Genomic DNA, 57,671 nt, shown 5'->3' on the forward strand with positions numbered 1-57,671 from the left:
GTAATCAAGAAGTACCCATGGTGAGCACCATGGCTGATGGTGATGGTTATGCCCTAGTTGATACTACTGACTACAGCGTAGAGCTTACTGTTGTAACGTCAGGCTTGGACGATGCGAGCGCTGCGCATATTCACACAGGTCGTATCGGGACTAATGGCGATGTATTAGTGGCGCTTGAACAATCAATGGATGATAGCAATGTCTGGATGACACCAAGTAATACACAAATCAATGCTGATATTTTTGCAGTGCTTGCTTCTGGCGGTCACTATGTCAATGTTCATACACCTGATAATGCTGGCGGCGAGCTTCGCGGGCAAATCCTAACTAGTAACTATGGCTTTACGAGCTTTAAACTAAGCGGCGAGCAAGAAGTCCCTGCTGTCGAAACTGATGCAAGCGGTGAAGGTTATGCATTAATTAACATGGATAACTATGCTTTAGAACTTGTGGTAAACACAATGGGTGTTGATGACGCGACAGGAGCGCACATTCACACTGGCCGAATTGGCACAAATGGCGATGTGCTCGTTGCACTTGAGCAGTCAACAACTAACGCAGGCATGTGGATGACACCAGCAAATACCATGATAAACGCTGAGATCTTTGAGGTACTTGCATCAGGTGGTCATTACGTTAACGTGCATACACCTGCTAACACTGGTGGCGAAATTAGAGGTCAGATACTAACAGACAACTATCAGCTTGTTACCTTCCCACTTAGTGGTATGCAAGAAGTACCTGCGGTCGATACCATGGCATCAGGAAGTGGTTATGCATTAGTTAATATGGATAATTACCATCTAGAATTAAGAGCTTTAACCGAGGGTGTGAGTGATGCAACTGCAGCGCACATTCATACAGGTCGTATAGGCACCAATGGCGACGTACTTGCCGCGTTAGAACAATCAAGCGATAACATGAATCTATGGCAAACACCTGAAAACACCATGATTAATGCAGATATTTTTGCAGTACTTGCATCAGGTGGCCACTACGTAAATGTGCATACTCCTGCTAACCCAAGTGGTGAACTACGCGGTCAAATCCTTACTGATAACTATGTGTTTGTAACCTTCCCGTTAAGTGGTGAACAAGAAGTACCCGCGGTTACAACAGATGCATCTGGCGATGGTTATGCACTTGTTAATACAAACGATTATAGCGTTGAGCTGCAAGTACTTACATCGGGTGTAAGCGATGCAAGTGCAGCCCATATTCATACCGGCGTAGCAGGTGAAAATGGCCCTGTGTTAGCTCCTCTTGTTCAAGACAGTGATGATATGAATCGCTGGATGAGTAGCACTGGCTTAATGATCAATGCTGAGATTTTCTCAGTTTTAGCTTCAGGCGGTCATTATGTAAATGTCCATACGCCTGCCAACCCAAACGGTGAGATACGCGGCCAAATTCAATAATTTTATAGAGTCAGAGGCCAAAATACTTGGCCTCTTTAACTTACCTTTCTAGCTCAATTAATTTTACAATAACACCCCTCAGCATCTGAATTAATAAACCGACTATTAAAACCTGCTCGTAAGTTTGCGATTACTAACTCAACAAAGCCATTCTGACTTGAACACGCGAGTCCTTTTGATAATGGCCCTGCATATACAAGCTGTTGATTTTCTGAAACAAGTACTGCGGCAGGTTGAGCGGGTAAAATTTCAGCAACCGCAGATGTTGGTTTAAGTTTTATTACTTTAACACCTTGTTCTGCTGCATAGCTGCTAAGGCTTGTTATGTGCGGTTGTGAACGCGTTGAGCATACACAGGTATTTTCATCAATAATGTACAAGGTATCTGTATTGGTGATGCCAAGCCCCATTCTTTGTTGAAAAGCAGGTAGCCAGTTGGCTGTGGCTAGCTTTTTATCTGGATCAAAGGTGCTAGCTTGTTGAGAGTAAGCAAACACCAAGGCCAATGCCACAGAGGCAACCCAAACCAGGGTTGCCACTATTACCCATTTACTATTTGAATTTAGCAATACCTTGCTCCAGCACATCGATACTTACATCAATTAACTGGACGCGATCGGTGAGTTTTTCAATCATCAGGTTGTCGTTGGCTTGGTTAGCAATTAAGGCTTGTGAATTCTCGGCAATGGCACGTGTATTCCCCGCTTGATTTTGCACTACATGTGCAACCGATTGTGAACTACTTGCGGCAACATTAACCTGCTCTGTCATCTCTGTAATTTGCAGCTTCATCTGTGAGCTAATTGCTGATAACTGTTCGATAAGTGCGACACTACCTTGCATCGACTTGGTTGATGATGCGCTATTTTGCATCAAGCTTTCGAGTGTATTGGTTATTTTATCTGTAGTATTTTTACTTCGTGTTGCCAAATTTCTTACTTCATCAGCAACAACCGCAAAGCCACGGCCTTGCTCACCAGCTCGAGCAGCTTCAATTGCGGCGTTTAGCGCAAGTAAATTCGTTTGCTCAGCAATTGACGAAATCTCATTAAGTAATTCAGAGATATGCGAACATGCACTTACAAGTTGGCTAATGTTTTGGTCTGCTTCTTGAAGGTTATTGGCAAGTTCAGCTGTTTTACTGTCTGTATTCGCTACTTCATTTAGTGCTTCTGTTGCACTTAAATGGAGCTGCTCAAACTGTGTTTGCAGCTCATTACTTTCATGTTCAACATGAGCAAAGCCTTCAGAAACTCGTTCACCCGACTGCGCTATATCCGTCGATAACTGCTCACGCTTAACAGCTTGCTCATGTAATTCGTCATGTACTTCAAGTAATTGTTTAGACTGATTTTTTAAAACACTACTTTGACTTTGAACATCACCTATCACAGTGGATACAAAACCCAGTAAGCGGTTAAAACCCGCCACAGCTTCACTATGTCTATCATCCGCTCTTAAACTAATATTAATGCTGTTTTCGTCGGCCATTATCTGCTCTGTCGTTGTACTTAACGATAAGCCTGAACTGCGTTCAAGATGGAGGGTTTTAGCAATGTAACCCGCTACAATTGCTTCAACAATGGCATATACGGCATGAATAAGTACGGTGCTAAAATACAATCTGTCTGGGTCAAAAACGTATAAACCGACTTCGTTTATCTGTAAAAAGTAAAAGCTCAAATGGTGAACGGCCACAAAAGTAAGTGCTGTAATGAACACTCGCCATTCAACAAACATGATCAATACGGCCATTAAAATAAAAATTTCAAAGTGAACTTCAATGAGGCCGTAGCTTTGTTGGATGTGTAAAAACGAAAACATCATGCAACCGGCAGCAACAACATGGGCTGTTAATTTGCTCGTTGGGTATTTATGGAGCATCCAAAGCGGTAAAGACAGCAGTAATAAACCGGTTACCACACCCGTTATCAAAGTCGAATAGATGAAGCCTAAAACCAAAGACTCAATAAATAAGAGAAGGAACAAATAAGTAAAAAGGCGGCGCACGCTCGTCATAGATAAAGCCTTAATTATTAGATAATTTACAAAAACACAATTAATCGAGCCAATACGGTTTGATGCGAATCATGGTTCACTTTATTAATTGCAATAGTGCTCTAAATTGATCTGTCCCTGCTTTTTCTAGCCATTGAAATATCACACTTTCTGTACATGTAATAATAGCACCTGCTGCCAATAGTTGCTTAATCGCCAGCTCTTTATGTTTTTCATTACGTGATGCGATGGCATCTTCCACTACAAACACTTGATAACCATTGGCAATTAAGTCTAAACAAGTTTGCAGTACACAAACATGTGACTCCGTACCCGTTACCACCACTTGTTTACGGTTAAAGCCAGCCAATTGATTGTTAAATTGCGCTTCTTGGCATGCGCTAAAATGTATTTTGTGATAGCAATTGTTGTCATTTATAAAGGGTAAAAGCTGTTCACTACTTTTACCTAACTTGGTTGGATTTTGTTCGGTAAATAAATAGGGAATATCTAATGCCTTAGCTGCTTTAATCAACTTTTCTGTGTAATTAACAGCTTGATTAAAATCGTTTATAACCGGCTCAAGCCCTGCTTGTAGGTCAATAATCAATAACAAAGCACGATTTTTTTGACTTATAAATGAATGGCGCATCACTTTCTCTGATAAATAACAATTGAACTAGTTATAGCATAGGTTTTAATTTCAATACCAAGTAGACCTTATTACTAATTTAACTTTTCAGAACCGTTATTTACGGTCATAATTGTGCTATATTTTGTTAAAAATTATGCGTAAATAATAATTTAGGGTTAATCAGTCAGTGCCTAAACTTTTTCTTTTGATTCTCAGTCTGCTTTTCTTCACGCTAACTTCAACTGTGTTTGCGCAAAATTACGCTTTGCAAATGCAGCGAATTTCGACTGATGAAGGCCTTACACAAGGCAGTGTAACTAAAATTATACAAGATGATTTAGGCTTCATTTGGATAGGCACCTACCAAGGGTTAAATCGATACGATGGTTATCAGGTATCGCCTTTTGCTGGAGAGTTCATTCTTGATCAGCGGCAAATTACCGCAATGCACAAAACTGAAGACGGAAACATTTTTGTCAGTACCGAATTCTCAGGTGCTTTTTTTATTGATCCTAAAACCCTGAAAGTTGAAAAAATTTACTCTGGCAAACTCGATCCAGAAGATGTTTTCTTCTCGCCCATTTTAGCTGTTACTGAAGATGACAACTTTTTTTACTTCGCAATTGCTCAGCATGTTTATTCATACAACAAACTATCTAAAAAGTTTTTGCATGAATTTTCAATCAATAAGGAAGAGCATATCGTGCGAGCTCTCACCTTACACGACAACTTTTTATATATAGGCACTTCGGATGGGCTTTTTTCAAAAAATCTTGCTGATGAACATATCTCGCATATTCCACTGACAGATAAAACACATACCACAGAAGATAATAAAAACGTTAAATTTTTAAAGGTCGATACTGAGCTCGGCTTACTTATAGGCACAGTAGAGGGAATGTTCAATATCCCACTAAAGGCCAATCGTTTGACGTTTGATAAGGTAAAACTATTAATCCCTAACTTAAATATTTGGGACTATTCTGTTAGCTCGTTCGGTGAGTATATCGTCACTGAAAAAGGCTTGTTCGAATTTAATCGCGAAACTATGTCTATTGAGTTCATCTTAAACTTTGAACAGAGTAAGTACTTAATGACTGACAATACAATCCAAGATGTGATGGTTGATAAAACTGGGCTGCTTTGGCTTGCATCGCGCTCTCAAGGGGTATTTACATGGTCAACACTGGCAAGGCGTTTCAAGCATATTGAATTAAAAAACAACCAAGTTAGCTTCAATAATAATATTTGGACGGTATTACAAGATCAAAAAAATACGATTTGGATTGGCACTGATAATGGCCTAATGAAGTACAACCAGCCAACTAAAAAGGTTACACCATTCTTAGTGAGCAACGATGAGAAAGCATTTCACGGCCAACACGGTATTTATGGTGTTGCTGAAGCAAATATTGACGATAGTGACCGCTATTTATGGCTAATGAAATATATTGGCCTTGTACTTTTTGATAAACAAACTGGCAAATTAGCGCCCTTAAAAGGCAATGCAGAAACCATACACCTTATAGAATACGGCCCTAACTGGGGCTTTAGTGCAATGGGCAATGATCAATTTGCATTTTTGGATGAACAAAACTTTTATAAATATAACGGAAAAACAGGTGAACTTGTCACAATTAAAGGATTAAAAGAACAAGTCGACATAGTTAATGCTCATGGTTTTTTAAAGCCACTTCCCGATTACCCCGACGAGTATGTACTCAGTATGTCGGGCAAGTTGTATCGCTACAATGAGCAGACTGAAAAGTTGACACTTATATACCAAACAGAAAACTATAACCCATTAGCGTTCTATACTATTGATGACTGGGTGATAGATTATAATAACACTCTTTGGCTTGGTTCATCAGATGAAGGGCTTATCGGCATTGATTCTAAAACTTATGAGGTTAAACATCGCATTAATATGCAATCAGGGTTGAAAGCTAAATCTGTTTTTGGATTGCAAATAGATCGTTTTGGCTTTTTATGGCTGGGTACACAAAATGGCCTTTACCGACTTGATTTAAGCTCTTTAGAACTTGACAGTTATTTTATTCGTGATGGTTTAACCGTAAATGAATTTAACATTGATTCCGACACTACATTACATAATGGACAACTTGCATTTGGCACAACACGTGGCGTACTTTTACTTTCACCGGAGGACTTTTTATCATCCCCTGTTGAGGCTGGCAATATAAATACCGAAATCACCAATGTGTCGTTACTATCGCGTGAGCTCAACTATCACCCCTACAAATATGTAAACACGCCTCTTCAGATCACTTCTGAAGATATGGGCTTGGCTGTTACCTTTTCTAATTTTGATACTATTAATAAAGATAAAACATCGTATAAAGTGACCCTTGATGGACCAACGTCACTTGAATACAACAAGCTAACGACCAACGAAGTTTTCTTTACTAAATTGCCACCAGGTGATTATGTTTTATCGGTAACATCGTCAACAGAATTAAACGATGCAATATCTTCAACTAGACAACTAAGGTTTAATGTTGCACATGCACCTTGGTCATCTCCTATTGCCGTTACAAGCTATGTTATTATCGTCTTAGTTATTTTATTTTTCATCTTTTGGCAATATCGTGCTCGTCAACAAATGATAGGACGCGCTCACGCAGAAGTAGTAAAATCACAGCAGCAAACTGAACTTGCCTTGAGTAGCACCAAAAGTGGCGTTTGGGAAATAAACCTTGCAGAACAATTTTTAAGAACGACACGTTTTTCTGCTGAACTTGGTTATGATGAGTACAAAGATGGTATAAACCTTAAAGAATTTATAAAGTTAGTTCACCCACATGATCACAATTATGTTACTAACCAGTGGCAAATCTTTTGTAAACAAACTAATAATGAACAATGGAACATTACTTACCGGTTAAAACATAAAAATGGAGGTTGGCTTTGGTACGAAGATATTGGCCGCATTGTTGCGACTGATGAAACTAATCGTCCTCTAAAAATTACCGGTATCTATACCAATATTACTGAACAGCGCGCTAATGCACAGCAGGCGAGTGTGCTCGGAGAAGCGTTCGGACAAATAAATGACTGGTTATTAATTTTAGACAATCAACTTAAACCATTTTCTGCTAATGCCAGCTTTGGTGAAGCATTCGCTACGCCAAACAATATTGCAGAGCTAACTAGCAGCGACTTTATTGCTGCAATTGGTCGAAGCAAATATATTGAATATATCAACGTATTAAAAACACTTAAACCAAAACAGAACTGGAAAACAGAAGCTGTTATTCGCACTCTAAAAAGCCCAGCACATCCCGTTCATATAAGTGTTACTGCCGTGGCCAAAGAAAACCACACAATTAGCTATTATGTGATTGTTATTTCTGACTTAACAGAGCAAAAACGCGCTGAAGACGATTTACGCTATTTAGCGAATTATGACCCACTCACAGGGCTGCCAAATCGAACTCTGATGCATTCAAAAATTAGTCAATGCATAAGTAACGCTAAAAAGCACAATAAACTCGCAGCATTGCTGTTTATAGATTTAGATAAATTCAAACCGGTTAATGACTCATTCGGTCATGCTGTAGGCGACCAATTACTGTGTGATATAACACAAAGAGTAAGCCTGATCTTACCCGAAAACGCGGTTATAGGCCGCCAAAGTGGTGATGAATTCTTAGTCCTTATTAAAGACTTACATTCGCCACAAACTCTCAGTGAGCTGGTTAAAAAGTTAACTGACGAGCTAGCAAGCAAAGTCATTATCGACGATTTTTCAATTAATATTTCTGCAAGTGTTGGTGTGGCTCTTTACCCATTTGATGCAAAAACTGCAGATGATTTAATTAAAAATTCTGATATAGCCATGATGCACGCAAAACAATCTGGCCGGAACAATTTTAAATATTTCACGGAGCAAATGAATAACCAGCTAACCAAAAAGCTATTACTTGAAAATGCCTTAAAAGATGCCTTTAAAGATGATGAGTTATTTAATAATTATCAACCTATCGTTAATGCCAAAACTAAAAAAATAAACGGCGTAGAGCTTTTAATGCGCTGGAAGAACGAACAAGGTTTTGTATCACCAGCAGAGTTTATCCCTATTGCCGAGGAGATTGGCTTAATTGATGCGCTGACTGAGCAAGCACTTGATAGAGCACTAACTGAGCTGATGCCTATGCTTCGTGCTAATCCACAGTTTTATTTGTCATTAAACCTGTCGCCAACGCATATTTTAAAATCGAACTTAACTGAGCGCTTACTACTGATTTTAAATAATCATATGGTTAAACCTGTTCAGCTGCGCCTTGAAATTACAGAAAACACGCTTTTAGAAGATAAAGAGAAAGCATCAAAGCAACTGCAAAAACTTAAAAATGCTGGTTTCAAACTATTACTTGATGACTTTGGTACAGGTTACTCGTCACTGACATACCTTAGCCAATTCCCGATTGATGTGATCAAAATTGATCAAAGCTTTGTGCGCAATATCGGCCAAGATAAGAGTAATGAATCAATTATTAAAACCATTCATGCGCTGTCATCAAATTTAGGTTTATATTGTATAGCTGAAGGGGTTGAGACCAGTGAGCAAATCAGCTTCTTAACCGAAATGGGCTGCGAAGATTTACAAGGTTATTATTTTGCCAAACCCATGTTGGCCGATGACCTAATAGCAGAAAGCACGATTCAGGCAGTTATTGATCGACTAAACGCGCTTTAAGCCATTTATTTAAGCATCGGTATAGCTCATCTTTGTTAATTGGTTTAGAGATAAAGTCATCCATGCCCGCCATAAGGCAACGTTTCTGATCATCTTCAAAGGCGTTCGCCGTAATAGCGATAATGATTGCTTCGCCATAAAGCGCAGGGTTTTGTTTGATTTCGTGTGTACATTGATAGCCATCCATGTGCGGCATTTGGCAGTCCATCAAAATAATGTCTGCTGTAAAGCTTTTAAGCTCTTTAAGCGCCTCTAAACCATCATTGGCCTTTTTAATAGTACACAGGGTGTCCTGCATCATCTTTTGCAGCACAATTTGATTTACAGGGTTATCTTCAACAATTAATACGTTAATGCCACTTAGAATTGGCTTGTCTATACTTTGCTCTGCCTTTTCCTCTGCACCACTTTCAGTCACAGGCACGACAATAGTGAATTCACTTCCCTCACCTTCATGACTCACTAAAGAGAGTTCTCCATCCATAAGCTCAATAATGCGCTTACTAATGGTTAGTCCTAACCCAGTACCTCCATATTTACGGGTGGTGGATATATCGGCTTGGGTAAATTCAGTAAATAATTTTACTTGTTGATCCGCTGAAATACCTATACCTGTATCGCGAATTTTTATTTCTAGTGCATTATTTGCCATTTGGCAGTGCATGTTTATTTCACCTAACTCAGTAAATTTGCCAGCGTTACTCAAGATATTGTTGACGACTTGGCTAAATCTGAGTGGATCTAAACGGATATAATCAGGGATATCATCCGCAATACTAAGGTTAAATTGAACCCCTGGCTTAACGCTGGTAGTGCTAAAGATTTTAGCTAACTGAGCAAGTAACGATTTAACCTCAACAGCGCGATTTTCAAGTTTAAGTGCACCAGCTTCAATTTTAGAGAAATCTAAAATATCGTTTAAAATCAACAGTAAGTTATTTGCACTTTGGTGTATCATTGCCAGCTCATCGCGCTCACTTTCTGGCAGATTAGGATTTTCTAACAATAGTTGAGTCATCCCCAAAATACCATTTAGTGGGGTACGAATTTCGTGACTCATATTTGCTAAAAACTGAGATTTAGTGCGGTTAGCCTGATTCGCTAAACGCACAGCTTCGACTAATTCGTTTGTTTTATCATTAACCTGCTGCTCGAGCTGAGAATTAAAATCTGTCAATTTATTATTTAATAATTCGTTTTCATGGTTCGCTTGATGTAAGCGATTAAAATTAAGCACAAGCTTGTTTGCTAAACTCGAAAACTGAGACTGCAAACGACTTACCTCGAGCCAGGTTTCTGGTAAGTCGGTATCAGTGATTGCACGTTCAGGTTCAAATTTATCGATTTGTTCAGCCAACTTTTCAATTGGAGCAATTAACCAGCGACTTAACTGAGTGATAAATACACTAGTTAATAAAATAATGAACAAAACCATTACTAAAGACTGACCCCATGCACTCACAGCAACATTGTTTGCGTGTTTGCGATTAAGCATGGTCATCACAATCCAATTATGTTCAGTAGAGCGAGCTTCCCTAGCGTAATACTGTTGCTCATCTTCCGCATCAAACATTTTAAAACGCGCTTCATCAGCAAACGAGTCTATCTCATCGTCAGTTAATTGTTGTAACTCTTTAAAATCATCCAGGGTGCTAAATACTACTTTATTGGTGGGATCTAAAATCAATAGCTCCCCTTGGTGACTAAATAGGCTTGGTCTGAGGCCTGCAAAATAATCAAACATCAGTGAGCCTTCAACAACCCCTGTAAAGGTGTCTTCAATATAAATCGGAGCTGATACTGCAACAATCGGTAAAGAGCCAAAGCCACGGCCTTTAAAAATTGTTGAGATATAACCAAGTTTATTATTCGGTGCATTTATAAAATAGTCACGATCAGCCACATTGGGGCGTATGTTTGATTGCTGCAAACTAATCGCTAACGATTGTGGGTAAAAATGAGTAACATTGGCCAGTGCATCAGCAATGATCTGCGTTCGAAAGTCAGGATACAAGTTAGCCATATTTTCAAGCGCAATCTGCCGAGGAACACCATTGGCAATACTTCGAGCCGTTAATACCAAGCCTTTTTTATGATGATCGAGGTGAGCATCAATCATCCGTGCAATTTCCTTCGCTTTCTCTTTTAACTGCTCATTTATCTCGTACTCAATACGTGAATAATGGTTATTGGTTAGTACTATTGAGGTTAAAATAACCACCAACACTACCAATAAGGTCACAACATAGTTAAGAATTTTGTATAAAGACGAATAGTGTTTGTGCCATGAATAGCGGCTAAAAAAGAAGCTCAATAAATCAATAACAGATAAGTAGATAGCCGCATTTAAACAGTATTTAGCAAGCGCAATGGCAATAGTTAGGATTGGTAAACCTAAAAAGAAATGCCCAAAGCTCCAAAGTAGCGGCAGACCAATCACAAACCAAAACAGCATGCCTCTTAAAAAAACTGGGCGCGATTTTGATAAGCAAAACAACTGCAAACATATCAGTTCTAAGGCAAATACAATGGAAGGCCACGCATGCCCCCAACGGTAAAAAATAAACCCTGTACTTAAAATGAAAGTGATTATTGCAAACCGCCAGCCAAGCAGCAGTAAGCTTAAGATCACAAAAAACTGGCCAAGAATAAATTCTGAGCTATCTAGAAACCAAATTGGCAGTAAATTAACAACTCCAGCAATACAACCAAGCAGTAGTGCAGCTAAAAAGTTAAAATATGAAGACTTATTTTGAAGCAAAAAAGGTATCCTAACTTCATAGTGATACCTTTAAATTAAAAGAAAATTAAACTTTTTGCCACTTTAATTAACATAATGGCACTCATGACTTTCTATTTGCAGCACACTTTTTTTGATTTTAAAGCGTGAAAGTAATAGCTTTTCTACTTTTAAGCGACACGCTTCATCGTGCTTTTCAACGGTACAATGCTGTTTTAGCACGACATGAGCCCCAACAACGATGTCTTTATCTTGGCGCATTACAGTTACATTGTGTACATTCTGAACGTGCTCAATAGAGGCTATGCTTTGCTCAATATCAGCCACATCTGGTAATTTACTTCTGTTTTCAAGTAAACCTTGAATGCAACGAATAATTACTTTAGCCCCTGTAAACAACACAAAGGTCGCAATCAACATACTCGATATAATATCGACTTCAGCCCACTCAGTAAGATAAATTAAAATACCAGCAAAGAAGGTTGAAACAGTTGAAATTAAATCAAAAAATGAGTGTAAAAAGACGGCATATACATTGATACTGGCTTTACGTCCCTTATATAAAACCCATGCAGCAGCACCATGAAAAAGAAAGCCGATAGCAGAAATTACCGACATCAAATAACTATTAATTTGTAAATCGTGACCATCGTTATGATGAAGGTAACGTTCACCACCCTCATACAAAATAATTAAGCTAATACTTAAATATAAAATACCATTGATCAAACCGCCGATAAGTTCAGCCCGCTGGTAGCCATCGTTAAAGTTTTTCGCAAAATAAATCGCCATGCTTGAGGCGATAAGTGCAATAAATAAAGAACTGTTATGAACAAACAAATGCCCAGCATCAGCAAGTACAGCAAGCGAATTTGAATAATAGGCGCCAATAATCTGTATAACCATAAACGAACACGTTATAGCTAAAGCAATCAACAAGCGGCGTCTAGATGCTTGGTGTGTTGTAATATCTGTCATGAAGAAGTGAAATACCTATTAGCTGGAAATGCGGTAATGATATAAAGTCTCAATTGTAATACGCAGCGCTCTTAAACGCACTAAAAACTTAGTTAATAGTCTCTCTATGAAAGTTTTTTGCGCAATTTGTTAGTAAAAAGAAAGGAATTAGCAGTAAACAAGTAAACTAAAAACTCACTTGTAAGCTAAAAAACAGTAAGACGTTAACAACAAATGTTGTTAACGTCTTTTAATCAAGGCTGATTTAAAGAGCAGTCAATTAAACTTTAAACTGACTTACTAAGTCTTTAAGGTGCTGGGCACGGGACAATAAACTTTGCGTACCGCGTTGTTGCTGTTCTGCATTATTATGGATTTGCATGGCACTGTCTGAAATATCATGTGCTGACTGATTAATATGTTCAACAACCGTACCTTGCTCTTCTGTGGCTGCAGCAACCTGATGATTACCTTGACTGATAATTTCAAACTTCTGCTGTATAGACTGAAGTGCAGACACCGCAACATGCGTAAGTTCAGTGACTTTTTGGCTACTTTGCGTGCCCTCAGCAATCGCTTCTTGTGATTGCAATGACGAGCTTTGTAAGCGCGAAATTTGCTCTCTAATTTCAGAAGTTGATGTTTGCGTGCGCTGCGCAAGTGAGCGCACTTCATCTGCTACCACCGCAAAACCACGGCCTTGCTCGCCAGCACGAGCGGCTTCAATTGCAGCATTGAGTGCCAATAAATTAGTTTGCTCAGAAATCGCATTGATCACTTCAACAACCGAGTTGATCTCTGCAGCTTGATTTGCAAATTCACCGATACTTTGATCAACCGTACTCAAAATATCATTTAGTTCATTCATAGTTTGTGCTGTGGCAGCCATACTCTGATTGGTTTGTACGGTTTCTCTTACCGCTTCTTCTGTGTCGCTTGCTGTGCGATGAGCAATATCAGACACCTCATTAATTGTTTGTCCCATCTGTGTAATAGCAGTGGCAACTTGGTCTGTTTGCGCGCGTTGATCTTCAGTGGCAACAAACGTTTTATTGGCAAAGTTCGCAAGGTCGTCAATACCCTCTCGCATTGCTTGCTCAGTGACACTGATTTCATCTACCAACTCGGCTACTTTACCTATAATTGCATTAAAGCCCTTAGCAAGATGCCCTAACTCATTATCAACACTGTCATCTAAGCGTTTTGTTAAGTCACCACCGTGGCCCGCCATACCAAGTAGCTCGTCACCAACACTGCGTATTTTCTTACTGAGCCAATTCGCAAAATAAAGCGTCAGCACTAAGAAGATGCCCGCAAGCACGACACTCACAATAATCGACATCCAAACGACAGTATTAATTGCACTTGATATCTCTTGGCGTGGCTGAATCGCCACAAGAGTAAGACCAGTACCTTCAATCGGCATAACACCAGCGTAAACATCTTCGTCTGCGAGCTCGACTTGCGATAGTGTAAAGCCAGTGTGTTTACTACTCAGAAAACCTTGTAATGTGCTTAATGAAGCCACACTGGTAACTTGTTTACCAATATAAGCATCATTTGCGTGTGCAATAATTCGCTTGCTATCATCAATTAAAAATAAATAACCTTGCTCGCCAATTTTACGCGACGTGACAATGCTAGAAATATCTGAAATATCATAACCAAGCCCTGCAACACCTAGGCGTTGCCCAGCTATTTCAACTAAAGTATTCACGTATAAAGTGAGGTGTCCGCCCTGCTCACTAACATCTAATGCGAGCGCTTGGCGTTTATCTGAACTGATAAAGTCAAAAAACCAACTGTCTCTTGGTTCATTTTTAGAGATAGACTTAAAAAAGCCTTCTTGCGTGTAATAACTCATTGAGTTTTTACTCACCCAAAACACCGATGAGGCACCGCTTTTTCTTTGTAAGTCTGCAAAATACGCCATTACACGTTGATGAATAGGCGAGCTTTTTTCGCCTTCGGTCATCCAAGTATGCAAAATTTGATTTTCGGCTAACGACTGTGACACAGAGATGGGGTAACGCATTTGAGCATCAACTTCCGCAGCCACTTTACCCACAGCGTCAGGCAATAATTGCTTTTCTGTTTGTTGGTAATAAAGCCGAGAAAATTGGCTGGTATTGATTAAAGCGCTAACCACAGTGACAACAAACAATGCAATTAACACAAAACTAATAAAAATAGTACGCAGCGATAAGTTTCGCATTCAGCAGCCTCATACTTAATGGGGGGGTTTAGTTTCAGATCATCCTTGCGTCCTATTTGAAATTTTAGTTAACAAATTCGTGTTAAGCAATTGCTAGTTAAGCTTTTATTATTGTTTTTTTGTAAATAGTTATCAAACTCAAATATTATCGGAACAAACACCAATTTGTACCGATTTAATAATTAAAGTAATACCTGACAGGCATCAACTAGATCAAAGTAGCACTAACTATGATTCAGCTATTATTGCCATTTTTTGCTTGTACACTTTTGGCGACATACCATACCAGCGATTAAAGGCATGATGAAATGCACTAATCTCTGAATAGCCACATAAAAAGGCAATTTCTGTTACTGACAGATCAGTTTCGTTTAATAATGAAACACTTTTTTGCTGCCTTAAACTTGCTAGTTCTTTACTAAAACTTGTGCTCTCTTTTGCAAGTCGGCGTTGTAACGTTTTTTCACTCATATTAAGTGCTTTTGCCATTGCTTTACTGTTGGTTTGCCCTTGAATTAAATGCTCCTCGAGTAAAATTCTCAGCACCTGCGTTACATTGGTTTGCGTCACCAGTTTCATCTGACCTGATAACACAGGTTTACTATCGGTTTCTTCACTAAAAAATAGGCTATGGGTATGCGAGCCGTATTCAACTTTGCAGTTAAAGTGCTCATTAATTTCACTGTGTGGCTCTTTACGCTTTAGGCAAATTCGCGTTGGGTGCCACTCTTTTCCCTTTACAGTACGCGCTATTTTTAAACAAAACGCCATCGGTGCTTCGTAGCTTAGCAGCGACATATCGCGCTCACCATCACTAAAGTTAAAGCGAAGTTCATACTCACTTCCATGATCAATGAGTGACACATTATGTGTGTCACCCATTAATTTTTGATAACGCAATATAAGCCGAAAAGCACTCAGTAAATGTGTTGCTTGAACAATAGCCATACCAACCACCGGAATAGCGCGCACATTCATGTTACTGCCAACATAAAGACCTAAATGAGTGTTTGGTAACATCGCTTGCGCCTGCTTCCAAAGCGAACTAACACTGGCTTGTGGATATCGGGCTGTTTGGCTGCTTAATTCTGCTAAAGGAATATTTGCTCCTGCAAACAACTCATTGATTGGTAAGCCCTGCCATTTAAACGATTCAGCCATAGCGCGTAGCCACCAACTTGATAAGGTTCTCATTCGCGTCCCAAATAAACAATTTAATGACCTATATTATCAAGTAAACAAAATAATAAAAGCCTATTGTTAACATGTTATTATCAACGGAGACAGCAATATGGGCACTGTAGCAAGTAAACGCGAGTTCGCGAGTTTTAAAGAGTTTTACCCTTATTACTTACAAGAACACAAAAATAAAGTCTGTCGGCGCTTACATTTCATTGGCAGTTGGTTTGTTTTGGCAATTTTGTTTGCCGCTATTTATCAGCAGCAATATAGCTGGATAATTTTATGCCCGGTGGTGGGCTATGGCTTTGCTTGGGTTGGTCATTTCTTCTTTGAGAAAAATCGTCCAGCAACGTTTACGCACCCTTTTTATAGCTTTATTGGTGATTGGGTAATGTTTAAAGACATTATTGTTCGCAAAGTACCATTTTAGAAAAGACCATGACTATAAAACACACAGTATCAGAGCAAGAATGGAAAGCTCGTGTTGAGCTAGCTGCCGCGTATCGCCTAGTTGCTTTATATGGCTGGGATGATTTAATTTTTACCCATATTTCAATGCGTGTTCCCGGCACAGACAACGAATTTTTGATAAATCCATATGGCATGATGTTTCACGAAATTACGGCATCAAGTCTCATCAAGGTAGATCAGCAATGTAATAAGCTGCATGACAGTGAATACCCTGTTAATCCTGCGGGGTTTAATATCCATAGCTGTATTCATATGGCGCGTGATGATGCCCATTGCGTTATTCACACCCACTCACTCAATGGCACGGCGGTGTCTGCAAACAAAGACGGCTTATTGCCTATCTCTCAGCAAGCTGTTGTTGTGCACTCAGGTTTGGGTTATCACGACTACGAAGGCATAGCCCTTAACCCTGCTGAGCAAGATCGTTTAGTGAATGACCTAGGCACGAATAACTTTCTAATGCTACGTAATCATGGCCTATTAACAGTAGGTAAAACGGTCGCTGATGCATTTTTGTTTATGTATGTTTTTGAAGCTGCATGCGCTGTACAAACTCGTACTTCACAAAATACCGAACAACTCGTACAAGTACCTAGCGCGATTATTGATGGTATCAAAGGGCAAACAGAAATTGCCACTAAGGGACTGGGTGGAGCAATTGCTTGGCCTGCCTTGTTACGCTTATTAAATAGCAAAAGCCCCGGTTACGATGAGTAAGGAAACACCCTACACATTAATAGCATGGCTATAATAGGGCTGCTTTTGCCAAAATCATGCTTATATGACAAAAAACAAATGAACTTTTAAGTGGAGGCTGGTTTACATAATGACACCCTCGCTACTTTAATTGCTAGCACAATAATCAATAATGCTGCCATGGCAATTCTGGAACGGTTTATCAATGTTTGTAATTTATTTAGCGCTCAGCATACAAAAACAGCCTTACTAACATCTGTACAAAAGCCAAAAGTGACCACTACAATAGTTAAAAAAATAATGATACTAAAAAAAGCTAACCAAACTTAATAACAAAGTTCATCAACCATCTTCATTATTATTTTTTTAATTACTTTTCAAAATCATACCTAAATCATTAGTTGTAATTTTATCTTTGTGGTTAGTCTTGTTTATTAAGATTTTTTCGTCCACTATCAATTTATGGCTTGTTATATAGGGACATATTATGGCCAAATTTAATACAACTAAATTACCTGTGCATATTGCTGAGTTAAAGTTTGCACTCGATAACGTACCCGCATACGTTTATATAAAAAATGAACTCGGACATTACGTTTATGCAAATAAACTGACTCTAGACTTATTTGCATGTTCTGCTCAAGAATTACAATATAAAACCGATACCGACTTTTTCCCTCGCCCAGATGCCAAAAAACTCGCAAAAATAGATAAACGAGTACTCAGCGGAGAGCGAACACGAGAAGAAGTTGAGTTGACTTTTCCAGGTGGGCACACGTTTATTTTTTGGGAAGTAAAAACCCCTATTTTTTGTGACTCAGAGCCAAACAAAGTAATTGGCATTTTAGGCATTGCAACTGACATTACTGAACGAAAATACCATGAACAACAACTCCTCTATGCTGCCTCTACCGATCCCTTAACTGAACTTTTAAATCGCCGCTATTTTTATATTCGCTTATCACTTGCGTTAGAAATGAGTAAGCGCGACCAAAGTTATGGTGCTGTGATATTTATTGACCTCAATAAATTCAAAAAATTAAACGACCAATATGGCCACAATACAGGCGACGCTTATCTTGTTGAAATTGCCAATAGAATGAAAGCCGCTGTGCGCGAGAAAGACTGTTTAGCCCGCATTGGTGGCGACGAATTTATAGTCTTACTTGAAGGCCTAGGTCGTGATGAGCAAACAGCCAAACGCAACGCCCATCGCGTTGCTGATAAACTACAAACCGCTATCGAAATTAAATTTATTTATCAAGATATTAACTACAAAGGCTCTGCCAGTGTTGGCGTCACCATGTTTTTAGGCACACAAGAAACAGCCGATGAAATTGTGGCGCAAGCTGATCAGCACATGTATATGATAAAACATACACTTACCGATTAAACGAGCCGTAGGTTTGTATTCAACAAAATGAGGCAACTCTAAAACCAGTACCGATTACAAATCATTAGCGCGCTTTGCTTTGTGGTGGTAATCTGAGTGGCAAAATAATATTAACTGTATTAAGGAAAGTACATGGATCCCATTTCTAGCATTTTAGACCTTTTGTTAAATGTAGAAGTCTTTCTTCTAATTTTTGTTTTAGTGCTACTAAAAAGTAGCGTTAAATTTGTGCCGCAAAATCGTGCCTGGTTAATCGAACGTTTCGGTAAATACCATTCAACCAAAGAAGCGGGCTTAAACTTTATTGTGCCATTTATCGACCGTATTGCCGCTGATCGCAGTTTAAAAGAACAAGCGCAAGATGTGCCTTCTCAGTCTGCTATCACGAAAGATAATATCTCGCTTATCGTCGACGGTGTGCTGTATTTCCGCGTGCTTGACCCGTATAAAGCCACATATGGTGTTGATGACTATGTGTTTGCGGTTACTCAGCTATCGCAAACGACGATGCGTTCTGAACTTGGAAAAATGGAACTCGATAAAACCTTTGAAGAGCGCGACATGTTAAACACCAACATAGTTACCGCGATTAACCAAGCTTCTGAGCCTTGGGGAATTCAGGTTTTACGTTACGAAATTAAAGACATTGTGCCACCAAACTCTGTAATGGAAGCCATGGAAGCACAAATGAAAGCAGAGCGTGTAAAACGTGCGCAGATTTTAGAGTCTGAAGGTGACCGTCAATCTGCTATCAACGTGGCAGAAGGTAAAAAGCAAGCCCAAGTCCTTGCTGCCGAAGCTGAAAAAGCAGAGCAAATTTTACGCGCCGAAGGTGAAGCAAAAGCGATTATCGCAGTTGCTGAAGCGCAAGCAGATGCACTGCGTAAAGTAGGTGAAGCAGCGGATACAGAGCAAGGTCAAAAAGCAATTCAACTCGATCTCGCCACTAAAGCTATTGCTGCAAAAGAAGCGATTGCTCGTGAGTCATCTGTGGTATTACTTCCTGAAAGTGGTACTGATGCAAGCTCACTGGTTGCTCAAGGGATGTCTATTATTAACTCTTTGAATAAAAAGCAACAAAGTTAGGTGAGCTGATGGCATTTTTAGATACCCATTTAGCCGAAGCATTAATGATTATAGGTGTTATCGCGCTCATTGTTGAAGTTGCTGTACTGGGTATGAGTACCTATGTACTACTGTTTTTAGGCTTATCTTTATTTGCCAGTGGCTTATTAATGAATATAGGCTTACTTGATACGAGTTACACCACCGCGCTTTGGAGCAATATAGTGTTTACTCTAGGCTTTGCTGTAGTGCTTTGGAAACCACTCAAACGCATGCAAGATAAAACCGATACTAAGCCAATACATAGCGATTTTGCTGAGCTTACCTTTATCGTGAACGCTGATGTTGATGATAAAGGGTTAACCACGCATCAGTATTCGGGTATTACATGGCAATTAAAAAGTCAGTCTCCCATTGCTGCGGGTAGTACTGTAAAAGTGACCGACAAACAAGTTGGCGTACTTTGGGTAGAAGCGGTATAACTTAGTTAGAGTCAAAACTCTATTTAGTTTTGTAACCGTGTTTGCTATGGTTAGAAGCACTCACGGTTACAAGCAAGGTTGCGAAAATGAACAATAACAAGGCGCTGGTTGTAGAAGGTGGCGCAATGCGTGGTATTTTTGCCACTGGCGTATTGGATGCCTTTATTCAAGCCAATTACCAACCTTTTAATCAATGCTATGGTGTTTCTGCCGGAGCCACTAACATTGCTGCCTATTTGTGCGCCCAATACAAACGTAACCATGCGGTGATTACCGATTACTCTTGCCGACCTGAATTTATTGATTTTGTTCGTTTTATTAAAGGTGGCCACCTGTTTGATTTAGACTGGCTGTGGCAAGAAACCATCCGTGATATTCGCCTTGATCTCGACACCTTCAAAAAGCAAGCCAGTGAGTTTTACATTGTTACAACCAATATACAAACTGGACAAGCAGAGTACTTAAAAGCTAGTGCAGCTCATCTTGAAGAGCAATTAAAAGCCTCATGTGCTCTCCCTATTGCTTATCGAGAATTTCCCATTATCGACAATTTACAACTCACTGATGGCGGCGTCGCTGATTCTATTCCAATTCGCAAAGCATACGAGATGGGTAATAAAGAAATCACCGTTATTTTATCTCAACCTCTTGGCTATAAGAAAAAGCCAGCTAAAGCGCCTTGGCTTGTAAAGCGTCTTTATAAGAGAACCCCAGCATTAGCTGAAGCAACCCTCAGACGCGCAGAAAATTACAATCAAAGTATTGATTTTATTACCAACCCGCCAAGCGATTGTAAAATTAATATTATTGCACCGCCACCTAACTTTGCTGTTGGTCGAACAACAAAATCATTTGAAAAACTCAGTGCGGGTTATGAAATGGGCTTAAATGCGGGTGCACATTTTTTAACTCAAATTGCCTAATACCCTATATGAACTAATACACTAAAAAAGGAACAATCTTCAAGCGTTTTCGATGTCATTGGCTATACTTTAAATAGTTATGTTAGCCAAGGATTGACCATGAAACTCCCCCTGCCTTTTATTACTGCCCTCAGGGTTTTAATACTCTCTTTTTTCTGCTTATTTTCATTTTATAGCCAAGCTATTGAGTGGCCGCAACAAGTGCAAACATCACAAGGCACACTTATAGTTTATCAACCACAACCCGAGAAACTAAACGGTAATACTTTAACAGCCCGTGCAGCAATGTCATTTTCGGTTTCAGGCAATGACGCTGTGTTTGGCGTATTTTGGTTTACCGCTAAATTAGATACTGACCGCGAAAACGATACCGTCACCGTTCGCAATATGACTGTCACCAATGTACGCTGGCCTGAATCAAAAGATGCTGGAGAACAACAGTTTACTGCTGTCGTTAATGAAGCAATAAAAGCCAGTCAATTCGAAACCTCTCTTTCGCAACTCACCGCCAGCCTGGAAAGTGCAGAAGCAGCAGAACAAAGTTTAACGCAATTAAAAACCGATCCTCCGGCGATTATTTTCAAAGAGCAATTGTCAGTTTTACTTAGTTTTGATGGTGAACCTAAGTTTAGTAAAATTGAAAACAGCCAATATGAGCGCGCTTTAAACACCGCCATGACAGTGATTAAAGATAGCAAAAGCAAACTTTGTTATCTCACCGATGGGCAATTTTGGTATCAAGCAAAACAAGCCAAAGGGCCTTATGAATATACTCAGTCGCCACCGGCTGAACTTGTAAAAATGCTCCCTAAAGATACGGAAACATCAAGTCTTATTGCGCCACCAGCCATTGTTGTGGCAACTAAACCTACCGAGCTCATTGCAACAGATGGCGAAGCTAAATGGAAAAGCCTAACCGGTGGCGAGCTCATGTATGTGTTTAATACAGAAACCCCATGGCTGCGTGATATGCAAACTAACAATATGTACGTATTGTTATCTGGGCGCTGGTATCGCTCTAAACAGCAAACAGACCCATGGACATTTGTACGTGGTGATGAGTTACCAGAGAGCTTTGCCAATATTCCACCTGAATCAGATTTAGGTGGCCTCAGAGTTTCGGTTGCTGGTACTGAAGAAGCTGACGAGGCTGTATTAGATGCTAAAGTGCCTCAAACAGCGGCTATCAGCCGTAAAGACACCAGTTTGACTGTGTATTATGATGGCAAGCCTAAGTTTGAACGGATCCCAGGCACGCAGGTTTCTTATGCCATTAATACCGATGCACAAGTGCTGCAAATTAAAGGCAAATATTATGCTGTCGATAATGCGGTGTGGTTTAAGGCAGACTCCGCACAAGGGCCTTGGCTTGTTGCTGATAGCATTCCAAAAGACGACATAGCAAAAATTCCTCCAAGTTCTCCTGTATACAACGTGACATATGTTGATATTTACGAGTCAACCCCTGAAGTAGTTTACGTCGGTTATTACCCAGGTTACATGTGGTCATACCCTTATTATGGCGTGCCAGTGTATGGAACAGGTTGGTATTACCCGCCATACTGGGGCGGTGGCTACTACTACCCCCGCCCACCGACTTGGGGTTTTAATATTGGCTATAACAACTGGACAGGCTGGTCTTTTGGCTTAAGTTGGAGCAATGGTTTTTTAAATCTAGGTATGAATTGGAATGTAGGTTGGCCAACCCATTATCGACCTTATCATTGTTGTAATGGCTGGTATGGTGGTGGTTACCGTGGCCCAGTTATTATTAATAATGGCAACATCAATATAGGCAACAAAATTAATGTCGGCCATAAACCGGGGCATCTTAATAAACAGCCAAGACTTAATATTTATAAGCGCGATCAAAGTAAATCTCGTCTTGCCTCAAAACAGCAGGTTAAACGCGATTTAAAAACTGCTATTAGCCAACGCGATAAGGCAAATAATGTTTTCGCTGATCAAAAGGGTAACGTGCTCAAACATGATGTTGATAAATGGCAACAACGTGTAGAGGGTAAATGGCAAACATTACCCAGAGATAAACAGCAACAAATCAAAGATCGGTCACAAAACATTGACCGCCAACAAGTGCAAAATAAATTACAAAGCATAGATAAAAGTAAAGCGAGGCAAACATTGCAGCAACGCCAGCATACGCAAAACAGACAGCAAAATCGTATGCAGCAATTAAATCAAGCAAATAGAGCACGTCAGCAAGGTATGCAGCGCCAACAAATGCGCCGCAATACACAAAGACAAATGCCTAGACAATTGCCTAACCGAGGCCATTAATGTAAAAGTAGGTACAAAACAAGGCCAGTGTAAATACTGGCTTTGTTAACTTGACTAGCGTTAAGCACGCTTCATAACTATTTAAAAGATGAAATACCTACCTAGATAAAAAGCTTCAAAATAATTGCAAAAATTTGCTTAAAACCATTTATCTATTAATTTTAATACTAAGTCCTTACAAAAATTTGCACGCTCATGTTAAATAACTATACCGTTCGTACGCGATTAGCCTTATTGGCTTTGTTACCGGTTACAGTTTTTGTGATCACATCTATTTTTACAATGTCTATTATGTCGAACTTGATAAAAGGCATCGACAGTTTGTATGACGATAGAGTCATACCTCTTGAGCAGATAAAAACAGTATCGGACAATTACGCGGTTAGCATTGTTGATTTATTTCATAAATACCGCGCTGAGCAAATTTCAAAAACTGACTTTCTAGCCGCCGTTGAAAATGCAAAAAAAGTCGCTGACAACAAATGGAAAAGCTACTTAGGAACCAAGCTCACCACAGAAGAGCAGCGCCTAGTAAATATAGTTGAAAAGAACCTCAGTGTGGTCGAAAGCGAACTCAGCACGTTTTTAACCCAAGTTAAAAGTGACCAACTTAAAGCAGTACCTAACAAGGTGTTCGTAAAAAGTCTTTATGATGTGTTTGACCCACTCAGTGAAAGTTATCAAGGACTTATAAACTTACAAATCAATGAGGCTAACAAGTTTAAAAACGCCGCAGATAAAGATTTTGCTCAGGTCAGTATCGCTATGACAGCATCTATCACAGTTTTAATTATTTTGTTGCTGGCTATTGCCTTTATTATATACCGCTCTATTCATAACCCATTGTTATCTCTGAGTGAAACGATAGGTTCTATCTCTGAGAATGCCGACTTACGTCTGCGCGCCAAAACCCATGGTAATGACGAAATCGCCCAAGCAGCACATCACTTTAATGCCATGATGGAACGCATTCATACTTTAGTAAATGATGTAACGAGCGCAACACTCACACTTTCATCTGCGGCTGAACAAATGAACTCAATTAGTGATCAAGTAGCCAGCACAGCCACAGAGCAAGAACATCAATCGGCGATGATTGCAACTGCCATTACGCAAATGAGTAGTGCGATTGAGCAAGTTGCCGCCAATGCATTATCAACGTCAGAAAAAGCAACTCACACAGATAAAACAGCCAAACAGGGTCAGCAATCTGTGCAGGAAAATATTGATGCAATAAACCGCTTATCACATATCGTTAATGCGAATACAAAACTAATCAATGAGTTAAACACACAATCAACTGATATCAATCAAGTGGTGATGATGATCCAGGGTATTGCAGAACAAACGAACTTACTTGCGTTAAATGCCGCCATTGAAGCTGCCCGTGCAGGTGAGTCAGGTCGCGGTTTCGCAGTAGTGGCTGATGAAGTTAGGCAGCTTGCGCACAACACGCAAAAAGCCACAGCGAGTATTAATGAAATGATTAGTAAACTACAAGCAATGGCGCAGCAGGCCGTGACCGCCATGGGCAATGCCGACGAAAGTGCCAAACAAAGTGTTGAATACGCCGAGCGCTCATCACAATTACTCTCTGAAATTACTCAAGAAATGGCTCTTATTGCCGATATGAACAACCAAGTATCCACTGCAACAGATGAGCAGACCACTGTTGCCAACGAACTAAGTTGTAATATTAATGAATTTAGTAGTAGCATTTCACTGGTTAGCGAAAGCTCGCAACAAAATGCGCAAGCCAGCCAAGAATTGGCTTCATTGGCTTCGAAATTACAACAGCAGGTGCATGTTTTCAAAGTATAATGTAGAGCTGCGCTCAAAAAACAGGGACTTACATTAATGAACAGGGCAGCATTTATATTACTATTAACATTTGTTCTGTGGAGTCTACAAAGCTTTGCGCATGAGCAAATTGTTATTCAGCTTGCAAAACCAAACTATATCGAAGCGGTAAAAAACCAATATATCCACGATATTCTCAACAAAAGCTTTGCTGCAATGGATGCGAATGTTGTGTTGCTTTACAACGTTAAGCCAATGAATAATAAACGTATTGTAGAGCAGCTGAGTCAGAATAAAACAATTACCCTAGCTTGGTTATCTTTGCCTCTCCAGCAAACTGACTCTCTAGTAAAAACAACTATCCCACTCTACAAAGGCTTACATGGCCAGCGTTTACTGATTATCCGCGACGAAGACCAAGAAAAGTTTAGCTCCATTAAAACCCTTGCAGAATTAGCGCCCTTAGTTGGCCTGCAAAAACAGAGCTGGTCTGATTATACCGTGCTGAAAAATAATGATTTAACCGTTAATGGAGAGCTTGATTATCCAGGTATGATCAAAGCCCTCAAAACAGGGCTTGGTGATTACTTTCCACGCTCAGTACTAGCAATTGACAGTGAACTAAATAGACTAAAACAGTTCAATTTTGTCATTGCACCAAACATCATGTTGCAATACCCCAGTGAATATTACTTTTATTTAAGTAGAGAAAATCAACACATTAGAGACATGTTAGAACAAGGCATGCAAAAGCTACAGCAATCTGGTGAGCTTGATAAACTTTATTTGCAATACTTTGGTGATGTTGAAAAACATTTTTCTTTAAAGCAACGTCATAGAATAACGCTAAATAATAAGGAGTAATCATGCTAAAAGCACTGCTCATCATTATCGTGGCATCAGCAATTTTTGCTGCGGGTTTTATGGCTGGGGTTTACAGTTTACCAATTTTAACTGAGCAACCTGCTCCTGAGGCTGGCATATTGAAACAGCATCAAGGTCGAGCTCAGTTTAGTGCTGAGTTTAAACCAAATCTTAAAGGTTCAGACCGCTTGCATTATGGTGATGGCATGGTGTACCTAACGAATGATGCTATTTCTATGCAAGGCATTTTATCTCCTGGTCCTGACTATCAACTTTACCTATCACGCAACTTTGTCGATAACGAAGCCGATTTTTTAGCACAAAAAGGCACAATGCAACGTGTTGCAGGGGTGCGTTCATTCAATGGTTTTAAATTAGCTGTGCCACAAGGTATTGATGTCAGCGATTACAATACAGTGGTTATTTGGTGTGAAAGTTTCTCGGAGTTTATTACTGCAGCGCAGTATCAGTAAAAACAAAGCCGCCTTTGGAGAGGGCGGCTTTAAGACGGCAGCTATGGGTGTGAGCTGCCTAATCAAGAGTCATTAATTAAGCTGCATCTTCGGTGCTTTGTGTCTCTTCGCTGTGGCGAATTAAGTAATCAAAAGCACCTAAACTTGCTGTAGCGCCACTGCCCATTGCAATAATGATTTGCTTAAACGGCGTTGTTGTTGCATCACCTGCCGCGTAAACACCCGGTAATGATGTTGCACCTTTGCTATCGATTTCGATTTCGCCAAAGCGAGTCAGTGATAACTCTGAATCTTTTAACCATTCAGTGTTTGGCACCAAGCCTATTTGCACAAAGATACCTGCAAGCTCAAGCGATTTTTTATCACCAGAGATGCGGTCAACATAGCTTAAGCCTGTAACTCGTTTACCATCGCCAACAACTTCTGTCGTTTGCGCGTTTTTGATAATAGTAATGTTGTTTAAGCTATTTGCTTTACGAATAAGAACTTCGTCAGCACGTAGGGTATCAGCAAATTCAAGCACGGTGACATGCTCAACAATGTTAGCAAGGTCGATTGCAGCTTCAATACCTGAATTACCACCACCGATAACCGCAACGGCTTTACCTTTAAATAACGGACCATCACAGTGAGGACAGTAAGCAACGCCATGACCGCGATACTCTTTCTCACCTGGTACGTTCATTTCACGCCAGCGTGCACCGGTTGCTAATACCACTGATTTAGCATTCAAAACCGCGCCATTTTCTAGTGTGATTTGATAATTACCTTGCTTAGTAAGTGATGTCGCACGTTGGTTTTGCATAACATCAACATCGTATTCTTTTACGTGCTCTTCTAGTTGAGCAACTAATTTAGGGCCTTCGGTCGCTTTAACTGAGATAAAGTTTTCAATTGCTAAAGTATCTGAAACCTGACCACCAAAACGCTCTGCAACCACGCCCGTGTTCAAGCCTTTGCGTGCCGAATAGATTGCCGCAGAAGCCCCAGCTGGCCCCCCTCCAACAACAAGTACATCAAACAACTCTTTAGCACTTAATGCTTCAGCTTGGCGTGCTGCTGCTTTAGTATCTACTTTGTTTAGTATGTCGGTAAGGTTAACTGCGCCTTGGCTAAATAGCTCACCATTTAAATATACAGCCGGCACTGCTAAAACATTACGCTCATTCACTTCGTCTTGGAACAAAGCACCATCAATCATAGTGGCCGTAATGTTTTCGTTGTGTGCTGCCATTAAGTTTAGTGCTTGCACTACTTGTGGACATGTTTGACAACTTAATGAAATATACACTTCAAAGTTAAGCGGCCCAGGTAATGATTTAATTTGTTCAATTTCACTCTCTGATGCCTTACTTGGATGACCACCTGTATGAAGGAGTGCAAGGATCAAGCTGGTGAATTCGTGGCCCATAGGCACACCCGCAAATGTGATTTGCGTATTGTTAATAGGTGAAGATACCACCATAGACGGACGACGTACGTCTTGGCTTGGGTTATCTCGCACCGAGAATTTATCGCTTAACGATGCTAAATCGTTTGCTAAGTTTTTAAGTTCTGTTGATTTATTGCTGTCATCCAAGGCGATAAGCAGCTCAACAGGGCTGGTAATAGAAGCAAAGTGGCTTGTTAATTGGTTTTTGATATTCGTATCTAACATGGCTTAGCCCTTGAGTTCAGAATAAATAAGCTAGAAAAATTTTAGGAAACTACCCACCACCCGCTAATGTGCTTAATGTGAGTTGTGATGGGCAGTTAAAGTTACATTTGGATAGCAAAGCGAGGCTTTGCTATCGTTTAATGCTATGGCAAATTAGATTTTGCCAACTAGGTCTAGTGAAGGAGCAAGTGTCTCTTCACCTGGCTGCCATGATGCAGGACATACTTCACCGTCGTGGTTAGCAATGTACTGAGCAGCTTGTACTTTACGTACTAACTCTTTCGCGCTACGGCCGATGCCTAGGTCATGAGTTTCGATTACTTTGATTTCGCCTTCAGGGTTCATTACGAATGTACCGCGAAGAGCAAGACCTTCGTCTTCGATCATCACACCGAAGTTACGTGTGATACGACCTGTAGGGTCACCAATCATTGGAAATTTGATTTTACTAATTGTGTCTGACGTATCGTGCCATGCTTTGTGAGTGAAGTGAGTGTCAGTTGATACTGAGTAAACTTCAACACCCATTTCTTGAAGTTGCTCATAGTAATCTGCAACATCACCAAGCTCTGTAGGACATACAAAAGTGAAATCTGCTGGGTAAAAGAAGAAGATTGACCACTTACCTAGCACGTCTTTTTCTGTTAGTTCTACAAAGTCACCGTTGTGGTAAGCTGTTGCATTGAATGGTTGTAGTTTTGTGTTAATTAATGAAGTGCTCATAGTATTCCTCATTGATGTTTTAAAAATGTTTAATTAACGCAGTCTTGCGTCTGCTTGATTAATACAATAGAGGTGTGAGCGATTAAAATAAAATTGATTGTTTAGATTAAATTGATTTGTTTTTTAGATTGAACAGCTAGAAATAATAAAAACTATAAAGCCCTCAACCAGTTACATGATAAAGGGCTTTCACGTAAAGGAATAAAATTACTTACTAAAACCGTATAAGCTTTTTGGTTTAATATAGTTAGGCTCAATTCCTTGCTCTTTTGCGGCAGCTAACATCACTTGCTCAATCCAACCGGCATCCATAATATTCATATAGTTACCATCAGGGTCAAAGTTAATGTTAGAGCCCATAACCACCATAAAGGTATCGGTCATTTCAGTATTATCTTTTGGAACTTGAAATTGATGAATCGAACCGCCTGGCTCAAACAAATAGCTACCCGGCACTTGTAAATCATCTGGATATTCTGTGTAGTGCCAACTCCCCGCAAGCGTATATAAGTGCACGACTCCAGTATGGAAATGTCTTGGTAAAACCGTGCCTGGTTCAAATAAAACACGTAGTACCCATACCCCATTCTCAGAATCTAGCATCAATGGGTAAATGTGCACGCCAGGTAAGGCGTTTTTAATTAGCTTTTCATCGTTGGTATGAATTGTCAGTAAAAAATCTTGATGGTTAATAATATCTGGTAATGCCATGTGTGTGCCCTCTTTTCACTTGCTATTAATATTTCTTTAATTTGCTGGAGCGGTATTTATCCGCAGTTCTTCTTTGCAAAGCCCTTGCTCATACGCCCACTGCAATGCATGTTGCATACCTTGCTGTAAGGTAAATTCAGGCTTATAACCCAAAATACGATGTGCTTTTTCATTACTATATGCCGCACTTTTACGGCTTAGCATACGCATTGTTGATGGGTTGATATCGGTAGTTTTACCGACCAAGTGATAACACCACTCGATAAACCCTGTTAACTTTATTGCTAAGGCATAGTTCACAACCTTGACCTGCTTTTTCTTTTGCGCCTGAGCCAAGTAATTAAAATAAGTTTGATTAGTCACTTGCTCAGGTCCTGATAGATTAAAAATCTCACCGCTTGCATCATCGCTCATGGCGCTTAAGTAAATGCCTTTGACTAGATCATCAATATAAATAGGTCCAAACATACCCTCGGGCACCATAAATGTCCCCTTTGCGATTTCTTGTAAAGGGTAGGCTATCCAAGGTCGTGATCCTGGTCCGTATACATCGCCAGGACGAATAATCGTGACATTGAGTTTTTTACTGGCGTGATAGCTTAGCGATAAATGCTCGCTCATCATTTTCGAGTCGTTATAGGCTCGACCATCAGGAAACAAAGGTGCATCTTCTTTAATGTCAGTTTGCAAATCACTGCCATAGACTGCGGTCGACGAAATATGAATAAAACGTTTTACGGTGTTTGCTGCCACAGCTGCATCAAGCAAATTTTTCGTCCAACCGACATTCGCCTGCCAGGTTTGCTTGTAACTAAACGCGTTTGAAACAATTGCCGCTGTATGAATAACTAAATCGCAGTCATTCATTAATGAGCGCCAGCTAGCTGGCTCATTTAAATTACCTGCAATAATATTGAGCTCTTCACAGGGAATTAAATCAACCCCACATACATCGATTCCATGCGCTTTAAAGTAGCGCGCAAGTGTTCGACCAATGAAACCATTGCCGCCACTTATAAAAACTTTTGAGTAATGCATTGTGTGTTCCTCTTAAGTATATTGCGGCCCTATTCACCGTTCTCAGACCAATCAGTTAATACATTGTTAAACTTTAATGACCTCTATTACTTTACTTTTCGCGCAATTGTTTTTACTTTTTACGCCAGCACATTCAAAAAGAGCACACTATGCCCCGATTAACACAAGCACCTGATCTAATTAGAGTATCTGCTCTACACGGCTATATTGAACTGATTGAAAGTAAATTGGTGAACCCTGACGCACTACTATCGCGCGTTGGTTTAGACAGAAAGCAATTACAAGATGCCAATAACTTTGTGCAGTATCAGCAACTCATCCAGTTGTTAGAAATCACAGCGAAAGAATTAAACCTGCCCTATTTCGGGTTAGAGTTAGGCCGTTGGCAAAGCTTGAACATTTTGGGGTCAGTGGGTTATTTGATGGGGAATTGCGACACCCTTGAAATGGCGTTAAAAAATTTAACTAAGTACTATCATGTGCATCAAAATAGCGCTGACTTACTCCTTGAAGTAGACCAAGACTATGTAAAACTGTCGTTTTTAGTGCGCAGTAGCTTAAAATTGAGTGTTTACCATGGTGCCGACTTAGCTTTAAGTGTTGGGGTCAATTTGTTAAAGCAATTAACCGATGATCAAATAAAACTGCATCGTTTGGAGCTTCCCCACAGTTGCGATGAAAATCCTAGTGTTTATCGTCAAGCCCTTGGGCAAATTCCAACATTCAACTGCGCACACACCGCAGTTGTATTTGATAAAAAATATCTCAAGCTCACTATTAAAAATTCAGATAAACAGTTATTTTCTATACTTAGCCAACAGCTCGGACACCTTCAAGACACGAAACGAGAAAACATCTCTGATCACGTTGAAGTTCTGATCAAACAATATCTACTTCATGAAGAGTTTGGTGTAAATCTGATCGCCGAAAAGCTATCAATGAGTGCACGTAGCTTGCAGCGGCACTTAACAAAGCATGACACAACCTTTCGTGAATTAGTCGATGACGTGCGTTGTAATTTAGCACATCAGTATTTAACTGAATCTAGCCTCAGCTTATCAAACATCTCAGATATATTAAGCTTTTCTAATTACAGCGAATTTACTCGAGCTTTCAAGCGTTGGTATGGTATTCCACCAAAAAATTATCGTAAGTCTCACTCCTGTTAATGGCGTAAAAAGTTAAAAACAAGTCGTTTAAAGCTAAGTTTTCTGTTAACAACTTATATATATTGACTAGCTAGTTTCGCTAATTATTGGTCATGCATGTTAAGAAGAGTGTTTATTACAGGTGCCAACAGTGGCGTTGGGTTCGAGTTAGCAAAGCATTATATTCGCCGAGGTGACGATGTAGCTCTCTTCGGTTTTCAGTTTAGCGATAAAACCAGACATGCCTTAATTGAGCTTAAAAATACAGATCAGTACGTTGAATTTTTTGCGAGCAACATTGCCGATTTTGAAGCGTTACAAATCCAGGTAAACAATGCTATTTCAGCGATAGGCAAACCCGAATTAGCAATAGAGTGCTCACAATTTTGTTTTGAGAACAGTGAGCAACCTTGTCACAAACTTGGTTTAGCCAGTCACAATTTTGCTAATGCAATAAGCCCTTACCTTGATATGAATAGTCACCTAGCTTTAACGACTCCCACCACCAATGCAAACAAACTTTCACCAGACCCCAGCTTCTTACTTCTTACAAAGGAGCTACGTCAAAAGTTAAAACCAAGCAATATTAAAGTCAGCTTAATTTGTACTTATAAAATTGACACTTTACTTAAAAACTCAACCGTAACCTCTAAGCAAGTTTTACAAGGCTTAGATAAGCAAAAATTAATGGTGATCTTAGGCTTACAATCTAAACTAACCTATATCATGAGCCGTTATTTACCGAATTGGATAATGAGTTCTGTGATTGATCGCCTCATCAAACAACAACTAATAAGAACAACACGCTAAGGAACAACCATGGACACACATGATAACCTCACGCAATTAATTGAGCATACATGTCAGACGTATGCCGCTCTTCCTGCCTATAACAGTGCAGGTAAAACGCTCACTTTTTCTCAAGTAGAACAACAATCTCGCTATTTAGCACAGTGGTTTCAGCATCAAAGCGGTCTTGTTGCGGGGGATCGAATCGCTATTCAACTGCCTAATATTGTTGACTACCCTATCGTTACCTATGCAGCATTTCGAGCCGGATTAATCGTTGTAAATACCAACCCGCTTTACACTGCTCGTGAAATGCTGCATCAGTTTAATGATGCAGATGTTAAAGCCATTGTTATTCTTGACGCCCTTACCGATAAATTAGCAACGATTATCAATGATACGTCGATCAAAACCGTTATTGTTGCAGCCGCGGTTGCTGAGCCGACATTGCAAGAGGGTCAATTTTCATTAAATGAACTCATTCGCCAAGGTGAAAGGCTCACACCACTTAGCGCACATCAGGCAAGTCGTGACGATATTGCTGTTTTACAATACACTGGCGGGACAACTGGAGTTGCCAAGGCCGCAATGCTAAGTCATGGCAACATCTTAGCCAATGCCGAGCAAATGAATGAGCGCTTTGACGATATTTTAAAGCCAGGTCAAGAAACCGGTATTTGCCCACTTCCGCTTTATCATATTTACGCCTTTACGGTGAATATGGTTGGCCTATTTGCCATGGGGCAATTTAATGTACTTATTCCAAACCCTCGTGACCTCGATGCTTTAGTGAAGCAAATAGAACCGTTTGAAATTAATTACTTTTCAGGTATTAACACCCTTTTTATTGGCTTGTGCATGCACCCGGGGATTAAGGCTCTGAACTTTTCAAACTTAAAAATGACTGTCTCTGGCGGCGCAGCTTTAACACATGCTGCAGCTGATGCGTGGATGAGCACCACAGGTTGTACAATCACAGAAGGCTATGGCTTATCAGAAACTTCGCCTGTTGCAACGTTAAACGACTTTAAAAAAGAAGAAATTGGTAGCATTGGCCGCCCACTCTCAAACACCACTGTGGAAATTTGGGATGAAAACGACGAGCCTGTTGCTGACGGTGAGTCTGGCGAGATAGTTGTTAAAGGCCCGCAGGTGATGATGGGTTATTAGCAGCGTCAAGATGAAACCGATAAATGCATGAAACGGGGCTTTTTCAAAACCGGTGATGTGGGTCTAAAACTCCCAAGTGGTAATTACAAAATTGTAGACCGTTTAAAAGACATGATTATTGTCTCTGGCTTTAACGTGTACCCTAACGAAGTTGAAAATGTGCTTTGTCAGCACCCTGCTATCTGCGAAGCCGCCGTTATTGGCGCAAAAGATGAAAAAACCGGTGAGCGTGTCTGTGCCTACATTACCTTAAAAGAGCATATTGATGAGCAACAAGTGAGTGACTATTGCCGCGAAAACTTAAGTGCTTATAAAGTGCCTAAATCAATCATTTTTATGGAACAATTACCTAAATCGACGGTTGGCAAAATTCTACGTCGAGAGTTACGCCAACAATAAAGCGATCGTTTTAGCCGCCTAACTGGTATAAAATAGTTAAAAGATAAAAGCATACCGTTAGGTATGCTTTTTAATTTAAGCGGTTTTAAGGTCATTATGGAAAAGTTTATTAATCACATTCAACTCGGTTACTTAGGTTTACTGCCGTTTTTAGGCTGCGTTGGCTGGCCACTCATCGCAGGCAGTAATGCTGTCAACTTAGACTTTTTCACTTTTTATAGCATCGCTATTTTAGCCTTTATGGCTGGTAACTTATGGCATGCAGGCCAGCAAACGCATGCTGATGCCCTTAAAGCGATCATTCCTATCTTACCTATTGGCTTTTTAAGTTTTTTACCAACAACCTGGACTCTCGCTTGGCTAGCGGCAAGCTTTTGGCTTGTATTATTATTCGAGAAAAGCTCGCCGCAGTGGCAAACCTATCACGTTGATTATCAAAAAATGCGATTTGTTTTAACCTCAGTTGTATTTGTATGCCACATTTTTGTGATTGGTATGAGTATCTATCCTGAGTAGCCCTTTAGCCCTGTTTGCGGTAACATCCGCGGCTCAGTTTCTTAAGGACTTGCTATGATAGATCAATTGCGCGCCAAACTAGACCTCCTCGGCGAAAATTACGTTGAAAAAGGCGCTCACTTTAAAATTAAAGTGATTCCTTTTTTTTGTGCTATCCACATCAAAAAAGATCACAAAAACCAAGGTACTCTAAAGTTATATTCCAATCAGTTGATTGAAATATTTTTAGCTACTATGTTCTTATTATTCGGGTTAATGCTCTTTGACACAGATGCAGGCTTTACGCACGGTCCTATTCATATCGTTATTGCCGTTTTAATAAGTTTTAACTTAATATTTAAGCAAATAGCGATTGAAGGACTTAAAACTCGCTTAGCGCTTTGTCCTGAAATCGCAGTTGAAAAAGCGCAAAAACAAGGCAAATAACAACATGTTTTTAGACCCTAGTTGGCGCATTTTGACGGTAGGGGATGGTGATTTGTCATTTTCGCATTCCATTGCTCGTCATATAAACCCCGCTAAGCTTGTTGCTTCGACCTATGATGATGCAAACACTATAGAGCAAAAATATGCCGACAATGCACTAAGCGCTTTGCAACAACTAAATGTAGCAACACTCACTGAGTTTGATGTTACACAGCCCGATTCATGGCTGCGCTTAGGCGAGGCACGTTTCGATCTGGTTATTTTTCAATTTCCACTTATACCTGCGTTTAAAGGTGAAGCAGCATTCAAAGCAAATACCCAACAAGGTGGTATGAATGTTTTAAACCGCGCTTTGTTGCATCGCTACTTAGACTACGCAAGCCAATTCGCATTAGATAAAAATGGCCCAATGCTGTGTTACATCACCTCTAAAGATGTAAAACCGTATCGCGAATGGAATATTGAAGGCACGTTAAATCAAGGACTTAATTGCCAGTATCTTGGCCAAATGCCATTCGATATTAGCGTGTTTCCGGGCTATAAAATTCGCAATGTTGATCGCGATAAACACGTTAAAGACACCAGCGGCATTACCTATGTATTTAGCGAAAAAACTGACCATGACATTACCTCTAAGCTGACTTTACCCGCTTATTTAGGTGATAAACACTGTGCTTTATGCCGCGTTGGCCCTTATATGGCACAAGAAGATGAAGACAAACATTTGTTAAGCAAGAAACATAAACAAATGGAAAAATTTGAACAGGATTGGCAAGCATGGCTTGCACAAAACAACCAGGAGTAAATATGAAATTTGTGATTGTAGGTACCAATTTTATAAGCGACACGCTACTGAGTGCAGCCAAACAAATTGAACAATTCTCCTTATATGGCGTTTGCTCTCGAGAGCAGCAAACAGGTGAGTCTTTCCTTGCAAAGCACGACATTGCAAACGCAAAAGTATTTACCAACATTGAGCAAGTGTGCCAAGACCCATTAGTCGATGCCGTCTACATTGCTGCACCAAATAGCTTCCACAAAGACTACGCTGTAATGTGTTTAAAAGCCGGTAAACACGTTTTAGGTGAAAAGCCTTCGGCTGCTAATAGCACAGAACTTGAGGCAATTATTCAAGCAGCAAAAACGCATCAACGTTTATACATGGAAGCGATGATGACCACCCATTTACCAAACTTTACACGTTTAAAAAATGCCATCACAAAAATTGGTACACCACGAAAATATATTGGTCAATATAGTCAGTACTCATCACGTTACGATAAGTATAAAAATGGTGAGCGCCCAAATACTTTCTTGCCAGAGTTTGCTAACGGCGCATTAGTAGATTTAGGCATTTATCCGCTATATATCTTACTTGCAATTTGGGGTGCCCCACAAACAGTAAAAGCCAGTGGCGTATTACTTGAAACCGGTGTTGATGGGGCTGGCGACGTATTATTAAATTATGCCGATAAGCAGGCGCTGATCAGCTACTCTAAAATCTCGCAAGGCGATAATTTTACTGAAATTCAAGGTGAAAAAGGCCGTATTCGTATCGAAGCAGTATCACTATTAAAACGCATGCAGTTTATCGGCAACGATGGTACTGTCGAAGAGCTCTCTGAGGAGTTTGATGAACACTTTATGCGTCATGAAGTAAGCCATTTCATTCAAGCGGCGAATGCCGGACAAATTGAGTCTTCAGTTAATACCCATGCACTGTCAAAACAAGTTATGGCAGTGCTTGATGAAGCACGAAGTCAACTTGGCGTTGTATACCCCGCAGACAAAAGCTAATAATGACCTAGGGCAGCTATTCTAGTTGCCCTAGCAAACTCAAAATTCCATCCTTAGTAATATTCCTCGCTTGCATAGCAACACTAACACCCGCTTGTTGAACAATATCTAGTGATACTTTTTCTGCCATTACTTTGGCAAAATCGGTATCTTCAATTCGCTGGTTTGCTGAACTTAGCATCGACGACTGATTAGATTCATTGCGTATAGTCGACTCAATTGCATTCATTTTTGCCCCGACTTCAGCTCTGAACACACCGATACGCGACAATGCAGTGTCAATTCTAGCAATTGCATTTTGAGCCAAGTCTTCGCGGCCTATAGTAATGCCCTCAATTGTTAAAGAACCAGCACTGGCATCAATATCTTCAAATATAATATAACCATCTTCGCCAATTGCTTGGTCTGTTGATGTTACCATCATCGGACCATCACTTGATTCAGCAGATGATGAATTTAAACTCCCTAGAGAGTCCCAACTGGCAGTAATTCGAAACATACCCGAGCCAATCACTGTAAGAAGCAGCGGCTCGGTTACATTATCAATGAATATTTCTTCATTTGAACTACCTGAGCTTGGGTTACCATTCCCCGAGTAGGTAAAGTTCATTCCATTAATAGTTTGACTATTTACAGCTGGGAAATTAAAACCTCCCCCCGTAAATAAATTGCCATTGCTATATGTTTCTGTGCCTTGGTAACCATTTGCTGGAGTAAACAAATTTGCCTCAATTCTAGATTGCACAGACGATAAATCTTGCCCAACTAAATGCTCGCCAGTTTGGGTAAATAGATTTAAATCATCATTCGCACCATTATCATTTATTTGAATCCTGACGTTCGTTGAACCCGCAGGTATTAGGCCTAAAGAAATATCTCCTGAGTTCATCCCTTGCTGAACATTATTAGAAAACACTTCATCTAATACCGGAACATTATCTAAATTCGTCTCTAGTTCAGGCTTAGACATTAATGGTTTTTTACCAAAAATTTCTGTATTTACTACAACGCTGTTTATATGATCTCGTAATTGTGAAAACTCTTCATTTAACGCTTCCCTATCTATATCTGTATTTGAGCCATTTGCTGCTTGAAGAGCTAAAGTTCGCATGCGTTGAAGCGTATCTGTGAGTTCTGATAAACCAGCATCAGCAACTTGTCCATAGCTAATACCATCTTGTAAATTTCGAAGTGTTTGTTGCTTCACTGCTAATTGTGTTGTTAATCGATGACTTATCTGTAGGCCAGCAGCGTCGTCTTTTGCAGAGTTTATACGTTTCCCCGAAGCTAATTTCTCATAGGTTGAGGTAATAGATTGCGTGTTTTGCAGTGAACTTGGCGTGCGTAGTCGTGGCGAATTGATCGTCAACATTTTGTCTTCCTTGGCAAAAAGACTAGACGAAGCAAAACTCATACCATTTTATTAGTAACTAAAAGTTTTCAACTTTCCTTGAATTAACCTTCTTAATGAATGTTCATTTGTAACAATATTTTTGCGGTTGTAGGTTATTGCACTATGTTTAAATTATGCATTATTTAATTTGTGAGACTTAGCCTTGTCTATAAGATTTTTATTAAGAGCCGTTTTCGCAGCAACCATTACCCTTGCTGCAGGACTACTCGTCATAATTTTATTGTTGCAAGCAGGCCAAGATAAAAGTTTATACTCTGCCCAGCAGCGCTATGAACTAAGCCATCTTGCACAGCTTTCATCTTCAAATTCGATTCACCTTACTGAACTTGCCCGTCAACATGTTGTGACTTTAGATAACCGCTATAAAGACGAATACTATAAGCTTGTTGATCAAATTCAAGGAAAAACAACTTGGCTTAATGGTAAAAAGAAAAGTTATGAACAGCGCTTAAAAGCTTATAATGTTGCCGCTGACGACTTAGCCCTTTTACAAAAATCAAACGATTTATCACTTAAACTGATTGAAACAGAAGAAAATGCATTTAGTTTAGTCAGTAATTTGATTGGTCAAGATACTAATAATTTGAGTCCAGCCGAGCACAAAAAATGGGTGCATGCTATCGAGCTTTTAACCAACGATGCATACATGGCCGAAGTTGAGAAAATTCAGCAGCCTGTTCAAGCCTTTTTAAGCTCAATCAAGAAAAAAAGTGCAGCGGATGTAAAAAGCAATCATGACAGTGTCGTCACCCTAAGTTTAATAAGTACAGCTTTAGTGCTCATTATTATTGCCACCTTAATATTGTGTTATTGGCAATTAGAAAAAAAAGTGATTAAAGCCACCCATGCCTTGATCGATGAAGCGAAGCGTATCTCTGAGGGGGATTTATCTTGTTATATAGACCACAAAGCCGATGACGAAATAGGTCAGCTTGCTAGTAGCTTTAACATTATGGTCGATAAGCTCTCACAACTACTTAGAGAAATACACGATCAATCAGAGCAAGCTCAAGTGGCAGCGAGAAGCTTAGATGAAATTTCGCAGCAAGCTAAAACGTTGAATGATATTCAAAGCCAAGCAATTGAGGTTATTTCAAGCTCAGTATACGAAAACTCAACGGCCGTTAAGGAAGTATCACAAAACTGTGCAGAAGCGGCAAGCAGTGCGACATCTGCAAATCAAAAAACTCAAGATGGTCTACAGGTAGTGCAACAAGGTGTTAGTTCTGTTGAATCAGTGGCCGACACCTTAACCAAATCACTAACGGACCTTAATCAACTGGAAGCCTCAGTAAATGAAGTAACTGTTATTTTAAGTGTTATAAGTAACATTGCTGAACAAACTAATTTACTGGCACTCAATGCAGCAATCGAAGCAGCACGAGCTGGTGAACAAGGCCGAGGATTTGCGGTTGTCGCAGATGAAGTAAGGACCTTGGCTAGTCGTACACAAAGCTCAACCCTTGAGATCCAAGAGAAAATTGACTCATTACAATCGGCGACCAATGCCGTGACACAAAGGATCCGCTCAAGTGATGCGCAAATAAAAGAGGCTGTGGTAAATTCAGAAAAAGTTGGCCATATGCTCGATGAAATTAGCGTTCAAGCAAAAGCTATTTCTGATGCCAATATGACCATAGCTTCTGCATCTGAGCAGCAATCTCAAGTGACAGAAGAAATCGCCCGGCGCTTAAACGAAGTTCAAGACACAAGCCGTAAGTCACAGCAACAAACGCAAAGTATTTCAGATTCATCAAGTAAATTGGCTAACTTGGCAAATAACTTAAACGGGCAAATTAATCGCTTTAAATTAAGCTAGTCGCTGAGTATACCAGCGATTAGCGATTAGCTTAAAATCGGAAAGTAACAGATGCACCGATTGTTCGTGGATTAACAACGGCCATATAGCCTTGTGGGTGACGACCACTGACAGGCTCTTGTGAGGTATAAGTTTTTCATCCAAGGCATCGTTGATATAGACGCTTACCGACCCTTGCTCGTTATCTTAAGCCTTCTATAAACGCTGTAATGAGTTTATGACTAAACGTCATCAGCAAAAATCAGCCTAAACAAACCATCATTTTCACCTTAAAATAAGCAAGGCTAGCTTCTCTAGATATCAAAGCAATTTGATACCCATATTTTGCTTTATCGAAAATCTGTGTCCGTTTAACGAAAAACATTTCTTCTCCAATAAAACATCAGTAGAATCGCCGCAAACTTGAGCTATTAACTTTCATAAGGACAGTGATGCTGCGCACCATTCCACCGTTTTTTATTGCTGTTATTTGCGTGCTTCTTGCAATGGTTACCATTCAATCTGGAGCCTCTGTTGCAAAGCAATTATTTCCTTTAATTGGCCCTGAAGGCACAACCGCACTGCGCTTAGGTTTTTCAGCAGCTATTTTGTGCCTTGTTTTTAAGCCTTGGCGAGCATTTCCGCCTATCGGGCAGCGCATGCCGATTATCGTTTATGGCTTAAGTTTAGGTGGCATGAACATTCTGTTCTATTATGCCATTGAACGTATTCCTTTAGGGATAGGTGTTGCGCTAGAGTTTACAGGTCCCCTTGCGGTTGCTCTACTTTCGTCACGTAAAAAACGCGACCTATTTTGGGTAGCCTGCGCCATTGCTGGCATTATTTTATTGCTACCCGATATGAAAGGCGAAGACAGCCTCGACCCTATAGGTGTTATTTTAGCCCTTGCGGCAGGAGCGTGTTGGGCGTTTTATATATTGTTTGGCAAAAAGACCGGAAACCAAGGCTCAGGCGGGATGACCGTTGCCATGGGTATGAGCGTTGCCGCGATTGTACTTGTGCCTTATGGCGGCGTTTCACAAGGGGCTGCACTATTGAGTTGGGAAGTGTTACCACTGGGTCTTTTAGTAGCCATCATGTCTAGTGCACTACCATACACACTAGAAATGGTTGCGCTTCGCAATATGCCAGCGCAAGGTTTCAGCATCATGATGAGTTTAGAGCCAGCCATTGCTGCATTGGCTGGCTTTATGATCCTAGGTGAGTTTTTAAGCATGTGGCAATGGCTAGCTATTTTATTAGTGATTACCGCCTCGGTTGGCAGCTCAATGTCGAATAATAAATAAATTTATCAAGGCGCCTCAGGGCGCTTTTTTCATACCCAATTAGTAAACTTGCCTTTTCATATACACAAAACTCTTTGACATAATTTGTTACATTTATTTGTATTAATATATCACCTTTTTCTTAAACAATGATGATAATCATTATCACTTATGATAACTTACCCGCGATTGTTTCCTTATTAAAAACAATAACCCTATAAAAATTTGCTAAATAACACGCGGAGATAAAATGAAATTCACTCAGTTGCCTATTGCAACCGCTATTCTTTGTGCCTTGAATCCTCAAATCAGTTTTGCAGAACAAACGGCTGACGTAGGGGCTAATCTCGAAAAAATCGAAATTGTGGGTATACGACAAAACCGTATTAGTGAAGGCGCTACAGGTTTAGCACTAGAAATTGATGAAACTCCGCAATCAATCAGTGTGATCTCTGCTGAGCAATTAAAAAATTATTCCGCATTTAATATCAATGATGCTTTACGCTTAGCGCCAGGTATCAATGTTGAAGAATGGGAAACCAACCGTACTAACTATACATCACGTGGTTTCGAAATTAAAAATACACAAATCGATGGCGTTGGCTTACCGAATGACTGGGGTATCGTTACCGGCGCAATGGAAGCATACGGCTATGAAAAAATTGAAGTTATTCGTGGTGCCAATGGCTTACTTACCGGTGTAGGTAATGCATCGGGTACTTTAAACTATGTGCGTAAGCGCCCTAAAAACGAAAACGGCGGCGAATTCGGTGTCTCTATTGGCTCATGGGATTTTAAACGTTTACAGGCTGATTACTCATTATTGCTGACAGAGTCTGGTAGTTGGGCTGCTCGCTTTGTAGCTGCCGCAGAAGATAAAAAGTCATACCTTGATGGCCTTGAGAACAACCGCGAATTTTTCTCTGCGGTGGTAGATGGTCAGCTTACAGATAACTCAACTGTTACTTTAGGTTACTCATATCAAGACGCAGATACCGATGGCAACACCTGGGGCGGTCTAGTTTATAACTACACAGATGGTTCGCAAGCTAAATGGGATGTCAGCGACACAACCACCCAAGACTGGACAATGTGGGACACCATTAACACCTCTGCATTTGTTGAATACAACTATGTTTTTGCAGACGCATGGCAGCTTCAAGCAAGCTACAACTTCCGTGGTTTTGAAGAGCAAGACAAACTTTTTTATGCCTATGGCACTATTGATAAAGATACTAACCTTGGCTTAGTAGGTTCTCCTGGTCGTTACGACAGCGAAGTAGATGCTGATTTATTTGAAATTAAAGCATTTGGTGCCTTTGAAATGTTTGGTAAAGAGCATCAAGCAAGTTTTGGGATAAGCCATGCAAAAAGTGATGATGTGATGTATCAACACCCGTTTGATTTTGCAAATACACCGGCTTATGGAGCAACTCCTGCGTTCCCATACGATTTAGATGCGATCCCAGAGCCTGATTGGTTAACGCCAGTTCTGTATTCAGATATTGAACAAAAGCTAACCCGTTACTTCGGCTCTGCTCAGTTAAATATTACTGATAAACTATTCACCGTAGTTGGTTTTAACACTATTGAATTTGAGCGCTCAGGCATGAATGCAGGTGCATCGATTGATAATGACGAGAGCGAGACTAGCCCATATGTCGGTTTTACCTATAAGTTAAACGACGATTTAAACCTATATGCAAGTTACTCAGATATTTATCAGCCACAAGAGCAAACTGATTTCAATGGCCAATACTTAGCACCAACTAAAGGCACTAACTTTGAAACGGGGGTTAAGGCTTCTTGGCTTGATGATGCCCTGATGACAACGTTTGCCTACTTTACTGCTGAACAAGATAACTTTGCACAATACGCAGGCCTGACTGAAGATGGTATCTACTACTATGAAGGCGTGTCTATTGAGTCAAAAGGCTATGAATTTGAAGTCACAGGTAAAATCACCGACGCTATGAATATCGTCGCATCTTACACGCATATTGATGTAACTGATGAAAATGGTGATGACACCAACAAATGGGCGCCTCGCGATGTTGTCGGTGTAACAGTAGATTATGCATTAACAGACGCAGTAGTTGTTGGCTTAAATGGTCGTTGGCAATCTAAAATTGAAAGCACTGATTACAATGTTAAGCAAGGTAGTTACGCTCTGCTAAACGCCTTCGCGCGTTGGAATATTAATGACCAAGTTGCAGTACAAGCTAACGTTAATAATATTACTGATGAGCAGTACATCAATAGCTTACAAACCGTGGGTTATTATGGCGCGCCAACAAACGGTAGCCTAACTCTGACTTATAAGTTCTAAACGCTGATTAGAAGAAGTGTCGCCCGTATGGGCGACACACATTTATTAATTAGGGCAATTACCTAACTCGTAATACCCCGCACTAGTTTGCGCTAAAGTACTGGTATAAAAGGTGTTATAAAGACCTAGGTTATCGCCCGAGCCCACCGCAAAGGCGTAAGAGCCATTCGTGGTTGCGCGGTTTGCTTGCACATGCGCATAGTTGCTTGAGGTAGTTTCAGTGCATTGGTAATCACCATTCGGTGTTGAGTCACACGCATCACCCACACCATCTGCATCACTATCTAACTGTTCACTATTGGCCACCAGCGGGCAGTTATCTAGGCTATCACTGACACCATCGCTGTCGGAGTCACTTGTTTCACCATCAGGTGTACTGTCACACACATTTCCGATACCGTCATTATCGTTATCGGCTTGATCAGCATTCGCTACATTTGGACAATTATCTATACCGTCGAGCACACCGTCGTTGTCTGCGTCATTATTAGGTTCTGTGGTGGTTTTACATGCCTGTAACGGCCCTGCACAACTTGAATCATCATCAGCTATCCACTGACATTGATTTGTACCCGCTGAATATTCACGCATAGTAAAAGCAGCGGTACCAAACGCTAAATAACAGGCAGAATAACCCTCGCCCCAGCTAATATGGCCTTCGTTGATATGAAGATTGTAATCGCCTGTCACGCCAGCATCGATGACAAAATTAATGCTATCTGTTGATGTAAGCGCAGTATCATCGCTTGCGGTGATCACTGCCGTATTATTGCCACCTGCTAGATTGCATTGCTCAGCAAAATACTCAAGCCCATTCACTGTAGCTGTCACATCACCATTACTAAAACTGACCACTACGGTACTTAAGTTTTGATTATCATCAATCACCGTGCCCGTTACTGTAGCGCACTGCCCGTTTACACTAGCAGCAATATCACTAAGTACCGGTGCTGTAGCCGCAGGCTCTGGCCCAACGCGTACCGTAAGATTAACTTCATCACCTTGTTTCGCTTCGTTATCTGTGGCACTGACACGCACTTCATAAAGTCCATCGCTGAGTGCACTTGTCACCCCACTAAAGGTATTATTCGCATCGACTTGCACATTGAGTGACTCAATTAAGCTTGGCACACCACCAGCTAGGCTATACACGTTAATATCAACATTGGTTACACTGCCTTCTTGGTCGATTGCGCTTCCTGTAATGGTGAGCTGGTTATTACTGTCTGAGGCATTTAAATTACTAATTTCAGGGCCTGCATTACGATCAACTCGTTTATTATTAGCCGCAAAGTACTCACCTAGATAAGTAGCAAAATTAATACTGTTTGCAGCAACATAATCGCCAGACGCGCCTTGCCCACCCGACCACGAGTGATCCAAATTATTAAACCACAGCATAGCAACCCGATTATCTTGCCAAAGTGATTGCTCGGCAGTGCGTGTTGCATCATCACTTATTGTCGTCGTACCTGAAAGTTGATTAACCCCATAAAGGGCAGCAAAACCATCTGCGTTTTGCTGGTTATAACAGGTATTTACTGTGGTATCGGCAGTACCGTGGCCAATCACCGCTATTTGTGTGGCAAAGTGATCTTTATAACTGCCAGCATAGCTTTCACAGCGAGATACAAAGGTGTTTTCAGAAACCGTTTCACAGGTTGAAATCGCCCCACTTGAACTTGTGCCGATGGTTGGCCCAGCGCTTGGAGCAACCCCTGCAAATACATCAGGCGCTACACAAGCTGTTTGTGCAGCCATTGCCGCCCCAGATGATAAACCTGCAATATACACTTGTTTAGGGTCAATATTACGGGCTGAATCACCACTTAATGCATTGGCTAAATTAATCAAATTCTTATAATCGCCAGAGCTGCGATTGATTGTCCCTTGCCAATATGACCAGCAGCTATAACCTGCTTTATTCATTGCATCAGGGACTGCTATCACCATGCCATGAGCTTCAGCTGCATCTTCAAGGTTAGCCGTTAAGTAGTTATTGATAGGCTGTACACAGCCATGTAGCACCAGCATCAAAGAATGACCAGTGCCTATGCTTGATTGCGTATCAGGAGTGTAAATATGAACATTATTAAAACCGCCAATGCTGACATTTTGTTGCCAACTACCAGCAAAGCTTGGTTGTGAGAAAATAGCAGCACAGAACACTGCGAGCAAAGTAAACGACGCTGATTTTCGTTTACATGATTGTGTTACTTTTTGCATATATCGCCTTTATAGTCGTTATCATTGTTGTCTGTCAGTTGATGACTAACCCAATGTAGTAGAACTATCTAAAAAGCGAACTATAACTATAGTGCTATACGTTAATTAAAATACAACCCTAAGATATCACACCTGCATTTATTGCTTTTTTTCGAAACTAAACCCAATTCCATTAACAAAGCCAACGCAATACGTTGGCTTTGCTTTTACTATGTTATGCGGTTAAAAATTAAAACCTAGAGATACCCAATAACGGCGGCCATCTTCAACATAGCCGTATTCACCTTCGGTAATATCTTTATCAAATAGATTATAAACACCAAAACCTAACTTAATGCTGCGGCTTAAATCATAGTTACCACCAATATCAGCCAAGGTGTAATCTGGCGCAATTAAGCTACTTTGTGACGGGCCTGTTGTCGGTTGGCTTTCTTCACCGCGGTAATGAACACGCAGCCACGTGCCTAGTTTATCAACCGGACGCCAATTAACTGAAGTTTGTAAAATATGCTTAGGTAATTGGTTAAGTGGGCTGCCTTTGTATGCACCGGTTTTTTGCTCAGAATCGGTGTAGGTGTAATTGGCACTTACATCAAGCTCACTGGTAATGTCATAAGATACTGATAACTCAAAGCCTTGCGTAACGGCTTCATCCACATTGACATAGGTCGTTGGCATTGAACCAAACTGGTTTGGTCCATCAGTACACTGAGTGAGTGGGCACGAAATACGGGTAATTTTATCTTCAAACTCGTTGTAAAAAACCGTGCTTGAAAGCGATAAATCACGGCTAGCATCATAGTATATACCCATTTCGTAGTTTACAGATTTTTCAGGGCTTAAATCAGGGTTACCATAAATATTGCCACCTCGGCTCACTTGCCCCCACGCAGCGGTAGATTGACGAATATTCGGCGCTCTAAAGCCTGTTGAGATACCCCCTTTAACCGTCAACGACTTAGCTGCTGTATACACACCATATAAACGTGGGCTGAAATGACCTGAAAAATTGCCATCATGATCATAACGAAGACCGCTAGTGAGTTTAAACTGCTTCGTTGCAGCCCACTCATCTTCTGCAAATACTGACCACTGCTCGTTCTCAACATGCGTTAAGTCACTAATGCGGTTACTGGTGTAATCGTCCAGCTCTTCTTTTAAATATGACGCACCAAATGCAGCATTATGATTGCTAAATGGTAAAGTCCAGCTTGTTTGCGCATCGGTATTTTCGACATACATTTCGCGAGAGGTATTATCGAATTTATCGTACTTTAAGTAACTGCGTGATGAGCCAAAATCATAAAAACCATTATGACTTAGTGAGTAGCTTTCTTGGTCGTACTCTGTGGTTGATGACTCTGGGCAACCATTACGGCCACAACTTTCACCTTGAGCTAAAGGCGCAACTGTTTTACCTAATGTTTCGTCGAGTTTTTGTTTTGCAGAACCTACTTCGAGCATAATTTCATGGTTATCAGAGGGCGTTAAAATGAACTTAGCTTTAATATTGCTCTGCTCTTTACCACGAAAGCCTGCTTCAAAATCGTCTTCGTCACGCTTTGAAAACTGACCCGATAGCTGCATACCTAATAACTCAGGAATTAGACCACCTGCAGTAAAGAAACTGCCTTGATTGATATCACCCGAGTCACTTGATTCTTGAATAGTGCTGTCTAAGCGTAGTTCACCGTACCATGTTTCTGGTGTTTTACGGGTAATAATATTGATAACACCACCAATTGCATCTGAGCCATATAGTGATGACATAGGACCACGGATAACCTCGATACGCTCAATCGCTGAAATAGGTGGAGTCCATGCGCCTTCAACACCCGGTCCATCACTATTTGGCCGAGTTTCACGAGAGGATTGACGCTGGCCATCTATTAAAATCAAAGTATATTGACTAGCCATACCGCGAAGGCTGATATCTTTTCTGTCGCCTCCGCCCGTGACCACCACACCGGGCACATAGGTCATCGCATCGGTTAAATCACGGTAAAAACGCTTTTCAAGCTGCTCACGGTCAATAACACTGATACTGGCTGGCGCCTCTTTAAGCATTTGCTCGTAACCGGAAGCCGATACAACTATTACTTCCATGTCTTGTTTTTTGTCATCAGCGTATGCAAAATGGGAAAGACCTGCTAACACAGCAGCGGTGAGTGGTAAAACAGAAGAAACAACCCTCGTCATAATAATACTCCGTGACTTTTTATTTATAAATGATAATAATTAGCGTTCGCATATTAGTGAGAAGTCCCAATTTTCACAATTTACGATTTCTTAAAACTGAATTAAGAAGGCCTGAACTATGAATTCCAAGCTGATAAAAACATTACGTGTATTTTCTCGTACTGTTGAAACAGGCAACATGAGTAGCGCAGCTGCTGAATTATCGATGACTACATCGGCTGTCAGTCAACACATTAAGCAATTAGAACAAGAAATCGGACTAAGTCTATTTAATCGCAGCCCGCGTGAGCTCACTTTAACTGAGGCTGGTCAGCTGTATTATCAAAGCTGTTTAAAAATGCTGGCACTTGCTGATCAAGCCAGTACGCAATTACAGAATTTACAAAATAAACCGAGTGGTGAGTTAAAATTAGTGGCTCCCGTGGGGTTTGGGGGTGGGCTATTAAGTGAACCATTGGAGCGCTTAATCAATGAATTTGATGATTTACGTATTCAGTTAATTCTAACAGATGAGCCTATCGATATGATCAAATGCGGCGCTGACTTAGCGATTGCCATTGGCCCGTTAACTGACTCTAACCTTGTTGCTCGTAAGTTAGCAACTTGGCCGTTAAAGCTCTGTGCCCATAAAGACCATGCGATTAGCAAATTAGATGAAGCCAGTTGGGAAGATCTAAGCAAGTTTGCGCGTATTGCACATAGCAACGCCGACAGTAATGCGTTTAACCCGTTAACGCTGGCAAGCAAGCCATTACCGAAAGCGAAGATCACCGTAAATAATATGCAAAGCTTAATTAAACTGGTGTGTGATGGTGTTGGCTATGGCGTGTTACCAGAGCCAGAAGTAAGGCATTTACTAAAATCGAAAGAACTGGTTGAAATAGCGCCGGAATGGGCAATGCCTAATTACACTGTTTATGCGGTAACACCAGCCAGAGACAGCTTAGCGGCAAAAACAAAAACGGCCATTGATACTCTGAAACTGTGCTTTAACCATGTGTCAAAGCAAGTCGAATTAGTTGATTAAGACTCAACATGGATAATACCAATTTGCAGTATGCGGATGGGTATTATCCAAATTAGTATTATCCAAGCGCTAACCAAACGCCCACGCACATCATTAGCGCACCAGCAATACGGTTTAACCACTTCACATTGTCGCCTTTATCTAAAAACAGCCTTAAGCTCTTTCCGCCTGTTGCGTAAATCAACATACAGATAAATTCGCTCAACATAATAATGCCCACTAACACAGCAAGCTGTGGGGCAACTGCTAAATCAACATTGATAAATGGAGGCAGTAAAGAAATCATAAATGCCCACCCTTTTGGGTTTGCAATAGCAGTAATATAACCTTGCGAAAACAATTGCCCACGGCCAATTTGTTGCTGTGCATCATCCTTAGGTTTGAAGCTGGTTTTAGCGCGCCACATATTAACACCTAAGTATATTAAGTACGCGCCACCTAGGTATTTTAAAAAGGCAAATAACTCAGGGTAATTAAGCATAATACTGGCAACCCCAATCACCGCTGCAATGGCCACCGTGGCAACGCCTAACACCTCACCGACCATCATCCAAAGCGTACGCCGAATACCCACACTCATCCCTAACGTCATGGCGAGCGTCATACACATACCAGGTGTAATTGAAACAAAGAAAAAGGTCGGAATAAAAACCGCGAGTACTGCTAAATCGAGCATAAATGCAATCACATGTTTATAGCTAAAAAAGAGAAAGCGATTAAATCACATTCACTTAAATAAGCAAACAAACACGCGATTGCTAACAGGGTTATAAAAACATACCGCCCATGCCTATGAATATCGTCTACTCAAATAGACGTCACTTACCAAGGCGCACTCGCGTTTTTATTGATTGGTTAAGCGAGCAGTTAAAACCGATTACGCAGAGCTAAGATGGTTGCTATGTGCGCTTCAGTTTAACTACCTTTAATTACAGACAGCAGAAGTTGATCAATTTCATTATTCACTCCACCAACGCTACTATTGTTTAAAATTACATAACCAATATTTTTATCTGTCACAGAGCGAGTTAATGATGTCCAGCCTCTATTAAAACCTGCAAAACCTAAACTATTATTCTCAGAGTCTATGACATAGATCATACTCCATCGCCCTCCTGTATGAGGCTGAGCTTGAATCATATTTGCTATAAGCTGATTTGATAAAATATTTGAACCAAGGTAATTACCTTGCTCATTTTTTAGCACTGCCTGATTAAACTTAGCTAAATCATCCGCAGTTGTTATAAAGCCAGCGGCAGCAGTTTCTGTAAAATACACCATCGCTGTTTTGTTGCCATTCTCATCGTAAGGACTAGCCAGCATTGCTGAAGAAACACGGTTGATATCAAACGAAGAATTTGTCATTCCGAGGGGTAAAAGAACGTTTTCAGTCATAAAATTACTGAAAGATTGATTAGTCAGATCTTCAATTAACAGCTGAACTATCGTGTAACCACCACCTGAATAAGACCATTTAGTATCAGGCTCATGAATAATTTTAACGGCTCCCCCCCCTGTGTTATTGCCTTCTAATGACTCTACAAGAGTAGGTAATGGATCTTCAGCGCTCCATCCATTGTACCCACTTAATGAAAGCCCTGATGTATGAGAGAGAATATTACGTAAAGTTACCTTGTTAGCATCAAACTGAGAATTCGGTATTTTCCAGCTTTTTAAGTAATCATTAATTGGTTTATCAAGTTCAACTTTACCTTGTTCAACTAGTTTCATTGCGCCCCAAGCTGTAATCACTTTAGAAATAGAGCCAACATTGAATAAAGTTTTGTGTGTGATTGGAGTTCTATTTTCAGCGTCAGCATAGCCATAATAATATGAACCAACCACCTCTTTCCCTTGAACAATCGATATAGCAATACCACGCGCTTTGCTTTTTTCAAGAATTAAAGGGATCTCTTTATCTAGCACTTTAGAAAATTCTAAACTTTTAGTTTGTTTTGCATGTAATGAGCAAGACGATATTAAAAACAATATTAGAATTATAAACTTATTCATGAGCATCCTTGTTTTGTAACGACCTCATCAAAGGCCTGTTTTAGTTGGCTAAAATTAGCTGGGTATATAAAAACTTAGCGATTTGTATCTTCCCTTCAAGTGCTGTTCACCTGCTTGTTCATCAATGTAAGTACGTAGACTAGTTACACTATCAAAAATAATGCTTGCTGGTAACTGGCCTGATTATTAGTCCACTTCATGACTTTAAATGTGCGCACATGAACAATATTTCCTCTTATTTGCTTACCGTTTATCTACGAATAAGAATATGCAAGTAGGCAATACAAAAATCCCCGCTTAAAGGGCGGGGATTTTTTATAAGAGTAATTTTCTAATTACTGAGTAACGCCTTCAGCGGCAACTGGCTCTGCTGGTTTTTCGTCACTTAATAAGTACTTATCTAACCACTGCTCTTGCTCCCAAAGCACATGCAGCAAGCTCTTACGAGCACGATAGCCATGCGCCTCATAAGGTAACATCACTAAGCGGGCTTCTTTACCTAAGCCTTTTAATGCAGCGTACATACGCTCACTTTGCATTGGAAAGGTACCCGAATTGGGATCTTCTTGACCGTGGATCATCAGCATAGGTTCATTGATTTTATCAGCGTGGAAAAACGGTGACATAGCCGCATACACATCTTGTGCTTGCCAAAAGTCACGCTCTTCACCTTGGAAACCAAATGGCGTTAGGGTGCGGTTATAAGCACCACTGCGGGCAATACCGGTTTTAAATAAATCGCTATGGGCTAATAAGTTCGCCACCATAAAGGCACCATAAGAGTGACCAGCAATGGCAATTTTGTCTTTATCTGCGACACCTTTTTTTACAAGCACGTCTACCGCAGCCTTGGCACTTGCTACCAATTGTTTACGGAATAAGTCATTTGGCTCTTTCCCGTCAACACCCACAATTGGCATTTTCGGGTCGTCAAATACGGCAATACCTTTTGCAAGATAAGGCATTGGCCCCCAATAACCGATATAGGTAAATTCATACGGCGACTCGCGCATTTGTGACGCAACAGCTTTATCTTTATATTCAAGCGGATAAGCCCACATTAGAACCGGTAACGGGCCTTGAGTTGAATCATAACCCGGCGGCAAATAAAGCGTACCACTGAGCTCAACGCCATCATCACGCTTGTATCGAATTAACTCTTTAGTCACTCCTTTAAATTCTGGGTAAGGGTGCTCAAAGGTCGTAAGTTGAGTCAGGGTTTTATCGTCTAGGTCGCGAATAAAGAAGTTAGGTTGCTCAGTTTTAGATTCGCGAATAGTAATTAAACGCTCGCCTTCGTCATCAAGCATGGCACGTATACGTTCATAGTATGGCGCTTCTGATTGCCAAACGCGTGTTGTGGTATTGGTCTTTACATCATAACGGTCTAAAAACGGAATATTGCCTTGTTCAGATGCACCGTTACCGCGTAAGAAAAGATAACGCCCGCCAACAACTTTCAATACGTCAGCACCCAAATCATTTTTTTCATATATTGGGTAACCTGGATCTTTGTAAGCATCGTTATAGCTACGCTCAGAAAATAGCACTCGGTTTTTATCTGCATTACGTGGTTGAATAACAAATGTGCGAACTTGTCGGTCGCTAAAGCGCCATTCAGATAACAGAGCAACATTGCCATTACCCCAAGTAATTGAATCAAATCGGCGTTCAACTTTAGCAAATAACTTAGCATCACGTTTAAAAGGTGCTCTTAGGCTATAAAGGTGATCGTGATAAGGCACGTCGGTTTTCATATCGCCGCCGTCTTGTGCTTCTGCCCAAATTACCTCAGCCCCTTGATCTGCTCGCCATTGAAAGTCACGGCGACCAGTGCGAACACTGTCATAGCCTTGTGGAATGTTATCAGCTAAAGGCTGCTTAGCAAGCTCTGCTAACGTATAGCCACGCATGCCCCAAATTTGCCAAGTAGCTGCAAATCGACTGTAAGGCACTTGATACGAAAATGGCTCATCAATCATGCCAACCAAAATATTGGTTGAATCTGGTGAGACAGAAAACGATTTAATTAAGCCCGGCTGACCAATCGGTTGACCTTGACCACTGAGCGGAATATAAGTCAGCTGGCTTTGGGCAAAGAACTTAAATTGCGCTTCATCATAAGGGCTTGTTAGTAAGTTTTGATATGTACGGGCAGGCGCTTTTTCACCACTACTTTGTTGAATAACCGGCACAACCTGCGAGCTGTCGTTGCTTAAGCGAGCTTTACCTATATTGACCGCTGCATTAGCAACAATGGCGCTGCTATCTGGCAACCAAGTATAAGGTGTGCGAGTTAACACTGAATTAAGAGGTGTATCACTTAGCTGGCGGGCTTGCTTAGTACTTACATTATAAACCCATAAATTAGCACTCGATGCTTGCTCAACGACAAACGCCAAGTATTGACTGTCGCTTGACCAGCTTGGTGAGCGTAAAATGCCATTTGGCAAACCAGATACAACAATTTCAGAACCGGTTTCTACATGTTTAAGCACTAACGACGTAAACTTATTTCGTACTCGTGAGCGCGAAAAATTAGCAGGATTAAGCTTAATGCCCGCAAGTTTTAGCTCTTCTTTGGCTAAATCTTGTAAGGTATCGATGCGTTTTCTATCAAATAATGCCAGCCACTCGCCATCATTTGATAAATAACTACTCGGTGCAAGCTTAGCGTCAACCACTGCAGCTAGCGCAGGCGATGGAGTTTGATAACCTTGATTAGCAAAACTGGGTGTGCAAACAGCTGCGCCAATAACTAGCGCAAAAAGCAGTTTAAATGCTTTCATGTTCGTTCCTTTTTCGTTTTTATTTTCGATTCTGTAAACAATTAGAACATGTTTGCAGCATTTCATAAAGAGTTTCGACCCTTTTGGCAGCCAATCAGTGACTTAAACAGCTAAATTACGCTAAAATAAAAGCACTCTATTCGCCACTTTTGCTAATAAAAATGAAAAAATCGACAGGCAAAGTCACAATTTGGGATGTTGCTGAACAAGCACACGTTTCAAAATCAACGGTGTCTTTGGTCCTTACCAACAGTGATAAGGTCAGTAAAAAAAGTAAAGAAAAAGTACTGGCTGCCATTGATAAGCTTGGCTACGTGTATAACCGTGATGCTGCAGCACTTCGTAGCAAGCGCTCAAACTTAGTCGCGCTGGTTATAAATGACTTAACCAACCCTTATTCAGCTCAACTTGCTGTTGGACTCGAAAAACACATCTTTGAGCTTGGCATGCTGCCAATGCTGGTGAATATTGCGGAGTCTGTCGAAAGGCAAACTCAAGTGGTGAAAACCTTAAAAGAATACAACGTATCGGCGTTTATTATGTGCCCGGCTCCGGGAACTAAGCAACAGTGGCAAGATGATTTAATAAATAGTGGTTTTCCGGTTATTAATATCATGCGTGAAATTCCATTTTCAGCAGCACCCTGTATTTTGCCTGATAACAAAAAAGGCACACATATTTCGACCAGCCATATTTTATCGCAAGGTATTGAAGAGGTAGCCTTTTTAGGCGGCACCGCAGAAATATCTGATTATCATGAACGTTTAAGTGGTTTTTTAGCTGCGCTTGAGCAATTTAATATCACTGACGAAAAACCCGTTATTAAGGCACCGACAAACCGACAAGGTGGCCGTGAAGCCTTTAATACCCTTATAAAACAAGCACCGAATACCAAGGCCATTGTCTGTTTTAATGATGTGATTGCTTACGGCGCGATTGAAGCTATGCGCCAACACGGCCTAGAGCCGGGTAAAGACATTAAAGTTATTGGCTTTGATGACTTAGAAGATTCGCGCTTAATGTTGCCTTCTCTTTCAACCATCGCCATTAATGCCGATGAAATCGGTAAACGCACCTGTCAGGTGCTAAAAGAACTATTAGATAAATCAACACCGCCAGTTCGCACCTTGGTGGATGTTAACTTAAAAATACGAGACTCAAGTCAATGAAAAAAGTGTTAGTGATCGGCTATGTATGGCCTGAGCCTAATTCGTCGGCAGCCGGCACCCACATGATGTCACTCCTGCGCGCCTTTCGTGCAGAAAACTGGCAAGTTGAATTTGCCAGTCCTGCGCAAAAAACCGAACATATGGTGGAACTCAGCGAAGATGGCATTACCACTCAGGTAATTGCATTAAATTGCTCTAGCTTTGATGAGTACGTGCAAGCGTATAACCCTGATATTGTGATGTTTGACCGCTTTATGATGGAAGAACAGTTCGGTTGGCGAGTAGATAAATACTGCCCTAACGCACTTAAGATTCTTGATACAGAAGATTTACAGTGTCTAAGAAATGCCCGTCACGAAGCTCATAAAGCAGGCCGGGAATTCAGCCAAAGCGATTTACACAGCGATATTGCAAAACGAGAAATCGCCGCAATTTTGCGCTCAGATATCAGCTTAATTATCTCGCACTACGAGATGCAGTTACTCAATGACGTTTTCAAAGTCGATTCTGCCCTACTTCACCATTTACCATTTTTGGTTGATTTGCAGCATATTCCCACTAGCACCAAAACATTTGCTGAGCGCAAACACTTCATGACTATTGGTAATTTTCGTCATGCGCCAAACTGGGATGCAGTGTTGTACTTACAACAGATTTGGCCGCTGATCCGCAAACAATTACCCGATACCGAACTCCACATTTATGGCTCTTACCCGCCACCAAAGGCAACAGCGCTTAACAATCCAAAAACCGGATTTTTAATTAAGGGCTGGGCAGATGATGCCTATAAAGTAATGGAAGATGCCCGTGTGTGTTTATCGCCACTGCGTTTTGGGGCTGGTATTAAGGGTAAGTTACTCGAAGCGATGATCATGCAAACGCCGAGCGTAACAACCCCTATTGGTAGTGAAGGCATGCATCAAGATGAGCCATGGTCAGGCGCAATCTGTGAAGATGCACAGCAATTTGCAGATGCTGCAGTAGCACTTTATCAAGATGAAGCGTTATTTACTCAGGCACAGCAAAATGGCCAGCAGTTATTGCAAAAATATTATGATAAATCAAAACTTCAGTCGCAGTTAATCGCTAAAATTACCGCCATTAGTGAGTCATTAGCGCAGCATAGACAGCAAAATTTTACCGGCCAAATGCTTAAACATCACACCATGCGTTCGACCCAATACATGGCGCAGTGGATTGAAGCAAAAAATAAGTAATTTTGCCGTAAATAACACTAGACATAGCGGCTTTTGTCGCTAAAATCGCGCTGGTCAATTTAAGCGATATAGTCTAGCTATTAGACTATATCTTATTGAATTTTGGTCTATCCTTAACTGAACAATTTAACCTTTGGTTCAAAACGCCTTTGAAAACCGCAACGTTTACTGAAAAACGAAAATTTATCGTGAAGCTTGGCAAAATGCTTCATAAATACGGTACACCTGCATACCGACTAGAAGCACACTTAATGGAAGTTGCGACTTACCTCGGTTTGAAATCATCTTTTGTTATGTCGCCAACATCCGTGACTTTTGTGATCTGGACTGATGGCCATGAAGAAGAGTACACCCATGTTGCGCGTGTTGATCCAGGCGATCATGACTTAGGCTCGCTGGCAGATACCGATGACCTAGTAAACAAAATGCTAAATGGGGAGCTGACGTTACAAGAAGTCGATAAACAGCTCGATATTATTTACACCATGCCAAACCCATATAATAAATTTATGACTGGCGTTGCATTTGCGACCTCAGGTGGGGCATTTGCCATGTTGATGGGGACTAGCTGGAATGATGTATTTTGGTCAGCACTCATTACCTTAGTTGTGTATTTATTTGTTCTTTGGTCAACGCGTTCTAAGCGTGTTGCACATATGCTTGAACCATTAGTTGCCATTGTATCGGCGATTATAGCCTGTGCTATTAGTGTCTATATTGATGCCCAAATTAACATACGACTGGTGGTACTTTCAGCCATCATTGTGTTTATACCCGGCTTAGCATTAGCCCTCGGTTTAGCAGAGTTAGCAGCTAGGCATTTAGTGTCTGGTACAGCTCGGGTTATGGACTCATTCATGCTGCTGTTTAAGCTGTATTTTGGTGCTTTTATTGGTATCGGTATTGGTTTTGCTATTTTTGGCCAAAGTGACTTTGTGCAACCCGAGCCTTTACCTAAATGGACGGCTTGGCTAGCTATTTTCATGCTATGTAGCAGCCTAATCGTCATTTTTAGAACCAAGCTAAAGCATGCTGTTTGGTCTATTGCATCTGGCTTTATAGCGTATGGTACAAGTATTGGTTCAGCCATGTACCTAGACTACACATTAGGCACATTTGTAGGCGCATTAGCCGTGGGCGTTTTTAGCAACTTATTCAACCGCGTTGTCAATGCTCCAGCCTCCATTGTAGCTATGCAAGGTCTGATCGTATTGGTACCAGGTAGTAAAACCTATATTGGTTTAAACTCATTGATAGAAGGCCAAGATTTCGTTTATGCAGACCATATTGGCCAGCAAACCTTTTTGATTTTCATGTCATTAGTGGCGGGGCTTATCTTTGCTAACGTCGCGCTGCCACCGAAGAAAAGTTTATAACTTACTAAGCCCGAGTTTCTCGGGCTTTTTTACGCCCTCGTTTTTATAAGCCGACTTTGCTTATCAGCAACAAACTGATATAACTCTTAAGTGCATGTGGTAAATATAAAAAGGATTTATTCAGT

Annotated in this window: 43 protein-coding genes and 1 pseudogene (2 of these 44 only partly in view); 27 read left to right on the forward strand and 17 right to left on the reverse strand. The window is 40.6% G+C overall.

The genetic code is table 11. The annotated features are described in order from the left end of the window. Window positions 1-1,418, forward strand: the 3' portion of a protein-coding gene (locus J3455_RS02255; RefSeq protein ID WP_349560923.1) for a CHRD domain-containing protein. 862 nt of this gene lie to the left of the window's left edge; the window shows 1,418 of its 2,280 coding nt (coding positions 863-2,280); the start codon falls outside the window, past its left edge; its stop codon occupies window positions 1,416-1,418. A gap of 53 nt (window positions 1,419-1,471) precedes the next feature. On the opposite strand, the gene J3455_RS02260 is transcribed toward J3455_RS02255, so the two are convergent. The 3 genes from J3455_RS02260 to J3455_RS02270 all read right to left on the reverse strand — a co-directional run bounded on the left by J3455_RS02260 (window position 1,472) and on the right by J3455_RS02270 (window position 4,068). Next, entirely contained in the window at window positions 1,472-1,957 is a 486-nt protein-coding gene (locus tag J3455_RS02260) for a DUF6436 domain-containing protein (RefSeq protein ID WP_130052742.1), read from the reverse strand. A 13-nt stretch (window positions 1,958-1,970) separates the two neighbouring features. Beyond that, window positions 1,971-3,437, reverse strand: coding sequence for a methyl-accepting chemotaxis protein (locus J3455_RS02265; protein ID WP_130052743.1), 1,467 nt, complete (start codon window positions 3,435-3,437; stop codon window positions 1,971-1,973). A 76-nt stretch (window positions 3,438-3,513) separates the two neighbouring features. Continuing rightward, window positions 3,514-4,068, reverse strand: a complete 555-nt coding sequence (locus J3455_RS02270; protein ID WP_349560924.1) for an isochorismatase family protein — start codon at window positions 4,066-4,068, stop codon at window positions 3,514-3,516. Between the two features lie 253 nt (window positions 4,069-4,321). On the opposite strand from J3455_RS02270, the gene J3455_RS02275 reads away from it, so the two are divergent. Then, entirely contained in the window at window positions 4,322-8,770 is a 4,449-nt protein-coding gene (locus tag J3455_RS02275) for an EAL domain-containing protein (RefSeq protein WP_349560926.1), read from the forward strand. Here J3455_RS02275 and J3455_RS02280 read toward each other — a convergent pair. The 4 genes from J3455_RS02280 to J3455_RS02295 form a co-directional block, all read right to left on the reverse strand. Further along, a complete protein-coding gene (locus J3455_RS02280; RefSeq protein WP_349560927.1) occupies window positions 8,745-11,531 on the reverse strand; it encodes a response regulator in 2,787 nt (928 codons plus the stop codon). The two genes, J3455_RS02275 and J3455_RS02280, sit on opposite strands and share 26 nt — an antisense overlap. Window positions 11,532-11,594: 63 nt before the next feature. Beyond that, entirely contained in the window at window positions 11,595-12,488 is an 894-nt protein-coding gene (locus tag J3455_RS02285) for a cation diffusion facilitator family transporter (protein WP_349560928.1), read from the reverse strand. A 259-nt stretch (window positions 12,489-12,747) separates the two neighbouring features. Beyond that, the gene (locus J3455_RS02290) at window positions 12,748-14,682 is read right to left on the reverse strand and encodes a methyl-accepting chemotaxis protein (protein ID WP_349560929.1); all 1,935 of its coding nucleotides are present in this window, start codon (window positions 14,680-14,682) and stop codon (window positions 12,748-12,750) included. Between the two features lie 228 nt (window positions 14,683-14,910). Further along, window positions 14,911-15,876, reverse strand: coding sequence for an AraC family transcriptional regulator (locus tag J3455_RS02295; RefSeq protein WP_349560931.1), 966 nt, complete (start codon window positions 15,874-15,876; stop codon window positions 14,911-14,913). Window positions 15,877-15,973: 97 nt separating this feature from the next. Here J3455_RS02295 and J3455_RS02300 point away from each other — a divergent pair, with 97 nt between their 5' ends. The 10 genes from J3455_RS02300 to J3455_RS02345 all read left to right on the forward strand — a co-directional run bounded on the left by J3455_RS02300 (window position 15,974) and on the right by J3455_RS02345 (window position 26,329). Then, window positions 15,974-16,294 (forward strand): Mpo1-like protein, encoded by a 321-nt coding sequence (locus J3455_RS02300; RefSeq protein WP_130052750.1) that lies wholly within the window; start codon window positions 15,974-15,976, stop codon window positions 16,292-16,294. An 8-nt stretch (window positions 16,295-16,302) separates the two neighbouring features. After that, window positions 16,303-17,052 carry a class II aldolase/adducin family protein gene (locus J3455_RS02305; RefSeq protein ID WP_130052751.1) on the forward strand — a complete coding sequence of 250 codons (750 nt, stop codon included), beginning with the start codon at window positions 16,303-16,305 and terminating at the stop codon, window positions 17,050-17,052. A 466-nt stretch (window positions 17,053-17,518) separates the two neighbouring features. Beyond that, entirely contained in the window at window positions 17,519-18,424 is a 906-nt protein-coding gene (locus J3455_RS02310) for a sensor domain-containing diguanylate cyclase (RefSeq protein WP_349560932.1), read from the forward strand. A 132-nt stretch (window positions 18,425-18,556) separates the two neighbouring features. After that, window positions 18,557-19,510: an SPFH domain-containing protein gene (locus tag J3455_RS02315; protein WP_130052753.1), complete on the forward strand. Its 954-nt coding sequence runs from the start codon at window positions 18,557-18,559 to the stop codon at window positions 19,508-19,510. 8 nt (window positions 19,511-19,518) lie between these two features. After that, window positions 19,519-19,971, forward strand: coding sequence for an NfeD family protein (locus J3455_RS02320; protein ID WP_130052754.1), 453 nt, complete (start codon window positions 19,519-19,521; stop codon window positions 19,969-19,971). An 86-nt stretch (window positions 19,972-20,057) separates the two neighbouring features. Continuing rightward, the gene (locus J3455_RS02325; RefSeq protein WP_349560933.1) at window positions 20,058-20,894 is read left to right on the forward strand and encodes a patatin-like phospholipase family protein; all 837 of its coding nucleotides are present in this window, start codon (window positions 20,058-20,060) and stop codon (window positions 20,892-20,894) included. A 99-nt stretch (window positions 20,895-20,993) separates the two neighbouring features. Continuing rightward, entirely contained in the window at window positions 20,994-23,192 is a 2,199-nt protein-coding gene (locus J3455_RS02330; RefSeq protein ID WP_349560934.1) for a carbohydrate-binding family V/XII, read from the forward strand. A gap of 195 nt (window positions 23,193-23,387) precedes the next feature. Then, window positions 23,388-25,013, forward strand: coding sequence for a methyl-accepting chemotaxis protein (locus J3455_RS02335; protein WP_349560935.1), 1,626 nt, complete (start codon window positions 23,388-23,390; stop codon window positions 25,011-25,013). Between the two features lie 36 nt (window positions 25,014-25,049). Next, a complete protein-coding gene (locus tag J3455_RS02340; protein WP_349560937.1) occupies window positions 25,050-25,856 on the forward strand; it encodes a substrate-binding periplasmic protein in 807 nt (268 codons plus the stop codon). 2 nt (window positions 25,857-25,858) lie between these two features. Further along, window positions 25,859-26,329, forward strand: a complete 471-nt coding sequence (locus tag J3455_RS02345; RefSeq protein ID WP_349560938.1) for a DM13 domain-containing protein — start codon at window positions 25,859-25,861, stop codon at window positions 26,327-26,329. A 76-nt stretch (window positions 26,330-26,405) separates the two neighbouring features. Here J3455_RS02345 and ahpF read toward each other — a convergent pair whose 3' ends face one another. The 4 genes from ahpF to J3455_RS02365 form a co-directional block, all read right to left on the reverse strand. Beyond that, window positions 26,406-27,986 carry an alkyl hydroperoxide reductase subunit F gene (gene ahpF, locus J3455_RS02350; protein WP_349560940.1) on the reverse strand — a complete coding sequence of 527 codons (1,581 nt, stop codon included), beginning with the start codon at window positions 27,984-27,986 and terminating at the stop codon, window positions 26,406-26,408. A 153-nt stretch (window positions 27,987-28,139) separates the two neighbouring features. Beyond that, entirely contained in the window at window positions 28,140-28,709 is a 570-nt protein-coding gene (gene ahpC / locus J3455_RS02355) for an alkyl hydroperoxide reductase subunit C (protein ID WP_130052761.1), read from the reverse strand. A gap of 207 nt (window positions 28,710-28,916) precedes the next feature. Continuing rightward, entirely contained in the window at window positions 28,917-29,420 is a 504-nt protein-coding gene (locus J3455_RS02360; protein WP_167657486.1) for a 2,4'-dihydroxyacetophenone dioxygenase family protein, read from the reverse strand. A gap of 36 nt (window positions 29,421-29,456) precedes the next feature. Further along, window positions 29,457-30,458, reverse strand: coding sequence for an NAD-dependent epimerase/dehydratase family protein (locus J3455_RS02365; RefSeq protein WP_349560942.1), 1,002 nt, complete (start codon window positions 30,456-30,458; stop codon window positions 29,457-29,459). 149 nt (window positions 30,459-30,607) lie between these two features. On the opposite strand from J3455_RS02365, the gene J3455_RS02370 reads away from it, so the two are divergent. The 7 genes and pseudogenes from J3455_RS02370 to J3455_RS02405 all read left to right on the forward strand — a co-directional run bounded on the left by J3455_RS02370 (window position 30,608) and on the right by J3455_RS02405 (window position 36,703). Then, window positions 30,608-31,627 (forward strand): AraC family transcriptional regulator, encoded by a 1,020-nt coding sequence (locus J3455_RS02370; RefSeq protein WP_167657485.1) that lies wholly within the window; start codon window positions 30,608-30,610, stop codon window positions 31,625-31,627. Window positions 31,628-31,723: 96 nt separating this feature from the next. Continuing rightward, the gene (locus J3455_RS02375) at window positions 31,724-32,416 is read left to right on the forward strand and encodes an SDR family NAD(P)-dependent oxidoreductase (protein ID WP_130052765.1); all 693 of its coding nucleotides are present in this window, start codon (window positions 31,724-31,726) and stop codon (window positions 32,414-32,416) included. Between the two features lie 9 nt (window positions 32,417-32,425). After that, window positions 32,426-33,964 (forward strand): annotated as a pseudogene (locus J3455_RS02380) (AMP-binding protein). A 96-nt stretch (window positions 33,965-34,060) separates the two neighbouring features. Continuing rightward, window positions 34,061-34,480, forward strand: a complete 420-nt coding sequence (locus J3455_RS02390; RefSeq protein WP_286260676.1) for a DUF3429 domain-containing protein — start codon at window positions 34,061-34,063, stop codon at window positions 34,478-34,480. Window positions 34,481-34,534: 54 nt separating this feature from the next. Beyond that, window positions 34,535-34,906: a hypothetical protein gene (locus tag J3455_RS02395; RefSeq protein WP_130052768.1), complete on the forward strand. Its 372-nt coding sequence runs from the start codon at window positions 34,535-34,537 to the stop codon at window positions 34,904-34,906. A 4-nt stretch (window positions 34,907-34,910) separates the two neighbouring features. Next, the gene (locus J3455_RS02400; protein WP_250662251.1) at window positions 34,911-35,711 is read left to right on the forward strand and encodes a class I SAM-dependent methyltransferase; all 801 of its coding nucleotides are present in this window, start codon (window positions 34,911-34,913) and stop codon (window positions 35,709-35,711) included. 2 nt (window positions 35,712-35,713) lie between these two features. After that, entirely contained in the window at window positions 35,714-36,703 is a 990-nt protein-coding gene (locus J3455_RS02405) for a Gfo/Idh/MocA family protein (protein ID WP_349560946.1), read from the forward strand. A gap of 16 nt (window positions 36,704-36,719) precedes the next feature. Here the strand turns inward: J3455_RS02405 and J3455_RS02410 are convergent, their stop codons facing one another. Further along, a complete protein-coding gene (locus J3455_RS02410; protein WP_349560947.1) occupies window positions 36,720-38,075 on the reverse strand; it encodes a flagellin N-terminal helical domain-containing protein in 1,356 nt (451 codons plus the stop codon). A gap of 184 nt (window positions 38,076-38,259) precedes the next feature. Here J3455_RS02410 and J3455_RS02415 point away from each other — a divergent pair, with 184 nt between their 5' ends. The 3 genes from J3455_RS02415 to J3455_RS02425 all read left to right on the forward strand — a co-directional run bounded on the left by J3455_RS02415 (window position 38,260) and on the right by J3455_RS02425 (window position 43,530). Continuing rightward, window positions 38,260-39,936, forward strand: coding sequence for a methyl-accepting chemotaxis protein (locus J3455_RS02415; protein WP_286260679.1), 1,677 nt, complete (start codon window positions 38,260-38,262; stop codon window positions 39,934-39,936). A 431-nt stretch (window positions 39,937-40,367) separates the two neighbouring features. After that, entirely contained in the window at window positions 40,368-41,222 is an 855-nt protein-coding gene (locus tag J3455_RS02420; protein ID WP_130052773.1) for an EamA family transporter, read from the forward strand. A 229-nt stretch (window positions 41,223-41,451) separates the two neighbouring features. Beyond that, window positions 41,452-43,530 (forward strand): TonB-dependent siderophore receptor, encoded by a 2,079-nt coding sequence (locus J3455_RS02425; RefSeq protein ID WP_349560948.1) that lies wholly within the window; start codon window positions 41,452-41,454, stop codon window positions 43,528-43,530. A 45-nt stretch (window positions 43,531-43,575) separates the two neighbouring features. Here J3455_RS02425 and J3455_RS02430 read toward each other — a convergent pair whose 3' ends face one another. Together J3455_RS02430 and J3455_RS02435 are read right to left on the reverse strand one after the other, a co-directional pair. After that, window positions 43,576-45,756: an extracellular catalytic domain type 1 short-chain-length polyhydroxyalkanoate depolymerase gene (locus tag J3455_RS02430; RefSeq protein WP_349560949.1), complete on the reverse strand. Its 2,181-nt coding sequence runs from the start codon at window positions 45,754-45,756 to the stop codon at window positions 43,576-43,578. Window positions 45,757-45,978: 222 nt separating this feature from the next. Beyond that, a complete protein-coding gene (locus J3455_RS02435) occupies window positions 45,979-47,955 on the reverse strand; it encodes a ligand-gated channel protein (RefSeq protein WP_349560951.1) in 1,977 nt (658 codons plus the stop codon). Between the two features lie 118 nt (window positions 47,956-48,073). On the opposite strand from J3455_RS02435, the gene J3455_RS02440 reads away from it, so the two are divergent. Continuing rightward, window positions 48,074-48,982, forward strand: coding sequence for a LysR family transcriptional regulator (locus J3455_RS02440; RefSeq protein ID WP_130052777.1), 909 nt, complete (start codon window positions 48,074-48,076; stop codon window positions 48,980-48,982). Between the two features lie 58 nt (window positions 48,983-49,040). Here the strand turns inward: J3455_RS02440 and J3455_RS02445 are convergent, their stop codons facing one another. The 3 genes from J3455_RS02445 to J3455_RS02455 form a co-directional block, all read right to left on the reverse strand. Beyond that, window positions 49,041-49,658, reverse strand: coding sequence for a LysE family translocator (locus tag J3455_RS02445; protein ID WP_130052778.1), 618 nt, complete (start codon window positions 49,656-49,658; stop codon window positions 49,041-49,043). Window positions 49,659-49,897: 239 nt separating this feature from the next. After that, a complete protein-coding gene (locus J3455_RS02450; RefSeq protein ID WP_349560953.1) occupies window positions 49,898-50,995 on the reverse strand; it encodes a serine hydrolase domain-containing protein in 1,098 nt (365 codons plus the stop codon). Window positions 50,996-51,330: 335 nt separating this feature from the next. Next, window positions 51,331-53,784, reverse strand: a complete 2,454-nt coding sequence (locus tag J3455_RS02455; RefSeq protein ID WP_167657476.1) for a S9 family peptidase — start codon at window positions 53,782-53,784, stop codon at window positions 51,331-51,333. A 161-nt stretch (window positions 53,785-53,945) separates the two neighbouring features. Here J3455_RS02455 and J3455_RS02460 point away from each other — a divergent pair, with 161 nt between their 5' ends. The 4 genes from J3455_RS02460 to J3455_RS02475 all read left to right on the forward strand — a co-directional run. Continuing rightward, window positions 53,946-54,953, forward strand: a complete 1,008-nt coding sequence (locus tag J3455_RS02460; RefSeq protein WP_130052781.1) for a LacI family DNA-binding transcriptional regulator — start codon at window positions 53,946-53,948, stop codon at window positions 54,951-54,953. Further along, window positions 54,950-56,170, forward strand: a complete 1,221-nt coding sequence (locus tag J3455_RS02465; RefSeq protein ID WP_349560955.1) for a glycosyltransferase — start codon at window positions 54,950-54,952, stop codon at window positions 56,168-56,170. Before J3455_RS02460 ends, J3455_RS02465 begins: the two co-directional genes overlap by 4 nt. Window positions 56,171-56,319: 149 nt before the next feature. Next, entirely contained in the window at window positions 56,320-57,546 is a 1,227-nt protein-coding gene (locus J3455_RS02470) for a threonine/serine exporter family protein (RefSeq protein ID WP_082401625.1), read from the forward strand. 123 nt (window positions 57,547-57,669) lie between these two features. Continuing rightward, window positions 57,670-57,671: a 2-nt sliver of a cytochrome c3 family protein gene (locus J3455_RS02475; RefSeq protein WP_349560956.1), read on the forward strand. 2,239 nt of this gene lie beyond the right edge of the window; just 2 of its 2,241 coding nucleotides fall inside the window; its start codon straddles the right edge of the window (only 2 of its three bases are visible, at window positions 57,670-57,671); its stop codon lies off the right edge, out of view.

Source organism: Pseudoalteromonas sp. NFXS39, assembly GCF_040148775.1.
Taxonomy (GTDB): Bacteria; Pseudomonadota; Gammaproteobacteria; order Enterobacterales; family Alteromonadaceae; genus Pseudoalteromonas; species Pseudoalteromonas apostichopi.

Coding starts and splice junctions, on each gene's coding strand:
- J3455_RS02325 (WP_349560933.1), top strand. CDS start 20,058: ATGAACAATAACAAGGCGCTGGTTGTAGAAGGTGGCGCAATGCGTGGT.
- J3455_RS02400 (WP_250662251.1), top strand. CDS start 34,911: ATGTTTTTAGACCCTAGTTGGCGCATTTTGACGGTAGGGGATGGTGAT.
- J3455_RS02420 (WP_130052773.1), top strand. CDS start 40,368: ATGCTGCGCACCATTCCACCGTTTTTTATTGCTGTTATTTGCGTGCTT.
- J3455_RS02435 (WP_349560951.1), bottom strand. CDS start 47,955: ATGACGAGGGTTGTTTCTTCTGTTTTACCACTCACCGCTGCTGTGTTA.
- J3455_RS02445 (WP_130052778.1), bottom strand. CDS start 49,658: ATGCTCGATTTAGCAGTACTCGCGGTTTTTATTCCGACCTTTTTCTTT.
- ahpC (WP_130052761.1), bottom strand. CDS start 28,709: ATGAGCACTTCATTAATTAACACAAAACTACAACCATTCAATGCAACA.
- J3455_RS02365 (WP_349560942.1), bottom strand. CDS start 30,458: ATGCATTACTCAAAAGTTTTTATAAGTGGCGGCAATGGTTTCATTGGT.
- J3455_RS02275 (WP_349560926.1), top strand. CDS start 4,322: ATGCAGCGAATTTCGACTGATGAAGGCCTTACACAAGGCAGTGTAACT.
- J3455_RS02465 (WP_349560955.1), top strand. CDS start 54,950: ATGAAAAAAGTGTTAGTGATCGGCTATGTATGGCCTGAGCCTAATTCG.
- J3455_RS02270 (WP_349560924.1), bottom strand. CDS start 4,068: ATGCGCCATTCATTTATAAGTCAAAAAAATCGTGCTTTGTTATTGATT.
- J3455_RS02390 (WP_286260676.1), top strand. CDS start 34,061: ATGGAAAAGTTTATTAATCACATTCAACTCGGTTACTTAGGTTTACTG.
- J3455_RS02315 (WP_130052753.1), top strand. CDS start 18,557: ATGGATCCCATTTCTAGCATTTTAGACCTTTTGTTAAATGTAGAAGTC.
- J3455_RS02450 (WP_349560953.1), bottom strand. CDS start 50,995: ATGAATAAGTTTATAATTCTAATATTGTTTTTAATATCGTCTTGCTCA.
- J3455_RS02455 (WP_167657476.1), bottom strand. CDS start 53,784: ATGAAAGCATTTAAACTGCTTTTTGCGCTAGTTATTGGCGCAGCTGTT.
- J3455_RS02360 (WP_167657486.1), bottom strand. CDS start 29,420: ATGGCATTACCAGATATTATTAACCATCAAGATTTTTTACTGACAATT.
- J3455_RS02345 (WP_349560938.1), top strand. CDS start 25,859: ATGCTAAAAGCACTGCTCATCATTATCGTGGCATCAGCAATTTTTGCT.
- J3455_RS02300 (WP_130052750.1), top strand. CDS start 15,974: ATGGGCACTGTAGCAAGTAAACGCGAGTTCGCGAGTTTTAAAGAGTTT.
- J3455_RS02305 (WP_130052751.1), top strand. CDS start 16,303: ATGACTATAAAACACACAGTATCAGAGCAAGAATGGAAAGCTCGTGTT.
- J3455_RS02295 (WP_349560931.1), bottom strand. CDS start 15,876: ATGAGAACCTTATCAAGTTGGTGGCTACGCGCTATGGCTGAATCGTTT.
- J3455_RS02425 (WP_349560948.1), top strand. CDS start 41,452: ATGAAATTCACTCAGTTGCCTATTGCAACCGCTATTCTTTGTGCCTTG.
- J3455_RS02335 (WP_349560935.1), top strand. CDS start 23,388: ATGTTAAATAACTATACCGTTCGTACGCGATTAGCCTTATTGGCTTTG.
- J3455_RS02285 (WP_349560928.1), bottom strand. CDS start 12,488: ATGACAGATATTACAACACACCAAGCATCTAGACGCCGCTTGTTGATT.
- J3455_RS02370 (WP_167657485.1), top strand. CDS start 30,608: ATGCCCCGATTAACACAAGCACCTGATCTAATTAGAGTATCTGCTCTA.
- J3455_RS02340 (WP_349560937.1), top strand. CDS start 25,050: ATGAACAGGGCAGCATTTATATTACTATTAACATTTGTTCTGTGGAGT.
- J3455_RS02440 (WP_130052777.1), top strand. CDS start 48,074: ATGAATTCCAAGCTGATAAAAACATTACGTGTATTTTCTCGTACTGTT.
- J3455_RS02405 (WP_349560946.1), top strand. CDS start 35,714: ATGAAATTTGTGATTGTAGGTACCAATTTTATAAGCGACACGCTACTG.
- J3455_RS02410 (WP_349560947.1), bottom strand. CDS start 38,075: ATGTTGACGATCAATTCGCCACGACTACGCACGCCAAGTTCACTGCAA.
- J3455_RS02320 (WP_130052754.1), top strand. CDS start 19,519: ATGGCATTTTTAGATACCCATTTAGCCGAAGCATTAATGATTATAGGT.
- J3455_RS02395 (WP_130052768.1), top strand. CDS start 34,535: ATGATAGATCAATTGCGCGCCAAACTAGACCTCCTCGGCGAAAATTAC.
- J3455_RS02330 (WP_349560934.1), top strand. CDS start 20,994: ATGAAACTCCCCCTGCCTTTTATTACTGCCCTCAGGGTTTTAATACTC.
- J3455_RS02460 (WP_130052781.1), top strand. CDS start 53,946: ATGAAAAAATCGACAGGCAAAGTCACAATTTGGGATGTTGCTGAACAA.
- J3455_RS02375 (WP_130052765.1), top strand. CDS start 31,724: ATGTTAAGAAGAGTGTTTATTACAGGTGCCAACAGTGGCGTTGGGTTC.
- J3455_RS02310 (WP_349560932.1), top strand. CDS start 17,519: ATGGCCAAATTTAATACAACTAAATTACCTGTGCATATTGCTGAGTTA.
- J3455_RS02265 (WP_130052743.1), bottom strand. CDS start 3,437: ATGACGAGCGTGCGCCGCCTTTTTACTTATTTGTTCCTTCTCTTATTT.
- J3455_RS02430 (WP_349560949.1), bottom strand. CDS start 45,756: ATGCAAAAAGTAACACAATCATGTAAACGAAAATCAGCGTCGTTTACT.
- ahpF (WP_349560940.1), bottom strand. CDS start 27,986: ATGTTAGATACGAATATCAAAAACCAATTAACAAGCCACTTTGCTTCT.
- J3455_RS02290 (WP_349560929.1), bottom strand. CDS start 14,682: ATGCGAAACTTATCGCTGCGTACTATTTTTATTAGTTTTGTGTTAATT.